This is a genomic window from Lancefieldella rimae ATCC 49626, from assembly GCF_000174015.1.
Taxonomy (GTDB): domain Bacteria; phylum Actinomycetota; class Coriobacteriia; order Coriobacteriales; family Atopobiaceae; genus Lancefieldella; species Lancefieldella rimae.
In genome coordinates this window covers 1-57671 of record NZ_ACFE01000003.1, presented here as the reverse complement: position 1 = coordinate 57671, position 57671 = coordinate 1, and the positions used below count along the sequence as shown (strand labels likewise).

Here is a 57671-nt window from a genome sequence, read left to right as displayed (position 1 = left end):
GTAAAGCGGTCGGAGATAAAGTCATCCTTGATGACGTTACCGTCGGTGTATATCCCGGGGCAAAGATTGGTGTTGTCGGCCCCAACGGTATGGGTAAGTCCACACTCCTTAAAGTCATTGCCGGCCTTGAGACGCTTTCCAATGGAGAAGCCCGTTTGACACCGGGCTTTACGGTGGGACTTCTTCAGCAAGAGCCCCCGCTTGATGAAGATAAGACCGTTAAGGAGAATATTGAACAGGCGTTTGGTGAGCTTCTTTCTCAGATTGCCCGTTTTAACGCAATAGGCGAAGAAATGTCCAGCCCTGATGCGGACTTTGATGCCCTGATGGCCGAGATGGGGCAGTTGCAGACAGAGATTGATGCCGCCGATGGTTGGGATTTGGACAGTCGGCTTTCGCAGGCGATGGATGCACTACAATGTCCGGATCCGGATGCCCCAGTGGCACGTCTTTCCGGTGGTGAGCGTCGCCGCGTGGCGCTATGCCGTCTATTGCTTGAGGCTCCCGACTTGTTGCTTTTGGATGAGCCAACAAATCATTTGGATGCAGAGTCCGTGCTCTGGCTTGAAAAATTCCTCCATGATTATCCCGGTGCCGTTATGGCTGTAACACATGATCGCTACTTCCTTGATGACGTCGCGGAATGGATTTGCGAAGTTGATCGTGGGCAGCTCTATCCCTATGAGGGCAATTATTCAACGTATCTGGAGAATAAGGCCGCACGACTTGAAGCACAAAATCAGCAAGATGCCAAACGTGCCAAGAAAATGCGGGCAGAGTTGGATTGGGTCCGCTCGTCTCCCAAAGCCCGCCAAGCAAAGAACCGTGCACGACTTGATCGCTACGAGCAGATGGAAGCAGAGGCTCGTGCGTCGAAGAAGCTTGATTTTACTGAAATTCAGATTCCTGTGGGGCCACGCTTGGGACAAAAAGTCCTGGACGCCAGTCATTTACATAAGGCGTTTGGCGATCGTGTGCTTATCGACGATCTCTCTTTTAGCTTACCGCGCAATGGTATCGTCGGTGTCATTGGCCCTAACGGCGTGGGAAAGTCAACGCTCTTTAAGATGATCGTGGGGCAGGAGCCTCTTGATTCCGGTGCACTTGAAGTAGGTGAATCCGTCAAGCTGTCCTATGTTGATCAGCTGCGCTCTGGCATCGATCCAAATAAGACTCTGTGGGAAGTGGTTTCCGACGGTAACGACTTTATCAAGGTGGGGGATACGGAAATCCCCAGCCGCGCCTATGTGGCAAGTTTTGGTTTCAAAGGTTCCGATCAGCAAAAGCGCGCCGGTGTACTTTCCGGGGGCGAGAGGAACCGTCTGAACCTGGCTCTTACGCTCAAGCAGGGGGGAAATTTGCTGCTTTTGGATGAGCCTACCAATGACCTTGATATCGAAACCTTGGAAAGCTTGGAAGCGGCCCTTGAACGCTTTCCGGGTTGCTCGGTAGTTACCAGTCACGACCGCTGGTTTTTGGATCGCGTTGCCACACATATTTTGGCGTGGGAGGGCACGGACGAAAACCCCGGGCACTGGCATTGGTTTGAAGGCAACTTTGCATCGTACCAGGCTGATCGCGAGAAACGCCTTGGGCCTGAAGCCGCAAGTCCGCACCGCCTTCACCGCAAACTTACGCGCGATTAGAGAGCTTGCGTCACGGTTTACGTGATGTTATGTGACTGGAGTATATACAGCTTTAGGCGGCAGCACTCTTATATGAAACTCTGCGGTGTGCTGTCTAAATCAGTATGGCGTGGGTATCGTATACAACGGATGGCGAGCTATATACAAGTACTTCTCGCCAAAATATTTGCGTTTGAAAGGGGCATATGATGGCACTTGATTCTAAAGTTGGAGAGATTCTTAACAAACAGATTAATAAGGAGTTTTACTCTGCATATCTGTATTTGACGTTTGCTGATTTCTTTGAAGACAAGGGACTCAAAGGATTTGCAAATTGGTATGTTATTCAGTCTCAGGAAGAGGTGGCACACGCCCGCATTTTGCGCCGCTACTTGCTTGACAACGACTGGATGCCCAAGATGGAGGCAATAGCCAAGCCGGATCTTACATTTACTGAGATCATTGAGCCACTCAAGGCCGCTCTTGAGCATGAGAAATACATTACCGCAAGCATCAATGAGTGCTACGCCGTTGCTCAAAGTGTCAACGATTACCGTACGATGAAGCTTCTTGATTGGTATGTTGAAGAGCAGGGTGAAGAAGAGGCTAACGCTTCCGATCAGGTTAAGGCCGTTGAGCTTTTTGGTGGAGACGCTAAAAACCTCTTTGACCTGGATCATGAGAATGCCGCCCGCGTCTATACCGCACCTGCGATGGCAATGTAGTCGATTCAAGTCAAACGTAATGTACGAGAGAGAACTCATATGGAATTTTATTCACATGAATATCTGGTTCATCGAGCAAGTACGCTTGATTGGACTCAAATAATTCTTTTTGCGCTCGTTGCACTCTTGATGGTATTTGCGCTCGTACATTACTTTCATGACCGTCGCGATTCAAAGTATAGAGAGTTGGCGCTCATCGCTCTTTTTTCGCTGGTCTTCCTGGGGCTTTTGCAGCTTGATCGAGTTATGGAAGTCGATCGCGTGAACAAGCACTATTCGGCGGTTGTGTCATCTCAGGAGAGTATTGCCCACACCATGAACGTTGATACCGACAAGGTCTATGTGGCACTTGACGAGAAGGGCAACCAATCCTATATAGAGGTGGATGGCACATACTACCGAATCTTAAAGAATGGCGAGAGCGGCTATGTGCTTGAGCGAGTTGACCTTATTGGCACGGATATTCGCCATGTTGAGAAGTAGGTTCAGATGAATTTTTATTTGGAAGTTGCAGTTAAGCTTATCATTGGCCTGTTTTCACTGGTACTCGCTATCAACGTAAGTGGTAAGGGAAACCTTGCTCCTACGGCCGCAATCGATCAGGTTCAGAACTTTGTTCTTGGCGGCATTGTGGGCGGCATGATTTATAACAGCGCCATTACTATCCTGCAATATACGCTTGTTCTGCTTATCTGGCTGATATTGGTGATGACGTTGAAGTGGCTCCGTACCAATAACATGCTGATGAAACATCTTATTGACGGTAGACCCATTATTGTTATTGATAAGGGAACTCTGCTGGTTGAAAACTGTCGAAAAGCCGGCCTTACTGCATATGACATTTCACTTAAGCTGCGTCAGGCAGGAGTAAATTACACCTCTGATGTGAAGCGTGCCATTCTCGAGCAAAACGGCCAGCTTATTATCGTGCAACATGGTGAGCAAAATCCACGCTTTCCGCTTATCACCGACGGCCAGGTACAGGAAAATATTCTCGATGCCTTGGATCTGGAAGAAGACTGGCTTGAAGGCGAGCTCAAGAAACACGGTATTTCGTCTCCCAGCGAGGTTTATTTGGCTGAGTATGATAACGGGAATCTTGAGATTTCAAAGTACTAGAGAAGGATAAGAAGGAGCTTTAAACACGTGGAGTTTGGGGAATCGCCAAACTTTTTCTGGTAAAAAGAGTTCGATGCGGTATACTCCTATTCACAACGTCTGAAAGCGAGTCACCTTTTGGTGGCTCGCTTTCGTGCGTTTTAGGGTCCTATGAAGAAATGCTCACGTTTGAGTAGAAGGAGTTTGGATATGTCAGAGCAGTTCGATTTCAAAATCAATGATGTAGTGTCCCGGAGAAGCGCGCTTGGCCTTTTTGGTCTTGGTTCAGTCGCTCTTCTCGCGGGTTGTAGATCTCAGGGTTCGTCGGATAATGCGAAAACTACACCTGATACGAGCAGCAAAAAGTTAAACATTGTGGCCAGCTTCTATCCCATGTATGACTTTGCAAAGAAGGTTGCAGGAGACAATGCCGACGTTACCTGCCTTGTACCTGCAGGTACGGAGCCTCATGATTGGGAACCGTCAACCAAGGATATGAAAACCATTCAAGATGCTGATATTTTGGTTTATAACGGTGCTGGGATGGAGCATTGGGTAGAGGATGTGCTTGATGGACTCGGTAAAGAGAGCAAGCTTGTTGCCGTAGAGGCTTCTCAAGGTATTGAACTCAGAAAGCTTGACCATGAAGATGAAGATCACGACCACGAGAGTGATACCGAGAAAGAGCATGAACACGAGCACCACCATGGAGATACCGATCCGCACGTTTGGTTAAGTCCGGTAAACGCCATGGCACAGATGAAAAATATTTGCGATGCTTTGAGCAAAGCGGATGCCGCTCATAAAGATGTATATGAGGATAATTACAAGAAAGCTCAGGCAAACTTTGAAACACTGGACGGCGAGTATCACAAGCAACTTGACCCGCTTTCCAATAAAACCATTGTTGTTTCTCATGAGGCATTCGGCTATATGTGCGATGCGTATGGTTTGAAGCAGATGCCCATCGAAGGCGTAGAAGCAGATGCCGAGCCGGATGCACAGCAAATGAAGGAGATTGCTGACTTTGTTAAGGAGAACAACGTCAAGACTATTTTCTCCGAGGAACTTGTAAGTCCTAAGGTTGCGCAAGCGATTGCTGATGCAACTGGTGCTAAAGTAAGGGAGCTCAATCCGCTTGAGGGGCTGACGGATGAGCAGCTTAAAGCTGGCGAAGACTATGTTTCAGTTATGAACAATAACTTGAAAGAGCTGGTCGACGCCTTGTCATAAAGATGTGTGTGAGGGGGATGTGTTGCAGGAGCACACAAATGTTATATCTCTTACAAACGTGAGCTTCTCGTATCGAGAAGCTCCGGTGCTTGAGGATGTTACGCTTGAAGTGGCGCGCGGAGAAATCTGCGCGCTTATTGGCGATAACGGAGCGGGAAAGTCAACGCTCGTTCGTCTTGTTATCGGAGAATTTGTACCGTCGTCGGGTTCCGCAAAGCTTTTTGGAACTCCCGCAGCAAAATTTAAGAATTGGGAGCTTGTGGGTTATGTTCCACAAATCCCTGCGGAAGCAACAAATCGCTTTCCCGCAAGTGTTTTGGAGCTTGTTGATGCAAGCCAGTATGCACGCGCGAAGACGGAACATGTAAGCAGTAAGGAACGTCGGCGTCGGAGCCTTGAGGCTTTGGAACTTGTCGGTATGCGTACATTTACTACACGGATCATTCGTGAGCTTTCCGGCGGACAGCTTCAACGCGTTCGACTTGCGTGTGCACTGGTGAGCAATCCGGAGCTTTTGATTTTGGATGAACCAACAACCGGTCTGGACAAGGACAGCCGTGATCACTTTTATGCACTTGTTCGAGAAGCCCATGCGGCTCGCAATTTAGCGGTTCTGCTCATCACGCATGACATGGCGGCACTTGACGCTCTGGCCTGCAGGGTGGTTGAAGTGTCCGATTGCCATGTTCATGAGGTGGCAGGCAGGGGTCATGGCACCAATCATTGCGCGTTGCATGGGAGTGATTGCCAAGGCACCCATGTGCGAGGAGAAGTTTTGCTTGATGACTTTGACGAGTCGTATGCGCTTCCCGAAGATATTGAACATACGGGAGGGATCAAGCATGTTTGAGTATGTATTCATGCAGCGAGGTCTCATGGTCGGTGTGCTTTTAGGAGCGGTTATCCCGCTTATCGGAGTGACCGTGGTGCTGAGACGACTTTCGATGATCGGCGATGCGCTTTCCCATACGTCTCTTGCGGGCGTTGCGGGAGGACTTATCGCCGGCATCAGTCCGGTTGTGGGAGCGGTAGTGGCGTGTCTTGCCGGAGCGTTGTGCGTTGAGGGAGTGCGCAGACGCTTTAAGGAGCAGTCCGAGTTGGCAGTTGCCATTGTTATGGCTGCCGGCATCGGTCTTGCGGGCGTACTTTCAGGATTTGTGCCAAACTCGTCAAGTTTTAACAGCTTTATGTTTGGCAGCATCTTAACGGTGAGCGCACAAGAAACACACATCATTATGGCAATTAGCGTTCTTGCCGTATGTTATGTTGTCTGTATGCGTCGAGAGCTCTTTTTAATGTCATTTGATGAACGACACGCTCGTGCCGTCGGTGTCCACGTTGGCCTTACGAATTTTGGCTTTATTATTGCCGTGGCATTGGTAGTTGCGGTAGCTGCGCGAACCGTCGGTTCTCTTATTGTTTCCAGCATGATGGTGGTTCCCGTGGCGTGTGCGCTGCAGCTTTCGCGCTCGTGGAAACAGTGCTGTTTCATTTCTTCCGCCATCGGAGTGCTTACGTCTTTAAGCGGGCTCATAATTTCCTATGAGCTGGGACTGAAACCGGGCGGCACCATTGTTCTTCTCGCGGTTTTGGTACTTCTTGTTATATTTGCAATGAAGAAGGTGGTTTCTACCGCCCGGAGAGCTCACGTGTGATATTCTAGTCAAGCGCGTTGACGGAGAGGTTTGGCCGCAGATGTCGTGGACAGAGAGGGAGCTTGTAGCTGAGAGGTTCCTGCATGGCAGCGTCTGAAGTTCACTCCCGAGCTACAACCTGAACGGCGATAAGGACAAGAAGATGCGCCTGAAAACTCAGTAGGGAAGTCGGTCGCTTCACGAAACGAAGCATATAAGAGGGCTGGTGGGAGAAAAAACCTGTCAGTCAACCGAGGTGGTACCGCGGAGTTCATCCGTCCTTGGACACAGATGTGTTCGAGGACGGTTTTTTATCAAAGGAGTGGCATATGGGAATGTCCGAAGAATTGCAGCAGATTCGCGAGCAGGTGCTGAAAGGTGTTGCTGAGGCAGCTGACCTGAGCGCACTCGAACAGCTCCGCGTAAAAGCATTGGGTAAGCGGGGAACGCTTACGGCCATTATGCGTATGATGGGATCGGTTCCCGCAGACCAGCGGCCTGCTATGGGACAGCTTGCCAATACGGTGCGTGCGAATGTTGAAACGGCAATCAGAGAACGTCAGGTGACGCTTAAGCGCGTTGAGCTTGAGCGCCGTATGAGTGCCGAGGCGACTGATGTGACGTTGCCGGGACGTCGTCTTTCTCCGGGGACTCAGCACCTTATCGAACAGGTGCGCGAGGAGATGGAAGACATCTTCGTGAGCCTGGGGTATACCGTTGAGAGTGGACCGTATGTTGAAACTACGTACTATAACTTCACCGCACTTAATGCTCCTGAGGATCACCCCAGCCGTTCCGCCAAAGATACGTTTTATGTGGTGGATAACGCCCCGGAAGGAAAGGAAAGCCATGTACTTGGCGAATCTGACGTACTGCTTCGCACACAGACGTCTGGTGTACAAGTACATACGATGGAGACAAAAAAGCCTCCCATCTACATGATTTGTCCCGGTACGGTATTTCGTCCCGATACTGCCGATGCCAACCATCTGCCGCAGTTTACACAGATGGAAGGTTTGGTGGTTGATGAAGGAATTACGTTCGGAGATCTGAAAGGTACTCTTGATCACTTTACGCGCGAGATTTTTGGTAAAGATCGCGCAACGCGGTATCGTCCGCATTTCTTCCCGTTTACCGAGCCCAGCTGTGAGGTGGATGTTTCGTGCGGCGTGTGTCACGGAAAAGGGTGTCGTTTCTGCAAAAATACCGGCTGGCTTGAGATTCTTGGTTGCGGCATGGTTGACCCTAATGTCTTTGAGTATTGTGGCATTGATCCGGAAGTCTATACCGGTTTTGCATTTGGTATTGGTGTAGAGCGTGTGGCGGCACTGCGCTACGACATACCAGATCTGCGCATGCTTATTTCCGGCGATGAGCGAGTACTTCGCCAATTCTGATTGTCTATTCCTATTACGCCATGACGTATAGCTTATGGCGTTCATGAGAAAGGTTTTTTCATGCGCGTATCTTATGAGTGGCTCAAGACGATGGTTGATATTCCAGAAAACCCGCTTGACCTTGAAAAAGAGTGTGCTCGTACCGGTACTGAAGTTGAAGCGGTCGAGCGTGTGGGAGCAAACTTAGATCATGTGGTAACGGCACGTATTGTGAAGAAAACACCACATCCCGATTCTGACCATATGTTTGTAACCCTTGTTGATGTAGGCGAGAATAACGTTGATGCCAACGGTAATCCCGAGCCGCTTCAGATTGTGTGCGGTGCGCAAAACTTCAACGAAGGAGACCACATTGTAACCGCAATGATTGGCGCAGTGCTTCCGGGAGACTTTAAGATCAAGAAGTCCAAGTTGCGTGGCGTTGAGTCATGTGGCATGAACTGTTCTCTTCGAGAGCTTGGTCTGGGAGATGAGTACGACGGTATCATGATTCTTCCCAATGACGCTCCTATCGGGGTGCCAATAACCGAGTATCTCGGCATTTCCGACACGGTACTTGACTGCGAAATTACCCCCAACCGTCCCGACTGCCTTTCCATGACGGGCATGGCGGTTGAAGTGTCTGCCATGTATGATACGGACACCCATATTGAACTTCCGTCCGTGAAGGTTGAACAAGGCCCTCATGCGGCGGATCTCGTAGACGTTGAGGTTGCCGATACGTCGCTGTGCTCCCGGTATACCGCACGCGTGGTGCGCAACGTTAAGATCGGCGCAAGTCCGGAGTGGCTTGCCCGCCGTATTACCGCTGCGGGAAGTCGTCCCATTAACAATGTGGTTGACGTTACCAATTATGTAATGTACCTAACGGGCCAGCCCCTTCATGCCTTTGACCTTGGTAAGTTAACTGAGCGAGACGGTAAGCGCCACATTGTGGTACGGGCCGCAACGGACGGCGAGCACATTACCACGCTGGATGGACAGGAGCGCACTCTCACGTCCGATATGACCGTTATTACCGATGACGGTAAGACGCCGATTGCCCTTGCCGGTGTTATAGGTGGACTTGACTCCGAGATTGATGAAACCACTCATGACGTGCTTCTCGAATCGGCTGCTTTTGATCATGGGCACATCAGCCGCACCAGCAGAAATCTTGATCTCATGAGCGAAGCCTCAATCCGCTATGAGCGTGAAGTTGATCCCCATGGCTGCGCCGATGTGGCAAGCATTGCGGCGGCTCTCTTTGAGGAGTGCTGTGGTGCGGAGGTTTGTCCCGGTATTGTAGATGTTTATCCTGCACCAACCGAGGCCGTTTCCATTGTCTTCCGTCCTTCTCGTGCGCGCGCTCTTGCAGGGGCCACGATTGACGATGACTTCATGTTTGGCCGTCTTTCTCGCCTTGGCTGTGCGATTGGCGAGAAGACCTATGCCAAGGACGGTTCTTTGGCATCAGTGACGGTGACGGTTCCGACCAATCGTCCCGACCTGACGCGAGAGGTAGATCTGATTGAAGAAGTCGTGCGTCTTTGGGGCGAAGGTGACATCACCGCAACGCTGCCGGCAGCCAAAAATCATGCGGGAGGTTTGACTGCAGAGCAGATTCGAGTGCGTAAGATTGGGCGCACGCTGCGGGCACTCGGCTTGAATGAGACCAAGTCGTACCTCTTTGCGAGTTCTGACGATCTTGCGAAGCTTGGTATGAGTGAAGAAGGTCGCGGCCTTCCCGTCCGGGTTATCAATCCGCTGGTAGCAGATCAGTCAGAGATGCGTCGATCTCTTTTGCCGGGACTTTTACGCTCGGTTGCCTATAACCTTGATCATGGCGTGGAAAATATCGCACTCTATGAGATTGGCCGGGTCCTCTTTGGACATGAAGGTAAGAGCCAGCCTGATGAACCAAGTTTTGTGGCAGGCGTACTTTGCGGTAGACCCGCCGAAGACAGTTGGAATATGAAGTGGCCGGCATACGATTTCTTTGATGCTAAGGGAGTCGTTGAGGGCTTACTTGAGATTTTGCGTATACCAAAGGTGCGCTTTCGCGTAGCAGATCCCGATACGTATGGTTGGTTGCAGCCGGGATGTGCCGCCGAAGTTCTCGCGGCAGACGGGGTTATTGGTTGGGTTGGCACCATTCATCCGCTTGCGCTTCAGAACTTTGGCATTGAGGTTCCTGTCGTTGCTTTTGAGCTTTCCGTGGCAATGCTTCAGCGCCTTGCCCGCAAAGATTTGCCGATTGTTGAGCCACCGACATATCCGGGTATTTCCATCGACTTGGCGATTGTGGTTGATGAAAAAGTTACCTGTGAACAACTGATGCAGCGCCTTCATTCGGCAGGTGGTAAGCTTTTGGTTGACGTTCGTCTCTTTGATGTCTATCGCGATCGTGTGCGTGTCGGAGAGGGTAAGAAATCCATGGCCTTCTCGCTGACGTATCGTGCTGACAATCGGACACTGACGTCGGAGGAAGTTGAGAAGACCCACACTAAGCTGGTTGAGAAAGTCATGCGTTCAACCGGCGGAGAGGTTAGATCATAGGTGCCTAGTTGGAACGTACACATCGCTCACGCAAATCGGCTTCTCGCAGATGCAGGGGCTCGCTCTTTAGGTGTGAGCGATGTGGATGCGTTCTTGTTTGGCAACGTGTTGCCTGATGTGTATGTGGGATATATGGTGCCCCATCCTACCAAGATTTTGGGATATTGCCGTACGCACCAGTCGTATCCCGGTGGGATACCACTGCCTAACTATAAACGCTACTGGCGTAACTTCATTGCTTCGTATGATTTTGAGAGAAGGATGGGTGAGGTTACCGATCTCATGTTGGGCGTTTGGTGCCATATTGTTTGTGATCACACGTACAACAAATATACGCGGCGCTATATTCACGCTCATGATATTCCCGTGGGAGAAAAGACGCGCATTCGAAAGCAAACGGATTTTGATTTGTATGGTCGATCGTTGACGATGGGGCGTCTGCCTCGCCTGACATCTGAGCTCGTGCAACAAGGAGCGGCGTATCCACAGTATTGTGTACGGGAAGTGGATATCTGCGCCGCGCTTGAAGTGATTGATGAAATTGCACAGACCAATCTCGTCGCACATGAAGAGAGTCCACACTATAGCATGCTTAACAAGAAGTTCTTCTCGACAGCTGCCGCCGAAGCTCATTGGGTTATGCTTCGCGGGCTTACCGGACGACATGAAATTGTTACAACCTGATTATCCCTCTGCAAACTGACTCCCGTATCGTTGTCCGTCCGTGTAGACTAGCCTACACATGTTGGTTGCACGGAAAAGGGCACGAAAGGGAAGAGCTATGGATAAGATGGAATCTCGAGGAACATTTACGGAGTATTTGCCGTCGTATACGGTTGGCGTTGATGCATACCAGGCTGTTCCCCATATTACGAGGCGTTTTGGCTCACATGCCGTTGTTATCGGCGGTAAGATCGCTATGGAGAAGGGCAAACAGCGATTGCTTGACGCACTTCTTGGCTCCGATGTCGTTGTCGATAGCTGGGTTGTCTACGGAACCAACTCCACACATGCAAATGCCCGCGCCATTGCTGAGCGTGAGGACGTTCGTGCTGCCGATATGCTCTTTTTGATGGGTGGCGGTCGTGCCATTGATGAGGGCAAAGAAATTGCAACCATCCTGGACAAGCCATACTTCACGTTCCCAACGCTTGCTTCCAATTGTGCGCCCATTACCCGCATTGCGGTATTTTATAAGGAAGACGGCTCTTCCGATACATACTTTATTCCGGCCGAACTTCCCGTGCATACCTTTATCGATACGCAAATTATCGTTGAATCTCCCGATGAGTATTTTTGGGCCGGTATTGGCGATGCATTTTCCAAAGGTCCTGAGGTGGAGCTCTCTTCGCGCGATGTTGACCTCGTTCACAGTCCACTTATGGGTCGCGCCCTTGCAGGAGGAGCATGTGTGGATCCGCTTTTTGACTATGCCGAGCAGGCACTTGCCGATAAGCGCGCGGGTATTCCATCGGATGCGTTTGAGCGCATCGTACTCAATATCATTGTGACCGCCGGCGTGGTTTCCAACATGACCACTAATCTTGCAGCCGAGCGCGGTGCGTACTACTTCAATTCCTCAACGGCGCATGCCTTCTATAATGGCTTTACCATTTTAGGGGAGCGTGCCGAGAAGCACCTTCATGGTGAGGTGGTCTCCTTTGGCACATGTGTCCTGTATGCGTTTGACAACAATATTGAAGGCCTGAAGGCGCAGGTTGCTTTGAATGAGAAACTGGGATTGCCTACAACGCTGGAATCTCTTGATATTACTGAGCTTTCTCAAGATGCCGATCTCGATGCCATTCTCGCAGTGGCACAAAAGACCAACGAGTGGGGTCGTGCTCCCTATGGGTATACACCCGAGCGCTTCCGTCAGGCAATTCTTGATGTCGATGCGTATGGTCGTGCACACAAAGCTGGCAATACGGCCGCGGAAGCCGCAGCTCTTGAAGCCGTTGCTGCCCACGCTGTAACTACTGAGACAACGGTGCCACGTAAGCTATAGCAACGATGTTGCCGGTTTTGGCGACAATACCGTGCGTAAGACGTACAGACATACAAAATGCGCCCCACTTAAGCGGGGCGCATTTTTTGTAACAACTTCTGTAAGACGTGCTGCTTCAGCCTACTGAACCTGGCAGATCATGGCAACGTTGGTGGAAGTGGTGTAATCACCAAGACGAGGACTCGTCTGAGGATCGCCTGCGGTAAGTACTACCAAATCGCCCGGCTCGGCGACACCAACCTCTTTGGCAACCTGCAACGCATTGTACATGGTGTTGGCAAGGGATCCCTGCTCGGTTGTCTTGTATGCATAAACGCCCCAGTAGAAGCAGGTACGGCGAATTGCCTCATCGCTTGGAGACATGGCATACAGCGGACGCTTCGGACGGAAGTTTGACACCAAGCGGGCGGTACGGCCTGAATGCGTTGGGCAGATGATGCATTTGGCGTCAACGGTCAGAGCCATGTTAACGGCTGCAAAGCCGGTAGCACCGTTGATGTTCTTGAGGCCTTTGCGCTGATGATAGGTATCCTTGACAGAGAGGTACTTCTCGGTCTCTTTGCAGATGGCCGCCATGGTTTTAACGGCTTCAACAGGATACTTACCGGCTGCGGATTCGCCGGAAAGCATGACGCAGTCGGTGCCATCATAGATGGCATTTGCAACGTCGGTAACCTCAGCACGGGTGGGGCGAGGATTGCGGATCATGGAATCAAGCATCTGAGTTGCCGTGATAACAGGCTTGTACGCCGCATTGCACTTCTTGATGATGGTCTTCTGGATGTGAGGAACCTCAGCTGCAGGAACCTCGACGCCCAGATCACCACGGGCAACCATGATGCCGTCGGAAGCGGAAAGAATTTCATCAAAGTTCTTGACGCCAAGGACGGACTCAATCTTGGGGAAGATCTGAACGTGTGGGGTACCCATCTCGCGGCAGATATCGCGGATTTCACTTACGGCTTCACCATCGCGAATGAAGGATGCGGCAATGGCGTCAATACCAAGCTCGCAGCCAAACATGATGTCAGCGCGGTCCTGCTCGGTAACGGAGGGAAGGCCAATGTTAACGTTAGGAACGTTGACGCCCTTCTTCTCGCCAAGCTCGCCGCCGTTGATGACCTTGCAGTGCATATCGGTGCCTTCAACATGATCAACCTCAAGACCGATAAGGCCGTCGTCAATCAAGATGATGGAGCCCTTCTCAACTTCGTGAGGAAGGTTTTTGTAGTCAAGCGAGAAGCGCTTTGCGGTTCCGATTACATCGTCGTCAGTAGTGATGACAACCTCATCACCGGTGTTAAGCATGACCTTCTTGCCACCCTCAAGAACGCCCGTGCGAACCTCGGGTCCTTTGGTGTCAAGCATGATGGCAACAGGAATTCCCAGTTCGGCAGAGATATTACGAACACGGGCGATCATGTTGCGGTGGTAGTCATGGCTGCCATGTGAGAAGTTAAATCGGGCAACGTTCATGCCTGATTTAATAAGCTCCGTAAGAACCTCATCACTTTCCGTTGCAGGTCCCATGGTGCATACGATCTTTGTTTTCTTCTTCTGTGCCATGTTTCTCCTTTTCATTGTTGAGATGAACTCAGGTGCAGACACAATGCAAATACCCGAGCGGATAAACTATTTAAGAGCGGTTTACGGTGAAACGTTAGCAAACCACGCTCTTATCGATAAATTCTTTACCTGTTGCATATGCCTGAGCATTTTCAAGCGTGACTCGAGCGATTTGCGCGAGAGCTTCGTGAGTAAAGAATGCCTGGTGGCTTGTCATAATGACGTTAGGGAAGGAGCAAAGCTCTGCGGTGACTGAGCTAAAGACCTCATCGCCACGATCGCGGTAGACGTTGGGGTTTTCTTCTTCATACACGTCAAGGCCACATGCGCCAATTTTTCCGGAAAGGATACCGCGAATAAGCGCCTGGGTATCAACGAGGCCGCCACGTCCGGTATTAACCAGGATGACACCGTCTTTCATCTGACCAATGGTCTTATCGTTAATCATGTGGTAGCTTTCCTCATTCAGGAAGGCATGCAAAGAGATAAAGTCAGAGCGCTTCCAAAGTTCGTCGTAATCAACGTACTCGTCTACGACGTGCTCTTCATCAACCAGTTTTTGGTTGGGATAGAGATCCGCGCCAAGGACGGTCATACCAAAGCCTTTGCAGATACGGCAAAGTGCCGCACCAATACGGCCCGTACCAACGATGCCGGCCGTCTTTCCATGAAGTGTTTCACCGACAAGACCAACGAGTGAGAAATCGTTTTCACGTATACGGTTATATCCACGATGAATACGACGGTTTGCACAAAGACCAAGACCCATAGCGTGCTCGGCGATTGCTTCAGGAGAATACGCGGGAACGCGTGTTACTTTGATGCCAAGGTCTTTTGCAGCCTCAACGTTGACGGCATCAAATCCGGCGCAGCGCATGAGCACGAGCTTGACGCCAAAGCCTGCAAGAATCTCAAGGGTCATGATGCTGGCGTCAGCGTTGACAAAGGCGCAAACGGCATCGTAGCCCTGTGCGAGTGAAGCGGTCAGCGGCGTGAGGTTAATCTCGGTGTAATCGATGGAGACATCGGGATAATCCGTAAGCTCCTTATCAAAGGAGTGCCGATCGTAGCTCTGAGTACCGTAAAACAGGATTTTCATACTTCCTCCACTAATGGCTCACCTATAACTTCCAACTACAGACGCTTTACATTTTACCGCTCATGAGACGCAAAGGTGTTGGTTTTTAGAGAACTTACACAGGATTCGTCAAGTAGGTTTTCGATGACAGGGCGAATTTATTCTATAAACGGTTAATTTAGCGAGAAGTACTATATATGCGAGAGTGTTCTACGGTAGAATGGCAACGTCTATAAGGCACTCGATACGGCAGCCTTGGTGAGCCCTTGCCCCTCCTAGGGAATTATGATCGGGCATCAATCTATCGAGTAGAACAACCCAGGAGAGGAAACCGTGAAAGAATATCTTTCAGATGCTGCTGACGTTTTGAGCAGCTATCACACGCAGGCCACAGAAGGCCTTTCGACCGTAGAAGCTCAGAGCCGCCTTGCAAAAGACGGCCCAAACAAGCTCAAAGGGCCTAAAAAAGACCCCGTAATCAAACGGTTTTTTGCGCAGATGGCCGATCCTATGGTCATCATGTTGCTTATTGCCGCAGTGATTTCCGCCGTTGCCGGCGCGTATACCGGTGAGGGTGGCATTGCAGACGTTGCAATCATTTTGTTTGTTGTTGTGGTCAACTCAGTTCTTGGCGTGGTTCAAGAAGGCAAGGCCGAAGAAGCGCTTGCCGCTCTACAAAAAATGAGTGCGGCAACGTCTAAGGTTATACGAGACGATCGTCTCGATGAAGTGGCATCTACCGATCTTGTAGCAGGCGATATTGTTTTGCTTGAAGCGGGAGACTCCGTTCCGGCAGACTGCCGCGTGCTCGAGAGCGCTTCTATGAAAATTGAGGAATCCGCTCTTACGGGAGAATCGCTCCCGGTTGAAAAAACCGCAGAGATCCTTACGCTTTCCGGTGGTGCCGATGATATAGCACTGGGTGATCGTAAAAATATGTGTTATTCCGGATCTGTCGTTGTGTACGGGCGAGGACGCGCTGTTGTTGTTGCAACCGGCATGAATACCGAGATGGGCAAGATTGCCGATGCCATCTCACAAGCGGAAGACGGACAAACCCCTCTACAAGTATCGCTCGATCAACTTTCTCGTACGCTTACCAAGCTTGTAGTTGCTATTTGTGCGCTTATTTTCTTTACGGGCTTTATCAAACATGGTTCCGAGATGCTCCAGAATTTTGATTTGGTGCTTGATACCTTTATGGTTGCCGTTTCACTTGCGGTTGCCGCTATTCCGGAAGGTCTCGTGGCCGTAGTAACTATCGTACTTTCTATGGGTGTAACACGGATGTCTGAGCGCCATGCCATTGTCCGCCGTCTTACGGCCGTTGAGACTTTAGGCTGCACGCAAGTAATTTGTTCCGATAAAACCGGTACGCTTACACAAAATAAGATGACCGTTGTGCGTCATGAAACGGAAAATTTGGATGCCCATGTAAGGACAATGGCGCTTTGCTCCGATGCCACATGGGACGACGTCGAGCAGATTGCCAAGGGAGAACCTACGGAAGCCGCACTCGTCACCGATGCCGCAAAGCATGGATACACTACGTCTGATTTGGCTGCTTCTCGCCCGCGTATCGGTGAGGCTCCGTTTGATTCCAAGCGAAAGATGATGTCGGTAGTTGTGCGTACCCGATCGGGAAGAATAATCCAACATACCAAAGGTGCGCCGGATGAAATACTTGCACGGTGCACAAAAATCATGACCAGTGACGGTGTGATTGACCTTACCGATGAGGTACGTGCAGATGTTTTGAGCCAGAATAAGTCTATGGCCGATCAGGCTCTTCGTGTTATGGCATCCGCCCGTCGCGATTGGGGCAACACTGCTCCCGAAAACTTTGATGCTTCAAATCTCGAAAAAGACATGACGTTTGTGGGTCTTTCCGGCATGATTGACCCCGTGCGTCCTGAAGTCAAGGCGGCTATTGAAGAAGCCCACAGTGCCGGCATGCGTGTTGTTATGATTACCGGCGATCACATTGATACTGCCATTGCCATTGCAACTGAGCTGGGTATTATTGACAATCGCAACCAAGCTATTACGGGGGCTCAGCTGGATAAAATCTCGGACGAAGACTTTGAAAAGAAGATAGAAACGCTTGGGGTATATGCACGCGTACAGCCCGAGCACAAGGTGCGCATTGTAGATATGTGGCGCAAAAAAGGTATGGTTACCGCTATGACAGGCGATGGAGTTAATGATGCGCCTTCCATCAAACGTGCTGATATAGGCATCGGTATGGGAATTACCGGAACTGATGTAACCAAAGGTGTTGCGGACATGGTGCTTGCTGACGACAACTTTGCCACCATTATTGCCGCGTGCGAGGAAGGCCGTCGCATTTATGACAATATTCGTAAATGCATTCAATTCCTTTTGAGCTCCAATTTGGCAGAAGTTATCGCCGTTTTTGTTGCATCTCTTGTGGGCTTTACTATTTTACAACCTACGCATCTGCTCTGGATCAATCTCATCACGGACTCACTGCCCGCACTTGCAATGGCAACCGAAAAGGCGGAGCCGGGGATTATGAATCGCAAGCCGCGTTCTTCTCGCTCAGGCATTTTCTCTGAGGGGCTTGGTCTAGATTGCATCGTACAAGGAGTTATCATCTCTGTTTTGACGCTGGTGAGCTATTTTATTGGCCACTATGTTGAGTACGGTACCTTTGATATCTCCCAGGTTCTTGCAAATCCTGCTGCAGGTATTGATGGTATGACAATGGCATTTTTAACGCTTTCGATGGTTGAGATGTTCCACTCATTTAATATGCGGAGCCGCCGGGAGTCTATTTTCAAACTTAAGAGCCAAAATATCTGGTTGTGGGGATCGTTTGTAGTTTCTTTGATCCTGACTTATATAGCCATAGAGACACCACTTTCTCAGGCCTTTGGCTTTGCTGAAATCGGCGTTAAGGAATATGCCATCGCAATGGGCTTGGCCTTTGCGATTATTCCATTGATGGAAATCTACAAGGCTGTCATGCGCGCAATCGAAAGGCAGCGTTAAAGCAGGTCGAAAGGACGGGTTTCTTGACCAAGCGGGCGAAAACTTCGAGATCGTCGAAGTTAAACGAGAAACAGGCATCTCTGCCGGCTCTTTCGGCTTTGAGAGATGTGCCGTCCTTTGATCAACTTGTACCAACGCAAGTTCAACGAGATGCCTATGGTTCTTGTGTTGAGTGTCTTCAAGAAGCAGGTGTTTCCTCTGCGCAACTTGAACTTGCGTGTGTCGTTCGTCTTGACCGAGGATTTCCGGCAGTTGTGTCAAGCGTTGGCGTTTTTCGCGCGGAGTTTTCCGCACGGGTTACCAAAGGTGACAATTCTAAGGTTGCCGTGGGAGATTGGGTGTGTGCAAGAATCCCACTCAATCACGACATGGGCATCATTGAGGCAATTCTTCCTCGTAAAAGTGAGATAGCTCGATGGCGTGGAAGTGCGCGGGGCGAGAAGCAAACGCTTGCCGCAAATGTTGACGTGACATTTGTCGTACAGGCTCTCGATGAACGAAAGACCTCAATCGACCGTATTGTGCGCAGTGTTGTGATCGCGCTTGACAGCAATGTGCGTGCAGTTGTGGTACTTACCAAAGCCGACAGTGTAAGTCCTGCAACACTTAAACGTCATCTTACTCTCACACACGAAGTGCTGGGAGATGCAGTTACCACCATTGTAACTTCATCAAAACTTGAAGTATCTCATGAGAGTTTCTGCGACGAGATGAAGCAGATTGTACAAAAGTTCCATGCACGTTGGGGCATGGATGCAATACGTGAGGAAATTCCGCAGGAAAGCGTCGCTATTGTACTTGGGGAATCCGGTGCCGGTAAGTCTACACTTTTAAATGCCCTTCTCGGCCATGAAGCACTTGAGACAGGAAAGGTCAGAGCCTCGGACAAGGCCGGACGCCATACGACCGTTGCCAGGCGCATGGTTGCCCTTCCCAAAGCCGGCATCATCGTGGATGAACCGGGGTTACGGAGCCTTCCGGTAGCGGGCCATGAGCAGGGTTTGGCGAAGGTATTTCCTAAGATTTCTCGGGCGGCGGCTGCCTGTAAGTTTCGGGATTGTACCCATGTGCATGAGCCGGGTTGCGGCGTGAGGGAAGCTCTTCGGGCAGGAGAGTGCTCATCGGCACAGGTTGATGCATATCTGTCTCTTGCGCATGAGATGCAAGTTTCTGCTCGGCTGCTTGACCCGGATGTGGTGCTTTAGGAAGGGTTCCAGGCGCGAAGAGCATATGGCGTCATTGACGTTTCGATTAGTGAGTGGAGATGGTCAAAAACTCATATCCGTGAGCATGTCGTGCGATGGAATATTCAAACGGCCGCCCGTCATCGAGATATCCGATTTGTTCAACTTCAAGCATGGGCTCGTCATTTTCGATATTAAGCCGCTTACACTCTTTTACGGTAGGTAACACTGCTCTAATCACACGGTGTGCATTGGCTATCTTTAACCCCAAATCGTGCTCGATGTAGGAATAGATTGATGTGTTTAAATGGGTCATTTTGAGGTTGGGTATTTCGTCGATAGGCATATACGTGTATTCGATAACTAAAGGAATATCATTGGTGTAACGTACACGGATAATGCGATATACAAAGTCCTGTTGATTTATGTCAAGTGCGTGTGCAATGTATTCAGATGGCCTTTCTACCTCAAAGACGTAAACCTTAGTATGTACTTTTTCGCCTCGTGCGGTATGTTCTGCAAGGAAACCTTCCATCTGACCTGAAACTTCCTGGCTCGGTTTAATTTGGGTATAGTCCTCGAGCTTCTTCACAAAGGTTCCGGAGCCCCTTCGACGGGAGATAAGCCCTTGTGATTGAAGGGCGTCAAGTGCCTTATTAATCGTGATCTTGCTTACGCCATACTGTTTACAGAGCTGTGAAATGGAGGGGAGTTGAGAATAAGGAGCATAGGTTCCCTGTGAGATGCTTCGTTTAAGATCCTGTATCACCAGTTCATACTTAAGCATGGTGGCTTACCTCCCAACGTTCACCGGAAATTCTTTAACTAGTCGTTCTCATTTCATTCAATTTGTTGTAGTATAGCATATGTAGTAAACCTGACATGTCTACTTTAATTAGAAGATATGTAAAGTAGTATATATTTACCGTATTCTAAAGAATACGGCGAGAAGAATAAGGGAGGAGATGTGTAGATGTCCTATACGTTGCCAAAAGATTTCTTTTTTGGTGCCGCTATGTCTGGTCCACAAACAGAAGGTATGTGGCAGGATGGCAATAAACTCCCAAATCTTTGGGATACTTGGTCAAACCTTGACATTACCGCATTTTATAATCGTGTGGGATCGTATGGTGGAAATGACTTTAGCCGTCGTCATAATGAAGACTTTAAGCTCTTAAAATCACTTGGCCTCACTTCCGTGCGTACGTCTATTCAATGGAGCCGATTGTTGGACCAAAATGGGAATCTGAATCCAGAAGGAGAGCGCTTCTACCACAAGCTCTTTGCTGATGCGAAAGAGGCAGGAATAGAGATTTTTATCAATCTGTATCATTTTGACATGCCGGAATATCTCTTTAAGCGTGGAGGCTGGGAGTCTCGTGAAGTAGTTGAGGCATATGCTCATTATGCGCGTCTTGCATTGAGAACCTTTGGCAAAGAAATTCGCTATTGGTTTACGTTTAACGAGCCTATCGTAGAGCCGGAAATGCGCTATACCCAAGGCGGCTGGTATCCCTTTATTAAAAACTATGCTCGTGCACGTGCCGTGCAATACAACATCTCAGTGGCTCATGCTTTAGCCGTTCGTGAGTACCATGCTGCAAAGGCAGAGGGTTTCATGCTTGAGGATTCTCGCATTGGTCTCATTAACTGTTTTGCACCACCATATACAAAAGAAAACCCAACAGAAGCAGATCTTGAAGCGCTTCGGATGACAGACGGTGTTAACATCCGCTGGTGGCTTGACCTTGTGACAAAAGGAGAGCTTCCACAGGATGTGATTGAATCTCTTGATAAACGCGGCGTAAAGTTACCCGTTCGCCCTGAAGACAAGATGATTCTTGCTGATGCAAAGGTCGATTGGCTTGGGTGTAATTACTATCATCCGGAACGGGTACAGGCTCCTGCAAAAGATACCGATGAAAATGGAATTCCAAATTTTGCGGATCCTTACGTTTGGCCCGATGCAGAGATGAACGTATCACGCGGTTGGGAAATTTATCCGCAGGGACTCTACGATTTTGCCATGAAGATTCGCAATGAGTACCCCGAGCTTGAGTGGTTTGTGTCTGAGAACGGCATGGGCGTTGAGCGCGAGTATCTGAAGAAGGATGATACAGGCATCATTCAAGACGACTATCGTATTGACTTTGTCCGTCGTCACCTGGAATGGATTGCGCGGGCAATTGCGGATGGCGCAAAATGCCGCGGATATCATTATTGGGCAGTTATCGATAACTGGTCTTGGGCAAATGCGTTCAAGAATCGTTATGGCTTTATTGAGGTTGATCTCGAAAATAACTACGAGCGTCGCCTTAAAAAATCAGCAAGTTGGCTGCGTCAAGTGGCCATGACTCATGTCGTTAGCTAAGTAACGGCAGTCGAAAGGAGAGAGCCTTATGGCATCTGAGAAAACCGGTCCGTCCTTTCTCGACAAGTTTGCGGAAGTTTCGGCCAAAGTAGGTAATCAAGTACACTTGAGGAGCTTGCGAGACGCATTTGCAACGGTCAGTCCTATCTATATTCTTGCCGGCGTTGCAGTACTTATTAACAACGTTTTATTCCCATGGATATTTGGCGGGGATGCAGAGACGCTTGCTAAGTTCCAGACTTGGGGTGCCTCCATTGCGCAGGGTACTCTGAGCTTCTCTGCCGTTATTCTTGCAGGTATTATCGGTTATTGCCTTGCTCGAAATAAGCGTTTTGACAATGCAATTTCTTGCGTAGTCATCGGCATTGCTTCGTTGATTATTATGATGCCTCAGACTATTGTGGCAACAGCGGGTGCTGCTCTTCATGCGGCAAGCGCCGTTGATAAGACGGCCGCTCCACTTACCGTTCCCATGAAAGATCTCATCTTAAACTTCCCTCCAAATTATGAGATTTCCGGTGTGGATGTTACGGGTGTTTTCTCTTCTTCTTATACGGGCACCAATGGTCTTTTTGGTGCCATTATCATTGGTCTTCTCGCCACGACGCTTTTTATTAAGCTTTCAAGCATTAAGCGGTTGAAGGTTAACCTTGGAGAAGGCGTTCCTCCTGCGGTTGCCGACTCCTTTAACACAATGATCCCTATGATGTTGACGCTGTCAGTATTTGCTCTTGCTGCTGCTCTTTTGAGCGTTTTCTTCAGCACGAACCTTATGGCTTTGATCGCAACGGGTATTTCAGCGCCGCTCAAGGGTCTTATGAATGCCGGACCCTTTGCCGTCATTATCATTTATACCTTTGCTAACCTGCTTTTCTGCCTTGGCATTCACCAGTCCACCATCTCCGGTGTTCTTGTTGAGCCAATCCTGACCATGCTTATTGTGGATAATATGGCAACCTTTGCTGCCGGTCAGCCCATTCCGCAAGATCACTATATGAACATGCAGATTATTAATACCTTTGCCCTTATCGGTGGTTCTGGCTGCACGTTGATGTTGCTCTTTGATACGTTCTTGTTCTCCAAGAACAAAGCATCCAAAGATGTTGCGGCGCTGTCTTTACTTCCTGGTATTTTTAACATCAACGAGCCGGTTATCTATGGCTATCCCATCGTCTATAACCTCCCGCTGATCATTCCGTTTGTTCTTGTTCCGGATCTTTTCATCGGTCTGACCTATCTTTTGACCAACCTTGGCCTTATTAGCCCGTGCGTTGCTATGGTTCCTTGGACTACGCCGGTCTTTATCAGCGGTTGGCTTGCAACTGCGGGTGATTTCCGTGCGGTTATCTGGCAGGTTATTGAGGTTGTACTTGCGATGGCTATTTACCTGCCCTTTATGCGCATTTCTGAGCGCGTCCAAGCAAAGCAGGCGGAAGCACTTAAGAATACCGATTCTGAGTAGGTATATGCGTACTATATGAGTCGGACAGTTTATATACGTCCGGCTCATATATCGATACCGGAATTTTGAAAGGGGAATGAAGTGAAGATTTTACTTGCTTGCAATGCCGGCATGTCAACAAGTCTTTTGGTTCAGAAGATGAAAAAAGAAGCGGCTGCACGTGGGCTTGATGTCGAGATTGTTGCCAATCCACTTAATAAAGCTCTCGAAATGCTCGAAGGAGCCGATATTCTTCTGCTGGGTCCCCAGATTGCATATGCCAAAGCTGATGCAGAAGCTGCTGCCGGCGATATTCCTGTTGCCGTTATCGCAATGGCAGATTACGGACGCATGAATGCTGCAAAGATTTTGGATGATGCGCAGGAGATTATCAATAACAAGTAAGCCATTAGCTTGCACGTTGTAGATCTTTGATGAAAGGTGAGAAGTACATGGCAGCAGACGACGAAATGACCGCAGCTCAGGAAGCTGCATTTGAAATTATTGCTACGGTAGGAACCGCAAAATCGATGTATATCGGAGCAATTAAAAAGGCGAAGGAAGGGGATATTAATGGCGCCCGAGCCGATGTTGCATTGGGTACTGAGATATTCAACGAAGGCCACGCAACACACCTCTCCCTGCTTCAGCAGTCCGCTGTCAATTCGGGTGACATTGAATTTTCACTTATTTTGATTCATGCAGAAGACCAGTTGATGCAAGCAGAAACATTCCGTGTCATAGCCGAGGATTTTATCGACGTGTACGAGAAGCTTCTTCAAAAGTAGGTGTTTCTTTCTGGCCAGACCTCGCTGGCGAGAAGAACCTGGAGTCTCTGTCTCTTATTTGAGATGGAGACTCTTTTTTGGTGAAGAGTTTTGTATACCGCATGAAAATCTAAAAACTTTTATATGATAATTTCCATCAAAACTTAAACTAACATGAAAGTGAAATAGAACTTTTACCTCTGATAATACTTATTTGGTCAGTTTCGTGTCAGATACGCGTCAGATTACGGAAGGGCTTTTTGAGAAAGTAGACTTCGTGTGAGAGGGGTTCAGTGACAATCTCCTTACCAAGACGGTTTGGAGGGTTTGAATGTCACATCGTTTTAGATTCGTACTTTCGGGTGCATGTGCTCTTCTCGCGGTGTTGTGCTGCATCGTGTATGGAAACCAGATTAAAGCCGAGGCAGAGCAGTCGCGTGCCGAGGTGATTGAGCGCTACGGTGGGGAAGTGGTAAATCTTGTGGTGGCCACAAAACCCATTGAGGCCGGAGATACCATTTCATCATCTAACACTCAGGTAAAAAGCTGGGTTTCAGATCTTGCTCCCGAAGGATCGTTTACCAATGCCGACGATATTATGGGCAAACAGGTAACAATTCCTATAAGTGCCGGAACACCACTCACCAAACTTAATTTTCGGACAAATGAAACTACCGTAACGGTTCCTAAAGGTCTTGTAGGGATCTCTATTTCTCATGGCGAGAAAACCGGTCTGGTTGGAAAAGTTGCTGCAGGGACAACGCTTGCGGCGTACGAGATGACAGATCACGGTATCAGGTTGCTCTCAACGCAGATTACGCTGCTTTCAGATACCGGAGAAAGTGTCTACATTTCCAGCACACCGCTAACCGTGGGAGTTTTACCAAAAGATATGACAAGTATTCTTTCGGCTGAAGCGAAAGGAACTCTTAGGCTGGTGGTTCCTGGCGATGAAGTTGATATGTCGAAGTTGGGAACAGAAAATGCCCCAACTGAAGTACAGCCAAGCATAACAAATACCCTACAAGAACATGAATCAACTGATGTACCTGTTGATACTCATCAGACGAATGACGAGGAAGGTTCTCGTACCACTCGGGAAAACGAGGAGGAAGAATGAATGTAAAAGAGAAGTGGCTTGCATTTTCTGATATTGCGCATCGCGTTGAGCTTAATTTAGTTCTTTCCTCGTTAGGTGCAATGGGAAATTGTGAATTTGTAAAAAGCGCTTCAGATCTTCGGCAATTAGTGAGTGAAGCTCGGCCTGATGAATACTCGGTAGCAATCGGTTCCTTTCAAGGAGATGTCTCGGATATTAATCTAGCTGCCGCGATATCACACGATGGAAACGCTCGGGCAGTGGTGCTTGTTCGTCGCAACGCCTCGGGATCCCTCAGATCGCGTGCCGCCCGTGCCGGAATTGATTTGGTACTTGATCCTATCGAAATTATTGAGCTCGCTAAAGCCGGGAGAATCCAAATTGTTGACGGGGGTCTCAATGTTCTTCCGGCTTTGCCTGATTTTGATTTGGATAAATTTCCAAATTCCATTTCTTCTCCGAAAGCTGACACCACATTAGAAAGCCTTGTGCCGCCTTCTGAAATCTCACATGCTCCAATCCTGACAATAGCTTCAGGACGAGGAGGGGTGGGCAAGACAACCATTGCGGCTTCGTTTGCTCTTATCGCTGCTTCATGGGGCATGAAGGTTGGTCTGATCGATTTGGACCTTTCTTGCGGAAATCTTTATTCCTGCTTTGCGCATACCAAATTGAATGATTTGGCGAGATTTGCGGTCAATGGACCGAGAGACATTGAGTCGTTTAAGGCGTCAGCCGTTGTGGCAGCAGAGAATATCTTGCTATGGGGACCTTGCTTAAAACCGGAAATGGCAGAGATGGTTACTCCTTTTGCGGGTAACTTAATACAGGCAATTTCGGGCATTGTTGATGTGGTTATCGTAGACACTTCAACAACACCAACGGACATTGTCGCGCAGGCAGCTCAACTAAGCGATAGGTTTGTCATAGTAACAGGCAGACCGGTTTTTTCACTTGCGTCCATGTCAAGAACCAGTAGTCTTGCAGTGAGACTCGGTGTTGCTCGCACGCGGATTGTTCGTATTGAGAACAAAGCTGACCCTCGGCTGAGACAAGACATTTCTACGGGTCGAGCAGAAATTGGACTTGAAGCGGCGCGACAATATCAAGTTTTTGATGGGGGCCCTGATGTCTTGTCTCTCATTTCATCGGGGCAGTTGCCAATGCTGCTTCAGGAATCTTCACCTTTTTCAAATTCGCTCGCAGCAACGCTCGCTCAGCTCTTTTTAGGCTTGGGAGCACTACCAAAATGCGATGCAGCGAACAAAGCATCAAAGTGGTCACTCGAACACCGTCTCTTAGGTTTGTTTAGAAAGCAAAAGGAGGTGGGGTAAGTGTCAGTGTTAGAGCGTGTACACGCAGCTCAGTCAAATAATACGTCTGATTCAAGGGAAGGCGGCTTAGGCCAGAACAGCCAACTGTCTCAACAAAGGTCTGATTTAAAAAAGAAGCTTGTAAGTCAATTAGGACTTTCAACTATTTCTCAGCTCATGAAACAAGGCGATATTGGCTATGTTCGCGAAGAATTGACCGTGGCATGTCAGGAAATTCTTAACGAGAATTCCTTTGACGTACCTGAACTTGAAACTTCGGCACAGCTTATTCGACAAGTAGTTGATGAGATTTGTGGGCTTGGTCCCATTCAACCACTGTTAGAGGATCTTGAAGTAACGGAGATTATGATTAACGGATGCGGATCTCTTTTTTACGAGAAGAACGGTGAGATCCGTGAAGCTGATGCAGTCTTTGATTCTCCAGAGCAGATTCTTATTGTTATGGATCGTATTTTGGCGCCGCTTGGTAGACGTCTCGACCAAGTGAGCCCTATTGTTGATGCACGCCTTGCGAATGGAGATAGAGTAAATGCAGTGGCAGAACCTATTGCCATTAATGGACCTGCTGTGACTATTAGGCGTTTTACCGGAAAGATCACTTCCCTTTCACGTTTGATTGAATTAGGGTCACTTCCATCATGGCTTGCTCAACTCCTTTCTTGGGCAGTGAAAATGAGAAAAGGTATTGCGGTTGTTGGAGGAACGGGATCCGGTAAAACAACCCTTCTCAATGCGCTTTCATGCGAGATTGATGTATCAGAGCGAATTGTAACCATTGAAGATTCGGCGGAGTTACGTTTTGACGCTCATCCCAATGTTGTGCGGCTTGAAGCGCGGAGTGCCTCAATTGAAGGAACAGGAGAAATTACAATTAGGCGTTTGGTTAGAAACGCACTTCGGATGAGACCCGACCGGATCATCGTTGGGGAGGTTCGCGGTGAAGAATGTATTGATATGCTTCAAGCGATGAATACCGGACATGATGGTTCTCTGACTACTCTTCATGCAGGTACCGCTAAAGAAGCAATCTTGCGATTGGTTCTTATGGCCCGATTTGGAATGGATCTTCCTGCCGATATTATTGAAGAGCAAATTGCATCTGCACTTGATCTCATTGTTATGGCTCAAAGATTACCTGATGGCAGACGTTACGTTACTTCCATTTCGGAATTATTTTGGCAACAGGATAGGACTATTTGCATACAAGAGTGTATTTCTTTTGATGCGTTTACACGGCAATGGCACCTCAATCATGTTCCTTCGTTTATTACGGCGGCAGAGAAAGAAAGACGACTTTCACAAGAGGAGGTGGAAAGATGGGAAAAGCAAGCATCTTGTGCTTCTGCCTTACAGTAGGTACACTTACCTATCTTTTATTAGGATTTGTGCAGACCTGGAAAGGGGCATCAAAGTCCGGAGCTTCTGTTCAAGCGATAATTATCAATCTTGTGCAACCACTTGCCCACACGAGGCTTATTTCAAGTTTGTGTGAGATACCTTGCTGGAAGCATGTAGCACAAATGTGGAAGCAACAGGTAAATGGGGATATTACTCACATTGATATTGAAGAGTCATGCGTTGAAATTCTTTTAAGCATTGTAGGAGTGGCATTTCTTATAGGGTTGCTTTTTAGATCTGTGGCAGGAGTCTTTTTTACTGCTATAGCTCTTATAGCGTATATACCTATGAAATATGAAAATGACTGCCGGAAGCTTAAGCTTGAAGTATCACACAGTATGCCGGGAATTTATCGCACACTCTCGGTTGCTTTGGGGTCAGGTCAGACGCTCTCACAGGCTATTGAATATGTCGGGAATCATTCACATGGAGCAGTTGCCCAGTATTTTATTCGAGCGTCTCTTAAATTGCGTTGTGGTATGCCTGTTGAGTCTGTTGTAGAGGAGCTTGCTTGCGATCTTTCTGTTCCAGGTTCAAGTTTACTTGCAACCGCACTTGTTATATCTCATCGGACAGGAAGTCCTCTTCGTAATCTTTTCCTCAGAACGGCAACATTGGTAGAAAGACAGTCAGAGTTTGAGCGGCTGCTCTCCGTTAAAACGGCACAAGTACGTCTTTCTGCACGAATTGTGTGTTTATTGCCGCTTCTTCTCATTGGCGTGCTCTCACTTATTTCTCCTGATTTTCAAAAGGGTCTTACTACAACGACAGGAATTATTTGCACGCTTCTTGCATTAGGAATGGATGCAGGTGCACTAGTTATCATTCGGAAATTGATGAAAAAGGTGTTGTGATGATGCTTTTACGTATTGTTTTCGTGGGAGGTGTAGCGGGGTCTTTAATGGGCTCGGTATGGCTGTTCACAAGTGTAAAAAGTCCCATCCAGAAACATGGAACTCAAGATCATGGCTTGAGATCCAAGCGTTTAAACTCTTGGCTTCAAGAAATTTTGAGCGTGGCGGGTATCTTAAAAATAGTAAGAGAAGTAACCAAGCGGAAGAGAATTGCACATCAACGGAACGCCATTATTAAAGAAATGCCACGTATGTTAGACGTTCTCACGTTAGGGCTGTCGTCCGGTCTCTCGTTTGATTCTTCACTCGATTTATATTGCAATCGCTGTAGCGGTGTTCTTTCGGAAAAAATGAGTCAGGCGCTGCTCTCCTGGCAGATGGGTGCTACGACAAGATCTACTGCGCTTGAAGAGATTGCAGCGGAATATGGCATTACCTCTCTTTTAAGTTTTGCTTCTGTGGTAACCGAGTCTCTTGCGTTTGGCACACCTCTTTCGGATTCACTTGAACGGCAAGCCGGAACAATTCGAGATGATCAAAGGGCAGCACTTGAAGCTGAAATAGAAAAAGTGCCGGTAAAGATGCTTCTTCCTTTAGGAACGCTTATTGTTCCTGCAATGCTTATAGCAATTCTTGGACCACTTTTAGGTCCGGCTCTTTCAGTATGGTAAACACTTATAAAAGGAGGATAAAATGTTTGATAAAACGCGTCTTAGTAGAGTTACTTCTCGTCTGCAAGCCTTTTATCACAATCAGGATGGGCAGGGTACTACTGAATACGCCATTCTTGTGGGAGTTTTGGTGGTTATTGCAATAGTTGCCATTATTGCCTTTAAAGGAAAAATCACTGAGCTATGGAATGCAATTACAACAGGAATTAACTCACTGTGATGTTCATGAAAAAGCATTCAGTGGCAATATTTGTTATTGCATGCCTTGTTTTCACAACGTTAGGACTGTTGTTGCTGCCCAAAACAGTTACACAAACTGCATCTGAGTCAGAGAAATTTGAGCAAGGTATTTCCGGACAGCCTGGTGAAAAGACTCAAAGGCCAGTAGATATTTCAAAAGATAGGCAAGTATCTGAATATCTTCATAAAAAATTGATTTCCAACCCGCAACAAACATGGGAAAGTACGAAGTCGTTTCAAGAAGTTGGAGAAGAGCTGCTGCGCTCATATGAAGAGCAGGGTGATTCAATCCCTATATTTTCCGGATATCTCGATGTATTGGGAAACGTGTGGAGCTGTATTTTCCAAGGAAGTGGATGGGTTGATATATGTCTCATTAGCGACGAAGGATCGAGTCGAAAGGTTGCCGTATGTCATGTAACGATTCAAGAGATACAAGAAATAGCCTCTCAAGAATGATAGGGGATAAAAGTGGACAATCAACCTTGGAGTATGCTGTCGTTCTCTTTGCTTTTCTCGCAATGGTTGTCACTCTTACTGCGCTGTGGCAAGCTGTGCATTCGGGGCTATTTATTGAGTCTGCAACTCGTGCGGCATCTCATGCATTATCTCCTGAATTTTCAAAGACACTTAAAGATGTGCTTTTGTACTAGAGGCGCTACCAACGACACAACAGGACAATCTTCTGTTGAAGCAGCGATTCTCCTTCCGATTCTTTTGATTCTTTTTGCGGTATTACTACAGCCTGTTTGCATTTTGTATACCAGGACCGTTATGAGTGAAGCTGCATCTGAGGCTGCTCGTTTATATGGCACATCAACTGATGTGCATCAATGTAGGAGTTATGTACAAAGACGTCTCAGAGCTATTCCAGAAATTCCTCTTTTTCATGCTGGCGGGAGAGAGGATTGGAACATTGAGTTGCAAAAGGATGACCAAGAAGTTTACGTCAAGATAACAGGACACATGCACCCTCTCCCTCCTGTTGGGTGGTTGCTTTCTTTAGCAGGTAAAAATGATGGACAAGGGTATGTCGTTTCAACTCGCGTTCAGGAAAAGATTCGTCCCAAGTGGCTTGGAGGTTCCTATGCAGAATGGATTCATATGTGGAGCTAGAGGCGCACTATGTGGGCGTTCAAAATCTCAGATGCCCGTTGAATCTGATGAGATGTATCGTGCGCCATTTATGAATATTTTCGTACATGATTCAGGAGGGTTTACAACGGTTGCCATGGCAACAACCTTGCTTGTTGTTCTTGCACTCCTCTTCAGTTTGGTTTCCGTAGGGCAGGTTCTGACAGATAGCTACGAAACGCAATCAATCGCTGATGCAGGTGCTCTGGCCGGGGAAAACGTTGTTGCAAAATACACAACCGTGGCTACCGTTTTGGATGCATGTGTCCTTAGTATGGGTCTTACAGGTATTGTCGCCCTTGGTGCAGGGTTAATAACATCGTGTGTTCCTGGACTCCAAGCTGCAGGGGCAAAGTTAAGTCAAACAGGATCGTCTATTCTAAAGGCACGGAGAGATTTCTCTCAGAGCGTTGTAAAAGGGCTTCAATCGTTTGAAAAAATCATGCCCGCTCTTATCGCGGCTCAATCATATGCGTGTATACGCTCAAACTCAAAGGGATCTTTGCACTATACGGGCGCTGCTCTTCCGTTTCCCCTACAGTCAAAATCTGAGTTTGGTTCGCTTGATAGCGATATCAATGATGAGGAACTTACCAAAAAGAGTAAAGAAATTCAGGACAAGACGGAGCAAAAAGAAAAAGCTCAGAAGAAGGCAAATGAAGCAAAAGAGCGGGCATGGAGAGCGGATTGCGGTAACTCCCCCTCGTTTTGTATGTACGAGAGGGCGCACTCTCTCGCCATGCTCGACGGGAAAGACAATCCTTTCTATAACTCTGTTGAGACATGGTCATTTGGCGTACCCCTTATGCGCGCTCGGGCATATTACAAGGCGCGAGAAGTACAGGAGGTTATTGGGGGAGCTACCGGAGAAGAAAGGAACGATTCAGCCTGTCGAAAAGTTTTTTACCAATATGCATATGAAAAAATTTGCAGCGGGTCTTATCGAGAAAATGAGGACGGTACGGTTCAATGTTCATTTCCCGAACTACCTCGTAACGTGCAAGAAATGAAAGAAACGTCTTTATATACGGATGCGCTGTGGCCTTGCTCGGTTGAGGATGGGAAGACCGTTCTTCATGCAGATGTAAATTGCCCTGGAAGACACGGGGAAATTACTCAATATGCTTCGCTTTCTGATTTAGACGCAGGCACTGTGGAGAAGTGCCCGTACTGCAAGCTTGGCGTTGAAGATATGGGTAAGGTGGCCTCAGCATCCACTTCAATCGAAAATGGTTTTGAGCATTATTGGAAAATCGTTTGCGACGAGGCAAAAATCTATCAAGAGGCATTAGAAGAGGTTGCTAAAATTGATAAGGAAGTAAAGAAACTCGCCAGTCAGTCAAAAGATCTCTTTGCAAAAATTTTGAAAGAGCTTTCGGCAATACGTCCGAAACTTTGTCCACCTGGAGCATGGGGTTGTGTAGCTATTGCAACAAGGGGAGAAACGGAACTTCCGGCGAGCTCTATTTCTGCGGTTTTTGCTGCACATTCACGTTTGCCACAGGGTTCGGCTATATCAGGAGCGGTACTTGCGCCTGATGAGGCTACAAAAGAAAACAATGTATTAGCGGATTTTTTTGATTCTCTTTCCAAAAAAGCAGGATTTATCGGTAAAGGCGCAGATGACATCTTCGGGCTTTGGGGAAATTTGTTGGTTTCTTATGGATCGGCATACAAGAAGATTAGCTCTCAGGCAACAGGGTTTCTCGATAAGCTTGATGGTATTTTTTCAGGTGTCGGTACATGGCTCAAAGGAAAATTGAAAACGCTGATAGAGGGAGCGGGGCTTCAACCAGTTGATATGAGATTGAAGCGACCAGTACTTACCAACAGTGAAAACATTCTTTCTCGAGCTGGATTTTCAAAAGAAGCAACCATACGTAAGGCAATTCTTGATCTTCCAGAGCAAGGGAGTTTTATGGAATACGCAAAAGTAATAGGAGGAGTTGTAATAAAAGATCTTCCTTCTGAAATCACATTAGCCGAAATTCCCATCCCTATTGTGGGAGGAAGCATTCCTATCAAAGTCAATATCAAGAAGCTGTTGAAAGTAACATGAAGATTCTGAATAACAAAGACGGACAAATGACCGTTGAGCTTGCCGTCCTTATTCCCGTGGTTGTGGTAGTAGCGTTGATTGCGATTAATCTTATGGAATTTATCGACGCTTGCGCAGCATTTGACGTCCTGAGTTCGGATACGGTTATCTCTCAAGCTGTTTCTCCAAGCCAAGGTGTAGATACGGGTGCTTTATGCGCTCAATTGGAAGGAGATATAGCCTCAGGATTGCAAAGGGAGGGTTCCTGTTCCGTTTCTGTTCGTTGCGAAGACCAAGGTCTTGCCGAGGGATCGCTTACTAATTGCCTTCTACCTCACTATGTGAAATATATCTGTACCTTGAAGTTTAAGCCTTGGCCCAGAAATCTTAATCTCCCAATTGTCTCGTACGGTGCTCCGCTTGAGTTGTCACATGAAAAGTCAATTGTTGTCGATATGTTTAAGTCTGGAGTTGTGATTTAGATGATAAAAGTAACCTTACAATCAGAAGCTTCAAGTGCGCATTTTACATTTCGATTATTGCAGACACATCGGGAGAGATTGATTGGTCTGCTTGGTTTTTGTTGTAGTAGCGAAGCAGTGGCGTTTATGCGATGCCGCTCCATTCATACCTTTGGGATGAGACAGAATATCGATGTTGCTTTTATGTCTCAGTATGGTGAGGTGCTTGCTTCGTTTAGAAATGTCTTGCCAGGAAAAGTTCTTTCATGTCCACAAGCCTACAGCACTTTTGAGAGATATTCGGATGCAGGCGCATGGTTTAACGTTGGAGAGCATTACTTTATTTCAGATATGTGCGTTTCCGCGGTTCAAAGAAGAAATTCCAAAAGAAAAGGAGAAGAGTATGAGCTACCAAGTCAAAATATGTCCAAGATGCGGAGAAGGACTTTTCCAAGATATGGGAGTCTGCTACGACTGTCTGTTCGATTTCTGCAAAAAGAAGCCTTCGAGGAGTAACCTCATATCTAAGGTGCCCTTTGTTGATACAGACAATCGGAGTCAATCAAATCAAGAAGATTTTTACGCTCAAGCTGAGGCAGATGAGATAGGTAAGCAGTGGGATGAAGGCTTACCTCCGGCGGTAATTGAAGAGATGGCTCCTTAAAAATAGAGACGTGAGGTAGTGATACGCGTTGCGTTTACAGCGCCAAGATTCGGAAAACCTTTTTTATTGTCTTAGTTGGGTGGTATCCTGTAAACGTCAGTAAATCGTAGGTATAGCCAATTCAAGGAGTTACTATGTCACGTATGCTATCCTCGAAGGCGTATAAGAAACTGTGTTTAACCTTTACGTTTATAGTGGCCTGTATCTGTCTTACTGTCCTTACTTCGATTCATACTGCCTATGCAAAGTCCTTGAATGTAACAGATGTCACCATTTCGGCGACGGTTAATTCGGATGGAACGATAGATGTAACAGAAACCCGTACATTCGACTTTTCAGGGAGGTACAACGGGGTCTACTGGAAGATTCCGCAAGGATTCAATAAGGCTAACGGTCAGAATGTTGACGTTACTTTTACAAGCGTGACTGTAGCGGATAAAGCCGGTACGAGGACATTGTCTGACGAAGGCTTTGGACCTGAGTACTATGAGGTAAGCGACTTGAGTTCCGCAAAACAGCTGAAAATTTATTCGGCGCATAGCAACGAAACCGCCGATATTACCATCTCTTATACACTTACCAATGTGGCAACCAAATGGGACGACACCTCAGAGCTTTATTGGAAGTTTGTTTCTGATGGCTGGGAAACCGGCTCCAACAATGTGGTGTGTACAATCAATCTTCCTGTTCCGGCCGGACAAAATCCAACCACCGGAGACGGTACAGTGAGGGCATGGGCACACGGTCCTCTTGACGGAAGTGTTGCTATTTCTGGTGGAACGGTCACTTGCAGGTTCCCGGGAATCGGTGAATCGGATTTTGCGGAGACTCGCATCGTATTTCCTGCTGAGTGGTTGTCAGAGGCACACGGTGTATCCGGCTCTAAGCTGAATTCTATCCTTTCTGAGGAACAAGGTTTTGCAGATAAGGCCAACAGACAGCGGGCTTTTGCTCGTGTCATCGTCTATGGGTTCTATGCGCTTGCCGTGATACTTGCGGTGGGAGGCTTTGTTCTCATGGTTCGTATGCGCAAAAAGTACCGTGAGGTGATGGCTCCTGAATTTACGGACGAGTATTTCAGGGATGTTCCCTCCGGAGATCACCCTGCGGTTATTGGCATGCTGTATAGGGGAGAAGAGATTGATTCATCTGCGCTTACTGCAACGCTTATGCATTTAAGCGATGAAAAATCAATTCGTCTGGATAAGGTAAAAGTGAAAAAATCTTTCGGCCGAGAGAAGGATGATTTTTGCCTCACTAAGCTTAAAGATGCACCGGTTAGTACAGGGAAAAACGTTACGGGAAGTATGGCAACACAGGCACAAAAAATTGATAAGGCTGCCCTTAACCTCTTCTTCAAAACAATAGCCTCAAAGGCAGGAAATTCTGATGAAAGCCTTATGATGGACGATGTTAAAAAGGTAGCGAAAGAGCACGCTGAAGCATTTTCGGATGCGTACGATAAATGGGAAGATGCCGTAAAGGCTGCTTATGAGGCTCGTTTTGGTAAAGATCCTATTCCTTTTCACGGAACGAGCACAATGATAATTGTTGCTGCCATTGAATTTTGCTTTGTTATTTTTGGTGTTGTTGCGGGATTCAGTATTGGTATTGGTTTTCTTAACACACTCATTGGCGTTGTGCCCGCTGCTATTGTGGGCATTGCTGCCGGCCTTACCATTACAGGGTTTGACAGAATGAATCGTGATGGTATTGAAACGCTTGCCAAAACAAAGGCACTAAGAAATTGGCTTTTGAATTTTACACACCTTAAGGAAGCAATACCGCAGGATGTTATTCTGTGGAACAAACTTTTGGTAATGGCTGTTGCACTAGGTGTTTCCGAGAAAGTTATTGAGCAGCTTAAGGTGTCGTGTCCTGAAATTTTGGAAGATCCTCGCATTATGCCAGTGTATGGATGGTATTACTACGGGGATTCTTTTGGCCATGGTAATGCTATTTCTGCTGTTGGCAGTACCGTTGCTTCTTCCCATACCGTATCTACGGCTTCACTTGCAAGCTCAAGTAATAGTTCCGGCGGCGGTTTTGGCGGCGGAGCCTCTTTTGGCGGAGGCGGCGGCTTTGGTGGAGGCGGCGGAGGCGGCGGCTTCTAAGAGTTCTTGACGCTGAGTTGCTGTAAGCCATTTCAACAACGATAAAAAGATTTCTTGTACCCCTTGTTACGGTAAAAAGACAAGGGGTATTTCCTTGATGGATATGCCCTAATAGGGATGATGTTATATATCCTAATTTGGGTTATTTATGGTAATAGCTTTAACGTGCACTTTATGTATGAGATTTCTAACAGACTCGTAGGACGATCACTCCGCAAACTTCGTTGTGATGCGGGGCTGACTCAGGTTGCCGTTGCACAGAGGCTTAGAACTCCACAATCATTTGTATCAAAGGTTGAGAGCGGTGAACGCGGTTTGAAACTTGGTGAAGTTTACTCATATGCGGAAGCTCTTGGCATAGATGTGTTTAAGCTGGTAGAAGCCGTTCGCGGACAGGCTAACCATTAGGTAGATTAGTAGAAGTTTACGTGAAGGCTGATTTTTGAGAAGAAGCGTCGAGAAAGTACTCTTGTCGAGAAAGTATCCTTATAGTAAAACAACCTGCACATCAGAGGATATGCAGGTTGAAAATTTCTGGTGGCGGGGAAGGGAATCGAACCCCTGACACGGGGATTTTCAGTCCCCTGCTCTACCAACTGAGCTACCCAGCCATGAGTGCTTTGAAAGCTTATTTACTATAGCAGACTCACAATGGTCGTCAACGATAAAATTACTTTATCCAAAAGTTAAGACCTTTTGCGATATCAAATTCAATCACCTTACCTTTGCTTGCAAAATACGTAGTCGCAGTATTTTGCGCTTTTGCAAGGGTATCTGTAGTGTCGTCTTGCAATTCAAACCAAAGCGTTTGTCTCCCGCATGCGTCTCGAAGGTGGACTTCAGCGGCAATTCCTTGACGAGTAAGCAGGGCGTTTAGATTCATTACATCAAAGAAGTTTGCTACCTGCGCCATTATCTCTCCTGTCAATTTCTCTATAACTCTAAACCGTAAACTGTCGCATTACTTCCGTTATTGTTACTACTGTCAAAACTGTTGCGTTGCTACCGTTACTACTGTACGTATTAGGCAAGAAGTATTGGCGAGAAGAATTGTATAACTCTTTGAGTCTGTCGGCATATAAGCTTCTTGCTCTTCTCGGCTCATACCCCTTTGGCGGAAATTGTTGCAAAATGTCGGCATCTAGGCGTGAAGTCTAATACAATAAAAAGGTTATGGAATGAAGTCGGTCACCATAAGTACTACTGGCCTCGGGAGGAAATATGGACTTCACGAGAAAACAGTTCCTTGCATTAGCAGCCGCGGGTGCTACGTCCGTAGGCGCTCTTTGTGCGTGCTCTCCTCAGCAGAAGAAGGAAGGCGATTCCTCAAAAAACGCTCCTGCCTCAGTTGACCTTGAGGAGTTCAAATCATTAACGCTTGATATGGGTGCATGGAGTTACGATAAAGATAATGACGTGTATTATCAGCTCGGCCTTCAATATTGCATGAAGCCGGCGTCCAAGACGTATAACTCTCTGTCCATTTACGTGCCGGGAAAGTATTTTACGGGCGAGAAGAACAGCAACAAGACGTATACCTGCAAGATAAACACAAAGGCAGTCGTCGGAAGCTTTACGCCATCTACGGCTCCCATTGCCATGCCCATCAATACCGGAACGTTGAGCCCGCAGGCATGTCCAACCGAGTACAGCTATGAGGGACTCTCAACATATCTTGAGACCGGCTGCATATATGTGTATGCGGGTTTCCGAGGGAGAAGTGCCGGATATGATTCCGCAAGCGGCTCCGATGATCTGTATGCGGGAGGCTCTCCTTGGCCGGCAGTTGATTTTAAGGCTGCCATCAGGTATTTGCGTTACAACGCTGCTTCTCTCCCGTGTGATACAACTAAAGTTTTTGCATACGGATTCAGCTCCGGTGGAGGTCTCAGTGCCGTTTTGGGTACGAGCGGGGACAGTCCTCTGTATTCACCGTATTTAGACGCCATCGGCGCAGCAACGCATGATACGCAAGGAACAAGTCTGTCCGATGCCATTTACGGAAGTGCTTCTTGGTGTCCTTCTACTTCATTTGACGTTGCCGATGCAGCGTATGAATGGTCTGCAGGTCAGTATGCTGACGGCGATACGCGCGCCTCAGGTACATGGACCCATGCTCTCTCGTCAGATCTTGCGAGTGCCTACGGAACGTGGGTGAATTCCATGGACTTCCTCGATTCCGATGGCAACAAGCTTGAGCTCGATCAAACAAACAGCGGTATTTACACTATGGGCTCCTACATGGAAGCCATTCAAGCTGAGCTGGAAACTTCGGCAAACAATTTTGCACGTGAGACTTCATTTCCCTATACCGCAACACCGCAGCGCTTTGAAGATCCGCTTTTTCCCGGAGACCCAAACCTTGCAAAATCCAGAGGCGTAGAGGCTCCCTCGACCGTACTCCAAACGGACGCCACAAAAAGTGCGGACACACAGAGTCAACAAGGACAGCTGCAAGACCAAGGACAATCGCAGGATCAAAGTCAGCCTCAGGCGCAACACAACGAATCTTCTTCCTCGAGTTCTACCGGTGCTTCTACCACGGGCGTTACACAGGTACAATCAACCATTTTTGACTCAATCGACCATTACTTTGAATCCTTTAATGGAAAGACTTCCTGGTTAACGTACAATTTGCATCGCCAAACGGTAAGCATTGCAAATCTCAAGGACTTCTCGGCAGCCATGCGTCCGGCATCGCTTGGCGTGGGAGCGTTTGACGCCGTGGATAGAAATACCCGCGCGAATCAGTTATTTGGAGTTGGCGAGAAGAGCACGCTGCATTTTGACAAGATTATGGGTGATTTGGTATCGAAAAATGTCGATACATATGGCACGTTGACAGGCTGGAACAAAGAGTATGCGGAAGCGTGGAAAGATGATCTTGCGCTTAAGGATACACTTGAAAGCGATATTCCTACACGGGTTTCTCTTTTCAATCCGCTTTATTTTATCAGTGGTACATCGCAAGGTTTTGCAACGGCACAGGTGGCTCCGTATTGGCGCATCAATGAAGGCGTTCAAAACTCGGATACGTCTATCTGCACTTCATTGAACATGAAGTTTGCGCTGACGCATTACAAAGACGTAAAGAATGTCGCATTTACGTTGGTTTGGGACAAGGGTCATGTGCTTGCAGAACGTACCGGTAATGTTGCGGCTAATTTGGTGAACTGGATTGTCGCGTGTGCCACTGCCTGACACGATTGTCAGGCCACAAGGCAGCCCACGGACAATTCATTTCTCATAAAACAGCAGGTAGACCAATTAGTTAAAAGATTTTTTGATATACTTGAGCGTAATTCGAAGGGAGTTGCGCTATGTATGCTGTTGGCAACTATGTCGTGCATCCGGGTCAGGGTGTCTGTCAGATTTCAGCAGTTATACAGGGGAGTGATGGTTACTATACCTTAGTGCCTATCAGTCATAAACATCCTATTCAAATTACATTTCCTCTCGTTCAAGAAGCGCGTTTGCGCAGTGTGTTGTCATCAAAAGAGGCAAAAGTGCTTATCGATAAGTACCCCGCCATTTCGCTTAATACGTTTCATGTACACAATAATTCACTCGAAGAAGCCCATTTTAGACAGGCTATTCGCGAAGGTTCGTGCGAAGACACCATGAGTATCGCAAAGACGTTTCGAGCGCGCATTACCCATGCGCGCGGACAAAATAAGCGTCCGCCTGTTTCACATGAGCGTATCTTCAAGATGGCCAGTATGCGGTCACTTTACGAACTTGCCGTGGCGCTTGATACTTCAACAGATGATATTCAGGCAAAGTTTTCATCGCGTTTTGGTATTTTGCTTGGTGAAGTATAGTTGAGAGATATAGATACAATACAACATAAGGAAATTACAAGTGCATGAATTCAAGGGGGATGTGTGAGCGCTACAAAAAAAGGTATGAAGGATCGAGCCATTGTAACGGTGCTCGGTAAAGACGCTCCAGGCATTGTTGCTGCGGTGGCGTCTGCATTGGCAGAGAGACAGGCAAATATTTTAGATATTACCCAGACAATCCTTTCGGGCATTTTTACGATGACCATGTTTGTGGAGCTTATGGATAGCACGGATTTCTCGGCAGTTAAGACAGACTTAGAAGCTCTCGCTCAAAAGCTGGGTGTACAGGTAAATATGCAGAGAGAAGACGTTTTTACCTACATGTATCGTATCTAAATTGTCTCGAGGAGGACTTTTGAGTAGTGCGCTGCCAGATAATGAACTGCCGCTTTCGGAGCTTGTGGCAAAAAAGCAAATATGGATGAAGAGTAGCCATCCCTCCAATCTGCAGGTGAATATTGTTTTTTCAGATATGGATGACACTCTTCTCTCAAACGATAAGTCTATAAGCGACAAGAACCTTGAAGTTCTTGACTACCTTGCGAAGCAGGGAATCCCTTTTGTACCCACAAGCGGGCGAGCGTTGTCGCTTTTACCGCATGAAGTGCTTGCTCATCCTGCATCTCGCTATGCCATTACCGCCGATGGCGCTACGGTAAATGATCTCAGAACCGAAGAAGTTCTGTATAAATCGCATGTTAAAAAAGAAGATGCGCTGGCGCTTTTTGAGCTTATGAAAGATCTGCCGGTAACCTTTGATGTATTTAGTGGCGGGAGAGCCTATACCGACAATGCCCGTCGTGAACAGATGAAGCTTTTCCGTCTGCCGGGGCATCATAAGGAGTTCATGCTTCAATCGCGTATACCGTATGAGGGCTCGCCGAGAGATTTTATCGCTGCACTCGACGACATTGAACGCTTGGGCTCGTATTGGAGTGAGGATATGGATGCCCAGGTGCGTCCACGCGTAGAGGCGGCTCTTGCTGAGGTGGGTGCGTTTAGCGTAACGTCTTCAATGGGAGTTGGGGCCGAGATCTTAGCCAAGGGAACTTCAAAGGGCACGGCACTTCTGTGGCTTTGCAAGCATTTGGGACTTTCCGTTGCTACCGCCGCGGCTTTTGGCGATGCTGACAATGACAAAGAGATGCTTGCAACGGCAGGTATTGGAGTTGCCATAGGTAACGGTAACGAGAATGTCTTGCGTGCGGCACGGTTTGTGACGTATTCCAATGAAGAGTCGGGTGAAGGACGTTTCCTGGAATGGGCTTTACTCTAGCGCGAGAAGGCATGCACCCGTTCACGATTTGTACAAAGCTGAAAATTGTTGTTTCCCTACAGAGCAATAACAGCTAATATAGTTTGTTGCGTCTTTCTTAGGATAGTTCTGTCGAAAGATGCATATGGCTCCTGGCGTGCCAAACCAGGAGGTGCGAGGCGATCCCCGCACGTAAACCCCCAGGATTTAAGGAGATGCTATGGCAGAAAAGAAGTATGTTCCTCGCCTGAAAGAGGAGTATTACCAGACCGTTCGCGATGCCCTGCAAAAGCAGTTTGGCTATGCCAACGTCAATCAGATTCCAAAGTTTGAGAAGATCGTCGTGAACATGGGCGTTGGTGAAGCGGCAACCGATGCAAAGGCAATTGACGGTGCAGTTTCAGATCTTCGCACCATTACCGGTCAGCAGCCGCTTGTCACTCATGCACGCAAGTCAATCGCTACCTTTAAGCTTCGTCAGGGTATGCCCATTGGTGCAAAAGTTACCCTTCGCGGCGATCGTATGTGGGAGTTCTTGGATCGCCTGATTTCAGTGGCAATCCCTCGTATCCGCGACTTCCGTGGTATTTCTGCTAAGAGCTTTGACGGCCGTGGTAATTTCTCCATGGGCGTAACCGAACAGCTTATCTTCCCCGAGATCGATTTTGACAAAATTGATCATACGCGTGGTATGGATATCACCATTGTTACGACTGCTACGACAGACGAGGAAGGCAAGGCGCTGCTTCAGGCTTTCCATTTCCCGTTCAAGCAGGACTAAGTACGACTATTGGAATCTTCTAGGCATCCGCCTAGTTGCATTTGAAGGAGGATTTGTGGCTAAAACTTCGATGATCGTCAAGGCGTCACGCGAGCCGAAGTACTCTACTCGTGCGCAGAACCGTTGCCAGCGTTGTGGGCGTCCCCACTCCGTATATCGCAAGTTCGGTCTGTGCCGCGTATGCTTCCGCGAGCTGGCGAACAAAGGCGAGCTTCCGGGTGTCCGCAAGGCAAGCTGGTAGGATAGGGAGCTCTGGCGTCAAGGCGTCTGCGCTAAGGGCGCAAACGAACCAGACACGCAGTTTCATCATTAACAAAGGAGAAGGATCACATGAAGATTACCGATCCCATTTCGGACATGCTGACGCGCATTCGTAACGCAAACTCAGCTGGCAAGGAAAGTGTTTCCATGCCTTCGAGCAAAGTGCTCGTTGAGATTGCTCGCGTCATCTCTGAGGAGGGTTATATCGAGGGCTATACGGTAGAAGATACCAAGCCTCAAAAAACGCTCCACATTACGCTTAAATATGGCGAGAAGCGCGCCCGTATCATTCGCGGTATCCGTCGTATTTCCAAGCCTGGTTTGCGCATTTACGCTACTGCTGAGAAGCTCCCCCGTGTTATCGGTGGTCTTGGTACAGCAGTGGTTTCCACGTCTCGTGGCATGATGTGCGACCGCGACGCTCGCAAGGCCGGCGTCGGTGGCGAGGTCATCGCTTACGTTTGGTAAATCTGACAGGAATGAAAGGAGACAGCCGTGTCTCGTATTGGTAAGAAGCCTGTCCAGATTCCAGCTGGAGTCACTGTGACAGTTGATAACACGCACGTAACCGTTAAAGGTTCCAAAGGCGAGCTGAACCGTACGTTCTCTGAGCTTGTAACTATCAAGCAGGAGGGCGAGGAGATTCTCGTTTCTCGCGTAGATGAGTCCTCTGAGTCCAACGCTCAGCAGGGTCTTGTTCGTACCCTCATTCACAATATGGTTATTGGCGTTTCTGAGGGCTTTGAGAAGAAGCTTGAGCTTACCGGCGTTGGATATCGTGCAGCGCTCAAAGGTAAGGATCTTGATTTGTCTCTCGGCTATTCTCATCCTGTGGTCTATGCCGCACCTAATGACATTACGTTTGAGGTTCCCGATAACACTCACATTGTCGTCAAGGGTATTTCCAAAGAGCAGGTTGGCCAGGTGGCGGCAGAGATTCGTATGAAGCGTCCGCCTGAACCATACAAGGGCAAGGGTATTCACTACGAGGGTGAACACATTCGCAGGAAGCTTGGTAAGGCCGCTAAGTAGTGCCGCAGCCTTATGATGTATAAAGACCGTTACCCCGTCAGGTGACGGCAAGGTTTAAGGAGAAGGAATGAAGAAGTTGCAGGCGAAAAAAGCGGGTCTTGCCCGCCGTAAGCGCCGCGTTCGCGCCAAAATCTTTGGTACCGCAGAACGTCCGCGTCTTACCGTGCATCGCACAAATGCAAACATGTATGCTCAGGTTATCGATGATGCTTCCGGCAGAACGCTCTGCTCCGCTTCAACGCTTGACGCTGAGTTCCGCGCAAAGGGCGCTGTTGGCTCCAACAAAGAGGCAGCAGAGTTTGTAGGGGAGCTCATCGGTAAGCGCGCTATCGAGAAGGGCGTCACCGAGGTCACATTTGATCGCGGTGGCCGCATCTATCACGGTCGCGTTAAAGCTTTGGCAGACGGTGCCCGCAACGCGGGCCTGAAGTTCTAGGAGGATTCAATGGCACGAGATCGTAAGCGCCAGCAGGATACGGATCTTCAGGAGCGCGTCGTTTATATTCACCGCGTTTCTAAGACCGTTAAAGGTGGTCGTCGCATGTCTTTGGTGGCCCTTGTGGTCGTCGGCGACGGTAAAGGTAATGTCGGTATTGGTCAGGGTCGCTCGGCCGAGGTACCTCTCGCCATTCAAAAGGGCGTTGAGGATGCCAAGAGGAACATGTTTAAGGTTCCGCTTACCGAGTCCGGATCCGTTCCTCACGAGGTGCTTGGTCACTTCGGAGCGGGTTCCGTTTTGATTAAGCCGGCATTTGAAGGTACCGGTGTTATTGCCGGTGGCCCTATCCGTCCACTTTTCGAACTTGCTGGTATCACCAACGTACTTTCTAAGTCTTTGGGCACAAGCAATGCCCTTAACATCATCAAGGCAGCAGCTGAAGGCCTCAAACAGCTTTCAAGCCCTGTACAGGCTGCTGAGCGTCGTGGCATTACCACCCGCGAGATGTTCGTCGGGAAGGAGAACTAACGATGGCTAAGAGCCTAACCATCAAGCTTGTCCGAGGCGCACATGCAGGCGTCAAAAAGGACCAGACGGCTACGGTGAAGGCCCTCGGTCTTCACAAGATCGGTAGCACCGTTGAACAGCCTGATAATCCAAGCATTCGTGGAATGATCTTCAAGGTTAAGCACCTTGTCGAGGTTGAAGAGAACTAGAGGTAAGTAACATGCAGCTCAAAGATCTTCGCCCCGCTGAGGGCTCGCGCAAAAATCGTAAGCGCATTGGCCGCGGTGACGGTTCTGGCAAGGGTACTTTTGCCGGCCGTGGCATGAACGGTCAGCTCTCTCGCTCCGGTGGCGGAAAGGGTGCAGGTTTCGAGGGTGGTCAGCAGCCGTTGGCTATGCGTCTCCCGAAGCTCCCCGGTTTTACCAGTCATAATCGTTGCGAGTACGCTCCCGTGAACGTTTCTCGTCTTGATGCCCTTTTTGCTGACGGTGACACTGTTGATGCAGATGCACTTGTCGCTAAGGGTGTTATTAAGCACAACTATATTCCCGTTAAAGTCCTTGGTACCGGCGAGCTTTCAAAGAAGCTTACCGTCAAGGTCGACAAGGTCTCTGCTGCTGCAAAGGCTAAAATTGAAGCGGCAGGCGGAAAGGTTGAGGAAGAGTAGTGTTTAAGGGAATTGCCAACGCGTTTCGTGTTACGGAGCTGAGGAATAAAATCCTCCTGACGATACTGATTCTTCTTCTGTATCGTTTTGGTGCCCGTCTCCCGGTGCCGGGAGCTCCGTTCCAAGACATGCTTGCTCACTACCAGAATGGTCTTGCTTCCAATGGTGCTATGGCGGTGCTGAACCTGTTTTCAGGTGGCGCTCTTTCGCATATGTCCGTTTTTAGCCTTGGAATTATGCCTTACATTACGGCGCAGATTATTCTTCAGATGATGCAGTCGGTTATCCCATCTTTGGGAGAGCTTGCAAAAGATGGCGAGAGTGGCCAGCGTAAGATTACGCAGTATACGCGCTATCTTACCGTTGCCCTTGCCCTTTTGAATGCCGTTGGCTATCTCTTTATGTTTAAGAGCTATGGTGTGTCATTTGCTAACATGGGAGGCGTTCCTGAGGCACTTGAGAACATTCTCGTAGTCTTTACCATGCTTGTTGGCGCCATTATTATCATGTGGCTTGGTGAGGTTATTACCCAGCGTGGCGTCGGTAATGGTATGTCTCTTATTATCTTTACCAACATCATGGCAGGACTTCCTGCGGCTCTGGTTTCCTCGATTACTACGCGCGGTAACGTGATTCTTACGGTAGCAACCATTGTTATTATGTTGCTCATCGTTCCTATCATTGTTTATGTTGAGCGTGGTCAGCGTCGTATTTCCATTACATATGCCAAGCGTGTGGTTGGCCGCAAGCTGATGGGTGGGCAGTCAACATATCTGCCCATCAAGGTCAACACGGCAGGTGTCGTTCCTATCATTTTTGCATCGGCTATCCTGTATCTGCCTGCGCAGATTGCCATTTTCTTCCCCAATGTGGGATGGGTGCAGTCCTTTGCGTCGGCTCTTTCTAAAGGATGGGTCAACTGGGCTTTGTCGGTTCTGTTTATTGTTTTCTTTGCGTATTTCTATACTTCCATGGTATTTAATCCAGAGGAGACCGCAGATCAGCTGAAAAAGCAGGGTGGATTTATTCCCGGTGTCAGACCAGGTGCGGCTACTGCGAACTATATCAAGTCTGTTATTGACAAGGTAACTCTTCCGGGAGCAATCTTTATGGCAGTGCTTGCAGTGGTTCCTTCCATTATCTTTTGGTTTACGGGAGACCCTTTGATACAAGCGTTTGGTGGAACGTCGGTCTTAATTATGGTTGGCGTGGCCATGGATACGCTCGCATCCATTGAGAGTCACCTAAAGATGCATAATTATGAGGGCTTCTTTAAGTAAGTCAAAAAGTAAAACGAAAGAGGCCCGGTAACGGGCCTCTTATTTTAAGAAAGTAAGAACTTGTGGGAGAAGAAAGGATGCGTGTATGAATATCGTACTTCTTGGTGCCCCGGGTGCCGGAAAGGGAACGCAGGCTCAGCGTCTTGTTGCTGATTTTGGTCTGGCTCATATTTCCACCGGTGATCTGCTTCGAGCCGCGGTAAAAGCTCAATCTCCTTTGGGCGTTGAGGCGAAAAAGTATATGGACGCAGGTCAACTTGTTCCTGACCAGCTGGTAATAGACCTTGTAAAGGAACGCCTTGGTGCAGACGATGCACAAAAGGGTTTCATTTTGGACGGATTCCCGCGCAATACCGCTCAAGCGGTCACCCTTGATTCAGAGCTTTCCCAAATGGGACTTTCTCTGGATGCGGCGCTTCTCGTTTCAGTGAAGCCCGAAGTCATTATCGAGCGTTTGAGCTCACGTCGTACCTGCAGGTCATGTGGGTATACTGCCCCCGCCGGCACTGATACCTGTCCAAATTGCGGCGGAGAGATGTATCAGCGCGATGACGACAAGCCGGAAACGATTAAAAATCGCCTGGATGTCTACGAGAACCAGACAAGTCCGCTCATTGAGTATTACAAAGGCCACGGCATTTTAAAGGAGGTTGACGGAGACCGTGACGTTACCGCAGTATATGCCGACGTCAAGAAGCTCCTCTCCCTATGATTAACATTAAAACTCCGCAAGAGATTGAAGAAATGAAGGCCGCAGGAGCACTCTCTAAGGCTGCTCTTCGCCGTGCCGGTCAAATGATTAAGCCGGGTGTTACCACACTTGAGATTGATCAGTCGCTTGAAGCCTTTATTCGCCTTCACGGCGCCGTGCCGACATTTAAGGGATATGGCGGATTTCCCGGTACCGTTTGCGCATCCGTTAATGAGCAAATCGTTCACGGCATTCCTTCAAATGCCGTTGTGTTGCAAGAAGGCGACGTCATTTCCATTGATACGGGTGCCACACTGAATGGTTGGGTCGGAGACAATGCGTGGACCTTCTATGTCGGTGAAGTTGACGAGAAGACCAAAGCGCTCTGTGAGGTAACGCGCGATTGCCTGAAGGCCGGTATTGAAGCCGCCGTTCCCGGCAATCACTTAGGTGACATCGGTGCTGCGGTTCAAGAGCTTGCCGAATCTCACGGGTATGGAGTGGTTCGAGATTTTGTGGGTCATGGTGTCGGTCACGTGATGCACGAAGATCCTGAAGTGAGAAACTACGGAAAGCGCGGTCGAGGAGTCAAACTTCAAGAAGGTATGGTTATTGCCATTGAACCAATGATTACCATGGGTACCTATGAGTGCTCGGTTCTTGAAAACGGCTGGACGGTTGTTACCGACGACGGCCTTCCCGCCGCTCACTATGAGAATACCATTGCCATTACTGCGGATGGACCTGTTATTTTAACGGCTGACTCTGAAGGACCATGGTGTTCCATGCAGGGTGGAGAAGCATAAAAATACACGGCTCTTCTCGGTAATCAAAAAACATATATGTTCTTCTTATTTTTATTGGACGAGAAGAACATATTTTGGTATGATTCCATGTTGCTGTCATTGTGTCGAGAGGATAAACATTGAGCAAACAAGACGCTATTGAACTGGAAGGTAAGGTATTGGAACCCCTGCCAAATGCCATGTTTAACGTTGAGCTCGAGAATGGTAAAACCATCCTTTGCACAATCTCCGGCAAGATTCGGATGAATTACATCCGTATCCTCCCTGGTGATAAGGTTGTCGTAGAGATTTCTCCCTATGATTTAACCAGGGGACGCATTACGTATCGCTATAAATAGTGATACGTGCCCTATCCAAGATACGTTTGTATTTCACGCCTGCGGCTGGGCGAGTATATATAGTTCGTGTCAGCAGAACCGAAAGGAACACAAATGAAGGTACGTCCTTCGGTAAAGAAGATGTGCGACAAGTGCAAAGTCATCCGTCGCCACGGTAAGGTTTACGTGATTTGCGAGAACCCGCGCCATAAGCAGCGTCAGGGCTAAGGAAGGAGCACCAAGTTGGCCCGTATTAACGGCGTCGACCTGCCACGCGATAAGCGCGTTGAGGTCGGACTCACCTATCTTTACGGCATTGGTCAGACTCGCGCAACCAAGATTTGCGCCGAGACTGGTGTCAATGTTGATACACGAGTCAAGGATCTGACCGAAGATGAGGTCACCAAGATTCGTGATTATATCGATGCAAACTACACCACAGAAGGCGATCTTCGTCGTGAAGTGCGTCAAAATACCGCCCGTCTGATGGAGATTGGCTGCTATCGTGGCCTTCGTCATCGTAAGGGTCTCCCTGTCCACGGTCAGCGTACCCACACCAACGCCCGTACCCGTAAGGGTAAGAAGCGTCAAGTGGGCGGCAAGAAGAAGTAGGCAGGAGTAAAAGTACATGGTACAGAAGAAAAACGCTCGCACTACACACATTCGTCGTTCTGAGCGCAAAAACATCGCTGTGGGACAAGCCCACATCAAGAGCACGTTCAATAACACGATCGTGTCCATTTCTGACCCTCAGGGTAATGTTATTTCCTGGCAGTCCGGTGGTACCGTCGGCTTTAAGGGCTCTCGTAAGTCCACGCCGTTTGCGGCTCAGCTTGCAGCTGAGGCTGCTGCAAAGGCAGCTATGGAGCATGGCCTCCACAAAGTTGCTGTCTTTGTTAAAGGTCCCGGTTCCGGCCGTGAGACCGCCATCCGTTCTCTCCAGGCCGCAGGCCTTGAGGTTTCGGGTATTCAGGATAAGACCCCTATTGCACACAACGGCTGCCGTCCTAAAAAGCGCCGTCGCAACTAGCCACGAAAGGACAAGCAATGGCAATTGATAGGACCCCGGTCCTTAAAAGATGCCGCCAGCTTGGCATCGATCCCATCGTGATGGGCATCAATAAGGAATCTCACCGTGAGCCACGTCGTCGTCGCCGTCAGGAGAGCGAGTACGGCATGCAGCTCCGCGAGAAGCAGAAGGCCAAGTTTATTTACGGCGTCCTTGAGAACCAGTTCCATGGATATTATGAACTTGCAAAGAAGAACCCCGGCATTACCGGTGACAATCTGATGAGTATTCTTGAGACTCGTCTTGATAATGTTGTCTTCCGTCTTGGCTTTGCTCGTACTCGTAAAGAAGCACGTCAGACAGTTCGACATGGACACATTACGGTAAATGGTCAGCGCGTTGACATTCCCTCCTATAGAATCAAAAAGGGTGATGTTATTGCGGTTTCCTCAAAGGCAAAAGATCTTCTCCCCATTAAGGAGTCACTGATTGCATCCGAACATACAGCGGTTCCTGCATGGATTGAGCTTGATCTCGATAAGCTCCAGGGTACAGTACTTGAGCTTCCTAACCGTGATCAGATTGACCTCGACATCGACGCTCAGCTGATTGTCGAGCTTTACTCTAAGTAAGCCGACACCGTTTGGAGGTAGCAATGTCCGAATTTATCCGACCGAGCGTGTCGGTAGAGGAGATTGGCGCAAACGCCGCACGTGTAAGTGCTGAGCCACTTGAGCGTGGATATGGCGATACGTTAGGCAACTCACTTCGTCGTGTGCTGCTCTCTTCGCTGGAAGGTTCTGCAGTCGAGGCAATTCAAATTGACGGTGTCCAGCATGAGTTCACAACGGTTGATGGCGTATATGAAGACGTCACCGATATCGTTTTGAATGTTAAGTGCTTGGTCTTCCGCTCACTTGAAGATATTGATGAGGCAGAAGCTTCTATTACGGTTGACGGGCCGAAGGTCGTTACCGGTGCAGATATCGATGTACCAACAGGTTTTGAGCTGGTTAACCCAGAGCAGCATATTTGCACGCTTTCCGATGGAGCTCATCTTGCCATGAGGCTTCGTATCGGTAAGGGTCGTGGATACGTATCCGGTGAAGATAATGAGCGCGATGATGATCCCATTGGTTTTATCAGTGTTGACTCTATCTTCTCACCAGTTCGTCGCTGCGCCAAAGCAGTTGAGCCGTGCCGTGTTGGTCGTCACACTGACTATGACCGTTTGGTTTTGGAAGTTGAGACCAATGGCGCCATCAGTCCTCGTGAGGCAGTTGTTGAGGCAGCAAACATCATCAATCAGCACATGGGTGCATTTATGGGTTTGTCTGAGGTCGATGAGTCTCTTGAGGAAACTTCGATTTTTGCAAGTGAAGATGTTCAGGATGACAGCGAACTTGATAAGCAGGTTGAGGATTTGGATCTTTCCGTCCGTTCATACAACTGCCTCAAGCGCGCAGGCATTCACTCGGTGCGTCAGCTCGTTGATTTTTCTGAGAACGATCTTCTTAATATCAGGAATTTTGGCGTTAAGTCCATCGAAGAAGTTAAAGAAAAGCTTGAGGCTATGGGCCTATCCCTTAAGGCTTAACCCACGCCGCTTATACGCATAGGAGAAGCTCATTATGAGGCATAACAAAAAGAAGGGCATGAAACTGGGCACTGATGCCAGCCACACCAAGGCAATGAAGAAGAGCCTGGTTCAAGCCCTGTTCCAAAATGATCGTATCAAGACGATTGAGTCACGTGCAAAGGCCATCCGTCCGGAGGTCGATCGCGTTATCACGTGGGCAAAGCGTGGTGACCTTCATGCTCGTCGTCTTGCCATCGCTAAGGTTGGCGATGCCGAGCTCGTCCGTGAGATCTTTGACAAGGTTGCACAGGGCATGTGGGCAGATCGCCAGGGTGGATATACTCGCATCCTAAAGCTTGGTCCCCGCAAGGGTGATGCAGCTGAGATTGTTATTATCGAGCTCGTTACCGAGCCCGTTAAGAAAAAGGCAGAGCCCAAGAAAGCTAAGGCCAAGGCAACCAAGGTTGCTCCGGTAAAAGCAGAGAAGGAAGAGGCCGCTCCCGCTCAGGAAGCTCAGGCCAAAGAGACTGCTGAGGCTGAGGTTCAGGCCGAGGAGGAGCAGACCGATACTGCGGCAGAAACCGAGAAGGCTGCTGAGTAAGGTTATACGGCAACGTTATTACAGAGGCCCTGGCGTATGCTGGGGCCTTTGTGCTATTGAGTGGAGGAGGTGTTTATGATATCGGTAACTCACGTGAGTTTTTCTTACCCACATGCCCCGTCCGTTTTTGAGGACGTGTCGATGGAGCTTTCTGCCGGTGAGCGCGTGGTACTTCTTGGCTCTAATGGTTCCGGAAAGACGACTCTTGCACGCCTTATGAACGGATCTCTTGTGCCGACAGACGGGGAGGTATGTGTTGACGGTACGAATACGGCGGATGTTTCGTCAACACATAGTTCCTTACAGGTTGGTTTGATTCGCCAGGATCCTGCAAACCAGCTGATAAGCGCCTCTGTTTTTGAAGAAGCAGCTTTTGGTCCCTCTCATTTAGGACTTTCTCAGCCGGAGGTTTTGGCGCGTGCGGAAAAATCCCTTGAGCTTTGTGGCATTGCATACCTGCGTGATCGCACAACATATGAGCTCTCTGGTGGTCAGCAACAGCTTCTTGCGTTTGCTGCAACACTTGCGCTTTCTCCCCACTATCTCGTTCTTGATGAAGTATATGTGCAGCTCGATGCAAGAACACGAACAAAGATTCGCTCGCTTGTGACCTCTCTTGTTTCGGCGGGTCTTGGGGTGCTGGAGCTCTCACATTCGGTAGAGTCTTTGTTTGGTGCGTCGCGGGTGTTGTGGCTTCATGACGGGCGGATTGCATGGAGCGGCTCTCCAAATGATTTTCTCCAAGATGCTTCCCGTGCAGCCGCAGCGGGCCTTATGCATACCGGATATACGCGCGTCCTACAAAAGGCCGTGGCACGGGGATTTGATTTGTCGGCTGCACGCGACATGAAAGCTCTTGGGCGATATCTACGCAAGAAGGGGCTTCAAGATGAAGCAAAAAGCCTTCTTTTGGAGAGAAGTTCTTCTTGTGGACGTTTATCTCATGCTCGGCTTAATTGCGATGTCGATTCAGATGCGTGTCTCAATGCGCACACTCTTGCGCTGCGCGGAGCATCTTTGACTTTTGAGACAACGCGTGCGCTTGACAAGGTATCTTTGGAGTCAAAAGGTGAATTAGTCCTTTTGACCGGCCGTTCTGGATCGGGCAAAACAACGGCTGCTCGCGTGCTTGCAGGAGTTCTTGAGGCGGATGAAGGTAAGGCGGTCTTTGATGGAGCACGGGTATCTGTGGGCTCCGTCGGCTTGGCATTTCAAAATCCCGAAAATCAAGTCTTTGCGGATACCGTTTTTGACGACATTGCCTATGGTCCTCGGGTACGAGGCTTTTCGGCTTCTTCGCTTAAAAACTCTGTTCATAGAGCTGCTCATGAGGTAGATGTAGATTCTGAGATTCTCAAACGTTCCCCGTTTGAACTTTCGGGGGGCCAGCTTCGCCGTGTGGCACTCGCCGGTCTTGTGGCGTGTCACTTTGATGCGCTGGTATTAGACGAACCGACGGCGGGGCTTGACGGAGCTTCTCGGCAGCTTATACGAAACATGGTAAGAACGTATGCAGATCACGGCGTGCCAGCGATAGTTATTACCCATGACGTAGGGGAGTGGCTTGAGGTGTGTGATCGCGTGGCGTTTATGGCAGGCGGAAAAATCGTTGGTACCTATTGCGCGCAACAGGCTCAATTCCAGGAGGATATCTACGAAAAAGCAGATCTTGAAGCACCGCCTGAGGTACAACTTTTGATGCAGTTGAGAGGCGGTGAGGATTTTGACCGATAGTATCGGCGCGTATCGGAGTGCAAAAACGCCACTTCACCGGTATGATCCGCGTTTGAAGATTGCGCTTTTGTGTGTGTGCATAACGGGATCGTTTATTGCGCACGCGCCTTTTGGAATTTTTGGTATGGGTGTATTGCTTGCGGGGATGCTTGTAATGTCCAAGGCCTCGCCGCTCAAGGCGGTGTATTCGCTTAAGCCAATGGTCGTTGTTCTCGCGTTCTCCCTTATAGCCAATACCGTGGTTTTATTTGGTACTTCCGATGTGCACTTTGGTATTTTGGGGCTTTCCGGTACAGGGGCGCTTCGGGGACTTTGGGCAGTGATGCGTATTTCATTGGCGCTTGGTTTTGTGTTGGTGTTTTCAGCGACAACGTCTCCCGTGCAGATAACCGAGGCACTTGCGTTCTTTTTACGTCCTTTTGCCGCAGTTGGCTTGGACGTTGACGCTCTTAGTTTGATGACCTCTATTGCGCTTAGGTTTATCCCTTTAACGCTTGAAGAGGTGGATCGAATTCGTACAGCACAGCGTATTCGCGCCGGCGTTTGTGAAAAAGAGACGCGTATCGAAAAAGTTCGCTCATGGTTTTCGGTACTGGTTCCCGTGGTAGTTTCTCTCTTTCGCCGCTCTGAAGAACTTGCCCGCACGCTTTCTGATCGCGGATTCGGTACGCATGCTAAGACGAGCTTGCTTGTACGTCCGAGTGGGTATATGTGGGCGGTTGCGGTCATTGTGACGATTTTTGTTCTTGTCTGTATGATGGTGTAGCACTGTTTTTAACGGAAGAAGTGCAAAGGAGGTTGCTTTGGAAAACATGCCACAAACGGTACATGCACACGACGCTGTTTTGCCTGCCGCAACGCTTGTCATAAAGCTTGGCTATCGAGGCGCGGCGTTTTCCGGTTTTGCCGAACAACCAAAGCAACGCACGGTTGCGGGAGATTTAAAGCAGGCACTTACAACCGTGCTTCGACGCCCGGTTGAACTTACCTGTGCAGGGAGAACCGATGCGGGTGTGTCGGCGCTTGCTCAGTACGTAAGTGTTCCCGTTGATGCGCATGAGGAAAAGATTCCCAAAAGGCAGCTGTTGCGCTCGCTTACCGCATTGACTGATGACGATATTTCCATTCAAGAGATATACAAGGCACAGTCGGGCTTCTCGGCCCGTTTTGATGCTCTTGCGCGAAGCTATCGTTATCGTATTTCCGCAGGTTTAAGGCCTGTTTTGGCATGGGATCACGCATGGTGGTATAACGGTGCCCTGGATGTTGCGGCCATGAATGAAGCCGCCCAGATATTTGTGGGTGAGCATGATTTTAAAAGTTTCTGTAAAGCTCTTTCCGCAGTCGATAAGCCAACGCACAGATATGTTGAGTCCATACAGGTGGCAGAGATACAAGAGGCCGGCGAGAAGCTCATTGCCATTGATATTGTCGGCAATGCGTTTTTACATACCATGGTCAGAACCATGGTTGGCACGCTGGTTGAAGTGGGTCGTGGACATCGCGCAACTAATTGGACGCGCGAAGTGCTTCTCGCATGCGACAGGAAAAAAGCCGGGCCAACAGCGCCTGCGAAGGGGTTGGTTTTTACCGGCGTTTTGTATCCCGACGGAGCTTTGAGTTCGTGGCCGGAGACTGAGGATCTCTAAAAGAGCATGTAAAAATAGATTTGCTCTACAGCAACGGATATGCGTGTCATGGAGGAATATGCGAGAGATATCTGTGTGAGACGTAAATAACGAGCCGCTCACCGCTTTGTTTCTACCACTCACGCAATCACACGTTTCATTGATTTTGACTTGCCTTCAGAATAAAAGAGAAGAGAGTACACATTACATCGGGGTAGGAGCCTTCATGTTGAGGCAGCGCGAGAAATTCGAACGTATTGATGTTCCTCGTGATAACAATCCGTATCGAAACATTATCGGGGCGGGTGTGGTTGTCGCCGTCTGTATTGTGGTTACCCTCGTATGCGTCACGCTTTGGAACCGTGTGCAACTTGAGTCTCACCTGGGAGACCATGGGCTTAATTCGGCTCTCGCACAGCAGAAGGTTTCCTCGGATGAAGTGGCGGGGTATACGCGCTCACAAGATGAATTTACCAGCGTACTTCTTCTGACAACCGATAAGCTTCGAGGAGAAGGCTGCAAACTTCAGGCGGCATCGCTTTTGGTACTCAATAAGAGCGCCGGAACCGGAACTCTTGTAAAGCTACCTCTTAATACGGCCGTTACGGACACCATGGATGCAGAGAATGCGACTACGACCTTGGAGGCCCTTTTTGAAAAGGGAGGCGCCGAGGCGTGTATCGCACCTTTGGCAGCTGCTTCAAATATCAAAATGACCCACGTCATTGTGGCAACGCAGGAGAGCTGGGATGAAATAGCCGGTCTTTCCGGATCCGGTGCGCAAGCGCTTATCAACAATTCAGGAAAGCTCCTCTCCACCCTTTATACCGACATGAAACCAGATGAGCTTTTGGAACTCGCGGAGATTGTGCAGCCCATTGGTGTTTCAAATCTGAATCGGCTTGAAGTTGAAGCTTCGGATGACGAGGCGGGAACAACGCTTGACCAAACGAGTCTCGGACAGGGCGTCGGCCTTCTGGTGAGTCAGTGACGGGTATTTGTCGTATGGGTATTTGATGCGCTTTTAGGCGGTCAGACTCCGCTCGGCTTGACCAGTCTGTCCAGTCTGTCTATCCAGTCTGCCCATACTATGCGGCCTAGCTCTTCTTGTGCCGGTTATACGTGGCTCGCAAATCCTGTTTTTCTGCCTTCGTTTTCTTGCGGTCTTTGAGAGAGTTAAACACAAAGGGCAGTCCTGCCGTCGCGATTCGATAAAAGCCTTCTCGAGCGAGATATGCAAGACGCGCCGCCATGTGTTTTTTTGGAAGAGGAAGCTCTTGCATTCCCGCTACCAAGGCTTTGCCGTCATAGTTGATTCTCGCATCTGAAAATACAAGCTCGGCGTCCATGCGACGCAAACTCTTGGCAAGAAGAGTGTGTACCCGGATGTCGGTTTTATCAGAGAGGCCCGCTCGTGCACGTGCGAGAAGAGCATCTCTGGTGAGAAGCGCATAGGTAATGCCGCGAAGCGTCAGTGCCCGTTGGATGTCTTTGTTCGTAACATGAAGGCGGTCTGCTTCATCCATCATGTCGTTCCATCGCTCAAGAGGGGTGAGCGGTGAGCGCTCCGCAAACGCGCGTGCCTCGGCGATACCGTCTTCGCGATAGCAATACCCAGCCTGGTCAACATAGGCAAGGCGCGCTCCTGCGCAATGAGATGCCACAAGAAATGGATTGTCTGCCCAGCCAGCACCGGGAACCTCTTTGAAGTGAATTCCGTGTTCAAGCAGGAACTCGCGGCGATAGATTGCAGCCCAAATAGAGGGATGATGGAGGAGAAGCTCGATGCCTTTTTCAATAGAGAACGGCTGGTGGGAAGGTTTGACGCGACCCTTATAGGCGCACGGTATGCGCTGGGCAGGCAGGGACGAGCGTTGCGCATGAGAAGCACTTGCGATGTGCCCGCCCTTCTCGCCGTCAAAAACTCGCCAGTATGCGGAGCGTACGATATCGACGCATGCGTTGCCGCCGAGGGCATCAGCTTTTGCAAGAAGCATTTCGTAGGTATTTGGTTCAAGATAATCGTCCGGCTCAACAATGGAAATCCAATCACCGTGAGCCTCGGCAAGCCCAAGGTTACATGCGGCACCATAGCCTGCGTTACTCTTGTCAACTATAGTGATTCTTTCATCCTGAGATGCGTGAGCCTCAAGAATAGCCAAAGAACCGTCCGTGGATCCATCGTTGACGCAAATGATTTCAAGGTTGGCATACGTTTGCGCCTGCACGCTGGCAAGGCATTGTGCGAGGTACTTCTCGACATTGTATATGGGAATAATGACGGAAATAAGATGAGCGCTTGTATTGGAATTACTCATGCGGACTCCTTTTTGTAGCTGTTCTATACTATACCGAGAGGCGTTCGCATACAAACGCATCTGTAACATAAATTCGTCTTTTCGGGGGATTATGGACCGTCCTGCTCTTGTCATAGTGACATATAAACGTCAAGAACTGCTTACCAACCTGCTGAAATCCATTGTGAATCTTACGCGCGCGCCGTGGAGGATCGTTGTCGTTGACAATGAGAACTCCCGTCTTACGTCCGATATCGTCAAGCGATTTGCAGCAAAGGTTCAAAAGAAGTGGGGAGATACCACCGACGATCCGGATACACAAGGCGGCATTTCTCGTGTTGTGTATGTCCCGATGTCCGAAAACACCGGCGGTTCCGGAGGTTTCTCTGAGGGCGTCCGCGTGGCATATGAGCTTGGGGCCGAGTGGTTTTGGGTCATGGATGATGACGTAGCGGTTTTGCCCGAGGGGCTTGAGCGTCTTGACAAGTGGTGTAAGAAGGCCGAGGTCATCCAAGGTCAACGCTTCGATGTTGATGGTTCGCCGTTTTTCTGGCAGTATCGCTTTAGCACGTCAATGGGTATTTACAATCCGCTTGCAAAGGCCGGCTTTGACGGAGTGGCGTATCGGGCGTGTAATGTCATGTGCTTTGAAGGAGCCCTTTTCTGCCGCTCGATTGTAGAGCGGATCGGTCTGCCTGATCCACGCTTCTTTATTTACTGGGATGATGCTTTGTACGGATATCTGGCGAGCAAGGTAACGCAACCGATTTTTGTTCCCGACTTTGTGCTGCGTCGGTGTCGAGAAGTACCTGGACAAGGTATCGGTTCGGTGAGACAGCTAAATTCTACGTCCGATATGACGCGCTATTACATTACGCGCAATCGGGGCTATATGGCTCGCTATTTCCAAGAACACGGCGATTATCATTGTATTTTGTTTGGTTTGGGGACATTTCTGACATTTGCAAAAGAGCTCATACGCATCGCGCTCGTTGATCGCGCGCATGTTCGCTCCGGTTGGGCGAGGCTCTATAAGGGCTGGCGAGATGCGCGGAGTATTTATCGAGATTCCACGTGGGAGCCCATGAAACCGCTTGGGTAGGTTTTGAATTCCTGCAAGTTTGCGCTTCTCTTGCAGCAGGTCTTCTCGCCGCTTGTGAGATTGTGCGCAACGAAGCGTAAACACCCAACCCACCCAAACTCCACCCAACACACCCTCTCGAGCCTCATTCACCCACCCCTCCAACCCCACCCGAAA

General features: G+C 48.6%; 62 protein-coding genes and 1 tRNA gene (1 of these 63 running past the window's edge). 57 read left to right on the top strand and 6 right to left on the bottom strand.

Going from position 1 to position 57671, the window contains the following annotated elements; genetic code table 11:
* The 11 genes from ettA to ATORI0001_RS05190 form a co-directional block, all read left to right on the top strand.
* Positions 1–1646, top strand: the 3' portion of a protein-coding gene (ettA, locus tag ATORI0001_RS05240; protein WP_040324590.1) for an energy-dependent translational throttle protein EttA. The gene continues 34 nt to the left of window position 1, outside the view; 1646 of the gene's 1680 nt are visible here — the last part of the coding sequence; its start codon lies beyond the left edge, outside the window; its stop codon occupies positions 1644–1646.
* A 188-nt stretch (positions 1647–1834) separates the two neighbouring features.
* Entirely contained in the window at positions 1835–2350 is a 516-nt protein-coding gene (locus ATORI0001_RS05235) for a ferritin (RefSeq protein WP_003149972.1), read from the top strand.
* Positions 2351–2389: 39 nt separating this feature from the next.
* On the top strand, positions 2390–2833 hold the full coding sequence (locus ATORI0001_RS05230) for a DUF3290 domain-containing protein (RefSeq protein WP_003149826.1): 444 nt from the start codon (positions 2390–2392) through the stop codon (positions 2831–2833).
* Positions 2834–2839: 6 nt separating this feature from the next.
* Positions 2840–3469 (top strand): DUF421 domain-containing protein, encoded by a 630-nt coding sequence (locus ATORI0001_RS05225; RefSeq protein WP_003149915.1) that lies wholly within the window; start codon positions 2840–2842, stop codon positions 3467–3469.
* A gap of 189 nt (positions 3470–3658) precedes the next feature.
* The gene (locus ATORI0001_RS05220) at positions 3659–4681 is read left to right on the top strand and encodes a metal ABC transporter substrate-binding protein (protein ID WP_003149766.1); all 1023 of its coding nucleotides are present in this window, start codon (positions 3659–3661) and stop codon (positions 4679–4681) included.
* A 19-nt stretch (positions 4682–4700) separates the two neighbouring features.
* The gene (locus ATORI0001_RS05215) at positions 4701–5531 is read left to right on the top strand and encodes a metal ABC transporter ATP-binding protein (RefSeq protein WP_003150108.1); all 831 of its coding nucleotides are present in this window, start codon (positions 4701–4703) and stop codon (positions 5529–5531) included.
* Entirely contained in the window at positions 5524–6336 is an 813-nt protein-coding gene (locus ATORI0001_RS05210) for a metal ABC transporter permease (RefSeq protein ID WP_003149843.1), read from the top strand. Before ATORI0001_RS05215 ends, ATORI0001_RS05210 begins: the two co-directional genes overlap by 8 nt.
* A 308-nt stretch (positions 6337–6644) precedes the next feature.
* A complete protein-coding gene (gene pheS / locus ATORI0001_RS05205) occupies positions 6645–7712 on the top strand; it encodes a phenylalanine--tRNA ligase subunit alpha (protein WP_003150112.1) in 1068 nt (355 codons plus the stop codon).
* A 60-nt stretch (positions 7713–7772) separates the two neighbouring features.
* Positions 7773–10250: a phenylalanine--tRNA ligase subunit beta gene (gene pheT / locus ATORI0001_RS05200; RefSeq protein WP_003149946.1), complete on the top strand. Its 2478-nt coding sequence runs from the start codon at positions 7773–7775 to the stop codon at positions 10248–10250.
* Positions 10251–10934 (top strand): zinc dependent phospholipase C family protein, encoded by a 684-nt coding sequence (locus tag ATORI0001_RS05195; protein ID WP_003149860.1) that lies wholly within the window; start codon positions 10251–10253, stop codon positions 10932–10934.
* A 97-nt stretch (positions 10935–11031) separates the two neighbouring features.
* A complete protein-coding gene (locus ATORI0001_RS05190) occupies positions 11032–12258 on the top strand; it encodes an iron-containing alcohol dehydrogenase family protein (RefSeq protein WP_003150091.1) in 1227 nt (408 codons plus the stop codon).
* A 120-nt stretch (positions 12259–12378) separates the two neighbouring features.
* Here the strand turns inward: ATORI0001_RS05190 and pyk are convergent, their stop codons facing one another.
* On the bottom strand, positions 12379–13824 hold the full coding sequence (gene pyk / locus ATORI0001_RS05185) for a pyruvate kinase (protein WP_003149884.1): 1446 nt from the start codon (positions 13822–13824) through the stop codon (positions 12379–12381).
* 94 nt (positions 13825–13918) lie between these two features.
* On the bottom strand, positions 13919–14923 hold the full coding sequence (locus ATORI0001_RS05180; RefSeq protein WP_003150083.1) for a 2-hydroxyacid dehydrogenase: 1005 nt from the start codon (positions 14921–14923) through the stop codon (positions 13919–13921).
* Positions 14924–15235: 312 nt separating this feature from the next.
* Between ATORI0001_RS05180 and ATORI0001_RS05175 the strand changes: the two genes are divergently transcribed.
* Positions 15236–17917 (top strand): cation-translocating P-type ATPase, encoded by a 2682-nt coding sequence (locus ATORI0001_RS05175; RefSeq protein WP_003149812.1) that lies wholly within the window; start codon positions 15236–15238, stop codon positions 17915–17917.
* Positions 17918–17940: 23 nt separating this feature from the next.
* Positions 17941–19122: a ribosome small subunit-dependent GTPase A gene (gene rsgA, locus ATORI0001_RS05170; protein ID WP_003149994.1), complete on the top strand. Its 1182-nt coding sequence runs from the start codon at positions 17941–17943 to the stop codon at positions 19120–19122.
* Positions 19123–19168: 46 nt separating this feature from the next.
* Here rsgA and ATORI0001_RS05165 read toward each other — a convergent pair whose 3' ends face one another.
* Positions 19169–19888 (bottom strand): GntR family transcriptional regulator, encoded by a 720-nt coding sequence (locus ATORI0001_RS05165; RefSeq protein ID WP_003149963.1) that lies wholly within the window; start codon positions 19886–19888, stop codon positions 19169–19171.
* A 186-nt stretch (positions 19889–20074) separates the two neighbouring features.
* Here ATORI0001_RS05165 and ATORI0001_RS05160 point away from each other — a divergent pair, with 186 nt between their 5' ends.
* From ATORI0001_RS05160 to ATORI0001_RS05075, 17 genes are all read left to right on the top strand, one after another.
* Positions 20075–21472, top strand: coding sequence for a glycoside hydrolase family 1 protein (locus tag ATORI0001_RS05160; protein WP_003149853.1), 1398 nt, complete (start codon positions 20075–20077; stop codon positions 21470–21472).
* Between the two features lie 28 nt (positions 21473–21500).
* Positions 21501–22934 (top strand): PTS sugar transporter subunit IIC, encoded by a 1434-nt coding sequence (locus ATORI0001_RS05155; RefSeq protein ID WP_003149944.1) that lies wholly within the window; start codon positions 21501–21503, stop codon positions 22932–22934.
* An 81-nt stretch (positions 22935–23015) separates the two neighbouring features.
* Positions 23016–23318: a PTS sugar transporter subunit IIB gene (locus ATORI0001_RS05150; protein WP_003149719.1), complete on the top strand. Its 303-nt coding sequence runs from the start codon at positions 23016–23018 to the stop codon at positions 23316–23318.
* A gap of 47 nt (positions 23319–23365) precedes the next feature.
* Positions 23366–23701, top strand: a complete 336-nt coding sequence (locus ATORI0001_RS05145) for a PTS lactose/cellobiose transporter subunit IIA (RefSeq protein WP_003149942.1) — start codon at positions 23366–23368, stop codon at positions 23699–23701.
* 310 nt (positions 23702–24011) lie between these two features.
* Positions 24012–24800, top strand: coding sequence for a Flp pilus assembly protein CpaB (cpaB, locus tag ATORI0001_RS05140; protein ID WP_003149718.1), 789 nt, complete (start codon positions 24012–24014; stop codon positions 24798–24800).
* Entirely contained in the window at positions 24797–26113 is a 1317-nt protein-coding gene (locus tag ATORI0001_RS05135; RefSeq protein WP_003149820.1) for a CpaE/TadZ family protein, read from the top strand. The genes cpaB and ATORI0001_RS05135 overlap by 4 nt, the downstream gene beginning before the upstream one ends.
* A complete protein-coding gene (locus ATORI0001_RS05130) occupies positions 26114–27469 on the top strand; it encodes a TadA family conjugal transfer-associated ATPase (RefSeq protein ID WP_003149818.1) in 1356 nt (451 codons plus the stop codon). It abuts the gene before it with no gap.
* Positions 27430–28365 (top strand): type II secretion system F family protein, encoded by a 936-nt coding sequence (locus ATORI0001_RS05125; protein WP_003149898.1) that lies wholly within the window; start codon positions 27430–27432, stop codon positions 28363–28365. The genes ATORI0001_RS05130 and ATORI0001_RS05125 overlap by 40 nt, the downstream gene beginning before the upstream one ends.
* Positions 28366–28607: 242 nt before the next feature.
* Positions 28608–29036 (top strand): type II secretion system F family protein, encoded by a 429-nt coding sequence (locus ATORI0001_RS05120; protein ID WP_244851842.1) that lies wholly within the window; start codon positions 28608–28610, stop codon positions 29034–29036.
* 22 nt (positions 29037–29058) lie between these two features.
* The gene (locus ATORI0001_RS05115) at positions 29059–29256 is read left to right on the top strand and encodes a Flp family type IVb pilin (RefSeq protein WP_003150021.1); all 198 of its coding nucleotides are present in this window, start codon (positions 29059–29061) and stop codon (positions 29254–29256) included.
* A gap of 5 nt (positions 29257–29261) precedes the next feature.
* Positions 29262–29735, top strand: coding sequence for a hypothetical protein (locus tag ATORI0001_RS05110; RefSeq protein ID WP_162010745.1), 474 nt, complete (start codon positions 29262–29264; stop codon positions 29733–29735).
* Between the two features lie 12 nt (positions 29736–29747).
* Positions 29748–30392, top strand: coding sequence for a TadE/TadG family type IV pilus assembly protein (locus tag ATORI0001_RS05100; RefSeq protein WP_237755914.1), 645 nt, complete (start codon positions 29748–29750; stop codon positions 30390–30392).
* A gap of 31 nt (positions 30393–30423) precedes the next feature.
* Positions 30424–32469: a hypothetical protein gene (locus ATORI0001_RS05095; RefSeq protein WP_003149999.1), complete on the top strand. Its 2046-nt coding sequence runs from the start codon at positions 30424–30426 to the stop codon at positions 32467–32469.
* Positions 32466–32930 (top strand): hypothetical protein, encoded by a 465-nt coding sequence (locus ATORI0001_RS05090; protein ID WP_003149788.1) that lies wholly within the window; start codon positions 32466–32468, stop codon positions 32928–32930. The genes ATORI0001_RS05095 and ATORI0001_RS05090 overlap by 4 nt, the downstream gene beginning before the upstream one ends.
* Positions 32931–33312: 382 nt before the next feature.
* Positions 33313–33573 carry a hypothetical protein gene (locus ATORI0001_RS05085; RefSeq protein ID WP_040324610.1) on the top strand — a complete coding sequence of 87 codons (261 nt, stop codon included), beginning with the start codon at positions 33313–33315 and terminating at the stop codon, positions 33571–33573.
* Between the two features lie 134 nt (positions 33574–33707).
* Entirely contained in the window at positions 33708–35687 is a 1980-nt protein-coding gene (locus tag ATORI0001_RS05080) for a DUF2207 domain-containing protein (protein ID WP_003150054.1), read from the top strand.
* Between the two features lie 174 nt (positions 35688–35861).
* Positions 35862–36095, top strand: a complete 234-nt coding sequence (locus tag ATORI0001_RS05075) for a helix-turn-helix domain-containing protein (RefSeq protein ID WP_003149836.1) — start codon at positions 35862–35864, stop codon at positions 36093–36095.
* Between the two features lie 127 nt (positions 36096–36222).
* On the opposite strand, the gene ATORI0001_RS05070 is transcribed toward ATORI0001_RS05075, so the two are convergent.
* Together ATORI0001_RS05070 and ATORI0001_RS05065 are read right to left on the bottom strand one after the other, a co-directional pair.
* Positions 36223–36298: transfer RNA gene (locus tag ATORI0001_RS05070), tRNA-Phe, on the bottom strand.
* 59 nt (positions 36299–36357) lie between these two features.
* Entirely contained in the window at positions 36358–36600 is a 243-nt protein-coding gene (locus ATORI0001_RS05065; protein WP_003150087.1) for an RDAC family protein, read from the bottom strand.
* A 308-nt stretch (positions 36601–36908) separates the two neighbouring features.
* Here ATORI0001_RS05065 and ATORI0001_RS05060 point away from each other — a divergent pair, with 308 nt between their 5' ends.
* The 26 genes from ATORI0001_RS05060 (at position 36909) to ATORI0001_RS04935 (ending at position 55107) form a co-directional block, all read left to right on the top strand.
* Positions 36909–38888 (top strand): subtype A tannase, encoded by a 1980-nt coding sequence (locus ATORI0001_RS05060; protein WP_003149912.1) that lies wholly within the window; start codon positions 36909–36911, stop codon positions 38886–38888.
* A 119-nt stretch (positions 38889–39007) separates the two neighbouring features.
* Positions 39008–39508 carry a CarD family transcriptional regulator gene (locus ATORI0001_RS05055; RefSeq protein WP_003150080.1) on the top strand — a complete coding sequence of 167 codons (501 nt, stop codon included), beginning with the start codon at positions 39008–39010 and terminating at the stop codon, positions 39506–39508.
* 63 nt (positions 39509–39571) lie between these two features.
* Positions 39572–39865, top strand: a complete 294-nt coding sequence (locus tag ATORI0001_RS05050) for an ACT domain-containing protein (protein WP_003150107.1) — start codon at positions 39572–39574, stop codon at positions 39863–39865.
* 19 nt (positions 39866–39884) lie between these two features.
* A complete protein-coding gene (locus ATORI0001_RS05045) occupies positions 39885–40805 on the top strand; it encodes a Cof-type HAD-IIB family hydrolase (RefSeq protein WP_003149849.1) in 921 nt (306 codons plus the stop codon).
* Positions 40806–41004: 199 nt separating this feature from the next.
* Entirely contained in the window at positions 41005–41565 is a 561-nt protein-coding gene (gene rplE / locus ATORI0001_RS05040) for a 50S ribosomal protein L5 (protein WP_003149758.1), read from the top strand.
* A 55-nt stretch (positions 41566–41620) separates the two neighbouring features.
* Entirely contained in the window at positions 41621–41806 is a 186-nt protein-coding gene (locus ATORI0001_RS05035) for a type Z 30S ribosomal protein S14 (protein ID WP_040324589.1), read from the top strand.
* A gap of 89 nt (positions 41807–41895) precedes the next feature.
* Positions 41896–42294, top strand: a complete 399-nt coding sequence (rpsH, locus tag ATORI0001_RS05030) for a 30S ribosomal protein S8 (protein ID WP_003149865.1) — start codon at positions 41896–41898, stop codon at positions 42292–42294.
* 27 nt (positions 42295–42321) lie between these two features.
* On the top strand, positions 42322–42858 hold the full coding sequence (gene rplF, locus ATORI0001_RS05025) for a 50S ribosomal protein L6 (protein ID WP_003149717.1): 537 nt from the start codon (positions 42322–42324) through the stop codon (positions 42856–42858).
* A 67-nt stretch (positions 42859–42925) separates the two neighbouring features.
* Positions 42926–43294 carry a 50S ribosomal protein L18 gene (rplR, locus tag ATORI0001_RS05020; RefSeq protein WP_003149902.1) on the top strand — a complete coding sequence of 123 codons (369 nt, stop codon included), beginning with the start codon at positions 42926–42928 and terminating at the stop codon, positions 43292–43294.
* Between the two features lie 9 nt (positions 43295–43303).
* Positions 43304–43825 (top strand): 30S ribosomal protein S5, encoded by a 522-nt coding sequence (rpsE, locus tag ATORI0001_RS05015; protein ID WP_003150118.1) that lies wholly within the window; start codon positions 43304–43306, stop codon positions 43823–43825.
* 2 nt (positions 43826–43827) lie between these two features.
* The gene (rpmD, locus tag ATORI0001_RS05010; RefSeq protein WP_003149921.1) at positions 43828–44013 is read left to right on the top strand and encodes a 50S ribosomal protein L30; all 186 of its coding nucleotides are present in this window, start codon (positions 43828–43830) and stop codon (positions 44011–44013) included.
* A gap of 11 nt (positions 44014–44024) precedes the next feature.
* Positions 44025–44471, top strand: coding sequence for a 50S ribosomal protein L15 (rplO, locus tag ATORI0001_RS05005; protein ID WP_003150092.1), 447 nt, complete (start codon positions 44025–44027; stop codon positions 44469–44471).
* Positions 44471–45751, top strand: coding sequence for a preprotein translocase subunit SecY (gene secY / locus ATORI0001_RS05000; RefSeq protein WP_003150114.1), 1281 nt, complete (start codon positions 44471–44473; stop codon positions 45749–45751). Before rplO ends, secY begins: the two co-directional genes overlap by 1 nt.
* 85 nt (positions 45752–45836) lie before the next feature.
* Positions 45837–46463 (top strand): adenylate kinase, encoded by a 627-nt coding sequence (locus ATORI0001_RS04995; RefSeq protein ID WP_003150068.1) that lies wholly within the window; start codon positions 45837–45839, stop codon positions 46461–46463.
* Positions 46460–47248 (top strand): type I methionyl aminopeptidase, encoded by a 789-nt coding sequence (gene map, locus ATORI0001_RS04990; RefSeq protein WP_003149786.1) that lies wholly within the window; start codon positions 46460–46462, stop codon positions 47246–47248. The genes ATORI0001_RS04995 and map overlap by 4 nt, the downstream gene beginning before the upstream one ends.
* Positions 47249–47367: 119 nt before the next feature.
* A complete protein-coding gene (gene infA, locus ATORI0001_RS04985) occupies positions 47368–47586 on the top strand; it encodes a translation initiation factor IF-1 (RefSeq protein WP_003149988.1) in 219 nt (72 codons plus the stop codon).
* 93 nt (positions 47587–47679) lie between these two features.
* A complete protein-coding gene (gene rpmJ / locus ATORI0001_RS04980; RefSeq protein WP_002563183.1) occupies positions 47680–47793 on the top strand; it encodes a 50S ribosomal protein L36 in 114 nt (37 codons plus the stop codon).
* Positions 47794–47808: 15 nt separating this feature from the next.
* Positions 47809–48177, top strand: a complete 369-nt coding sequence (rpsM, locus tag ATORI0001_RS04975) for a 30S ribosomal protein S13 (protein ID WP_003149801.1) — start codon at positions 47809–47811, stop codon at positions 48175–48177.
* A 16-nt stretch (positions 48178–48193) separates the two neighbouring features.
* Entirely contained in the window at positions 48194–48595 is a 402-nt protein-coding gene (rpsK, locus tag ATORI0001_RS04970; RefSeq protein ID WP_003150023.1) for a 30S ribosomal protein S11, read from the top strand.
* 17 nt (positions 48596–48612) lie between these two features.
* Positions 48613–49206, top strand: coding sequence for a 30S ribosomal protein S4 (rpsD, locus tag ATORI0001_RS04965; RefSeq protein WP_003149897.1), 594 nt, complete (start codon positions 48613–48615; stop codon positions 49204–49206).
* Between the two features lie 23 nt (positions 49207–49229).
* A complete protein-coding gene (locus ATORI0001_RS04960) occupies positions 49230–50171 on the top strand; it encodes a DNA-directed RNA polymerase subunit alpha (protein ID WP_003149720.1) in 942 nt (313 codons plus the stop codon).
* 34 nt (positions 50172–50205) lie between these two features.
* Positions 50206–50754, top strand: a complete 549-nt coding sequence (rplQ, locus tag ATORI0001_RS04955; protein ID WP_003150040.1) for a 50S ribosomal protein L17 — start codon at positions 50206–50208, stop codon at positions 50752–50754.
* Positions 50755–50829: 75 nt separating this feature from the next.
* Positions 50830–52488 carry an ABC transporter ATP-binding protein gene (locus ATORI0001_RS04950; RefSeq protein ID WP_003149868.1) on the top strand — a complete coding sequence of 553 codons (1659 nt, stop codon included), beginning with the start codon at positions 50830–50832 and terminating at the stop codon, positions 52486–52488.
* Entirely contained in the window at positions 52469–53254 is a 786-nt protein-coding gene (locus tag ATORI0001_RS04945) for an energy-coupling factor transporter transmembrane component T family protein (protein WP_003149756.1), read from the top strand. The genes ATORI0001_RS04950 and ATORI0001_RS04945 overlap by 20 nt, the downstream gene beginning before the upstream one ends.
* A gap of 46 nt (positions 53255–53300) precedes the next feature.
* Positions 53301–54137: a tRNA pseudouridine(38-40) synthase TruA gene (gene truA / locus ATORI0001_RS04940; protein WP_040324606.1), complete on the top strand. Its 837-nt coding sequence runs from the start codon at positions 53301–53303 to the stop codon at positions 54135–54137.
* Positions 54138–54342: 205 nt separating this feature from the next.
* A complete protein-coding gene (locus ATORI0001_RS04935) occupies positions 54343–55107 on the top strand; it encodes a hypothetical protein (protein ID WP_003150048.1) in 765 nt (254 codons plus the stop codon).
* Between the two features lie 106 nt (positions 55108–55213).
* Here ATORI0001_RS04935 and ATORI0001_RS04930 read toward each other — a convergent pair whose 3' ends face one another.
* Positions 55214–56434, bottom strand: coding sequence for a glycosyltransferase family 2 protein (locus ATORI0001_RS04930; RefSeq protein WP_003150074.1), 1221 nt, complete (start codon positions 56432–56434; stop codon positions 55214–55216).
* A 91-nt stretch (positions 56435–56525) separates the two neighbouring features.
* On the opposite strand from ATORI0001_RS04930, the gene ATORI0001_RS04925 reads away from it, so the two are divergent.
* Complete coding sequence (locus tag ATORI0001_RS04925) at positions 56526–57515, top strand: glycosyltransferase (protein WP_003149729.1); 990 nt, start codon at positions 56526–56528, stop codon at positions 57513–57515.
* Positions 57516–57671: the final 156 nt, after the last annotated feature.

What these genes read in the sequence shown, in the direction of transcription:
- ATORI0001_RS05165 (WP_003149963.1), bottom strand. Translation starts at nt 19,888, where the DNA reads ATGCTTAAGTATGAACTGGTGATACAGGATCTTAAACGAAGCATCTCA.
- ATORI0001_RS05160 (WP_003149853.1), top strand. Translation starts at nt 20,075, where the DNA reads ATGTCCTATACGTTGCCAAAAGATTTCTTTTTTGGTGCCGCTATGTCT.
- rplQ (WP_003150040.1), top strand. Translation starts at nt 50,206, where the DNA reads ATGAGGCATAACAAAAAGAAGGGCATGAAACTGGGCACTGATGCCAGC.
- map (WP_003149786.1), top strand. Translation starts at nt 46,460, where the DNA reads ATGATTAACATTAAAACTCCGCAAGAGATTGAAGAAATGAAGGCCGCA.
- ATORI0001_RS05090 (WP_003149788.1), top strand. Translation starts at nt 32,466, where the DNA reads ATGAAGATTCTGAATAACAAAGACGGACAAATGACCGTTGAGCTTGCC.
- ATORI0001_RS05180 (WP_003150083.1), bottom strand. Translation starts at nt 14,923, where the DNA reads ATGAAAATCCTGTTTTACGGTACTCAGAGCTACGATCGGCACTCCTTT.
- pheT (WP_003149946.1), top strand. Translation starts at nt 7,773, where the DNA reads ATGCGCGTATCTTATGAGTGGCTCAAGACGATGGTTGATATTCCAGAA.
- rpmJ (WP_002563183.1), top strand. Translation starts at nt 47,680, where the DNA reads ATGAAGGTACGTCCTTCGGTAAAGAAGATGTGCGACAAGTGCAAAGTC.
- ATORI0001_RS04935 (WP_003150048.1), top strand. Translation starts at nt 54,343, where the DNA reads ATGTTGAGGCAGCGCGAGAAATTCGAACGTATTGATGTTCCTCGTGAT.
- ATORI0001_RS05145 (WP_003149942.1), top strand. Translation starts at nt 23,366, where the DNA reads ATGGCAGCAGACGACGAAATGACCGCAGCTCAGGAAGCTGCATTTGAA.
- ATORI0001_RS05125 (WP_003149898.1), top strand. Translation starts at nt 27,430, where the DNA reads ATGGGAAAAGCAAGCATCTTGTGCTTCTGCCTTACAGTAGGTACACTT.
- ATORI0001_RS04995 (WP_003150068.1), top strand. Translation starts at nt 45,837, where the DNA reads ATGAATATCGTACTTCTTGGTGCCCCGGGTGCCGGAAAGGGAACGCAG.
- ATORI0001_RS05120 (WP_244851842.1), top strand. Translation starts at nt 28,608, where the DNA reads ATGCCACGTATGTTAGACGTTCTCACGTTAGGGCTGTCGTCCGGTCTC.
- ATORI0001_RS05080 (WP_003150054.1), top strand. Translation starts at nt 33,708, where the DNA reads ATGTCACGTATGCTATCCTCGAAGGCGTATAAGAAACTGTGTTTAACC.
- ATORI0001_RS05110 (WP_162010745.1), top strand. Translation starts at nt 29,262, where the DNA reads ATGAAAAAGCATTCAGTGGCAATATTTGTTATTGCATGCCTTGTTTTC.
- rpsK (WP_003150023.1), top strand. Translation starts at nt 48,194, where the DNA reads ATGGTACAGAAGAAAAACGCTCGCACTACACACATTCGTCGTTCTGAG.
- ATORI0001_RS05060 (WP_003149912.1), top strand. Translation starts at nt 36,909, where the DNA reads ATGGACTTCACGAGAAAACAGTTCCTTGCATTAGCAGCCGCGGGTGCT.
- rpsE (WP_003150118.1), top strand. Translation starts at nt 43,304, where the DNA reads ATGGCACGAGATCGTAAGCGCCAGCAGGATACGGATCTTCAGGAGCGC.
- ATORI0001_RS05225 (WP_003149915.1), top strand. Translation starts at nt 2,840, where the DNA reads ATGAATTTTTATTTGGAAGTTGCAGTTAAGCTTATCATTGGCCTGTTT.
- rplR (WP_003149902.1), top strand. Translation starts at nt 42,926, where the DNA reads ATGAAGAAGTTGCAGGCGAAAAAAGCGGGTCTTGCCCGCCGTAAGCGC.
- ATORI0001_RS05230 (WP_003149826.1), top strand. Translation starts at nt 2,390, where the DNA reads ATGGAATTTTATTCACATGAATATCTGGTTCATCGAGCAAGTACGCTT.
- cpaB (WP_003149718.1), top strand. Translation starts at nt 24,012, where the DNA reads ATGTCACATCGTTTTAGATTCGTACTTTCGGGTGCATGTGCTCTTCTC.
- ATORI0001_RS05135 (WP_003149820.1), top strand. Translation starts at nt 24,797, where the DNA reads ATGAATGTAAAAGAGAAGTGGCTTGCATTTTCTGATATTGCGCATCGC.
- ATORI0001_RS05235 (WP_003149972.1), top strand. Translation starts at nt 1,835, where the DNA reads ATGGCACTTGATTCTAAAGTTGGAGAGATTCTTAACAAACAGATTAAT.
- pheS (WP_003150112.1), top strand. Translation starts at nt 6,645, where the DNA reads ATGGGAATGTCCGAAGAATTGCAGCAGATTCGCGAGCAGGTGCTGAAA.
- rplE (WP_003149758.1), top strand. Translation starts at nt 41,005, where the DNA reads ATGGCAGAAAAGAAGTATGTTCCTCGCCTGAAAGAGGAGTATTACCAG.
- ATORI0001_RS05055 (WP_003150080.1), top strand. Translation starts at nt 39,008, where the DNA reads ATGTATGCTGTTGGCAACTATGTCGTGCATCCGGGTCAGGGTGTCTGT.
- ATORI0001_RS05155 (WP_003149944.1), top strand. Translation starts at nt 21,501, where the DNA reads ATGGCATCTGAGAAAACCGGTCCGTCCTTTCTCGACAAGTTTGCGGAA.
- ATORI0001_RS05075 (WP_003149836.1), top strand. Translation starts at nt 35,862, where the DNA reads ATGTATGAGATTTCTAACAGACTCGTAGGACGATCACTCCGCAAACTT.
- ATORI0001_RS05065 (WP_003150087.1), bottom strand. Translation starts at nt 36,600, where the DNA reads ATGGCGCAGGTAGCAAACTTCTTTGATGTAATGAATCTAAACGCCCTG.
- ATORI0001_RS05095 (WP_003149999.1), top strand. Translation starts at nt 30,424, where the DNA reads ATGCCCGTTGAATCTGATGAGATGTATCGTGCGCCATTTATGAATATT.
- rplO (WP_003150092.1), top strand. Translation starts at nt 44,025, where the DNA reads ATGCAGCTCAAAGATCTTCGCCCCGCTGAGGGCTCGCGCAAAAATCGT.
- pyk (WP_003149884.1), bottom strand. Translation starts at nt 13,824, where the DNA reads ATGGCACAGAAGAAGAAAACAAAGATCGTATGCACCATGGGACCTGCA.
- ATORI0001_RS04930 (WP_003150074.1), bottom strand. Translation starts at nt 56,434, where the DNA reads ATGAGTAATTCCAATACAAGCGCTCATCTTATTTCCGTCATTATTCCC.
- rpsH (WP_003149865.1), top strand. Translation starts at nt 41,896, where the DNA reads ATGAAGATTACCGATCCCATTTCGGACATGCTGACGCGCATTCGTAAC.
- ATORI0001_RS04950 (WP_003149868.1), top strand. Translation starts at nt 50,830, where the DNA reads ATGATATCGGTAACTCACGTGAGTTTTTCTTACCCACATGCCCCGTCC.
- rpmD (WP_003149921.1), top strand. Translation starts at nt 43,828, where the DNA reads ATGGCTAAGAGCCTAACCATCAAGCTTGTCCGAGGCGCACATGCAGGC.
- ATORI0001_RS04925 (WP_003149729.1), top strand. Translation starts at nt 56,526, where the DNA reads ATGGACCGTCCTGCTCTTGTCATAGTGACATATAAACGTCAAGAACTG.
- ATORI0001_RS05115 (WP_003150021.1), top strand. Translation starts at nt 29,059, where the DNA reads ATGTTTGATAAAACGCGTCTTAGTAGAGTTACTTCTCGTCTGCAAGCC.
- rpsD (WP_003149897.1), top strand. Translation starts at nt 48,613, where the DNA reads ATGGCAATTGATAGGACCCCGGTCCTTAAAAGATGCCGCCAGCTTGGC.
- ATORI0001_RS05190 (WP_003150091.1), top strand. Translation starts at nt 11,032, where the DNA reads ATGGATAAGATGGAATCTCGAGGAACATTTACGGAGTATTTGCCGTCG.
- ATORI0001_RS05220 (WP_003149766.1), top strand. Translation starts at nt 3,659, where the DNA reads ATGTCAGAGCAGTTCGATTTCAAAATCAATGATGTAGTGTCCCGGAGA.
- ATORI0001_RS05210 (WP_003149843.1), top strand. Translation starts at nt 5,524, where the DNA reads ATGTTTGAGTATGTATTCATGCAGCGAGGTCTCATGGTCGGTGTGCTT.
- ATORI0001_RS05085 (WP_040324610.1), top strand. Translation starts at nt 33,313, where the DNA reads ATGAGCTACCAAGTCAAAATATGTCCAAGATGCGGAGAAGGACTTTTC.
- ATORI0001_RS04960 (WP_003149720.1), top strand. Translation starts at nt 49,230, where the DNA reads ATGTCCGAATTTATCCGACCGAGCGTGTCGGTAGAGGAGATTGGCGCA.
- truA (WP_040324606.1), top strand. Translation starts at nt 53,301, where the DNA reads ATGCCACAAACGGTACATGCACACGACGCTGTTTTGCCTGCCGCAACG.